The sequence below is a fragment of the Ascidiimonas aurantiaca genome (genome assembly GCF_037646345.1).
In the GTDB taxonomy this organism is placed as follows: Bacteria; Bacteroidota; Bacteroidia; order Flavobacteriales; family Flavobacteriaceae; genus Ascidiimonas; species Ascidiimonas aurantiaca.
This window is the reverse complement of the sequence record NZ_JBBEWR010000016.1, coordinates 1-57,671: the sequence shown is the minus strand read 5'-3', so window position 1 is coordinate 57,671 and position 57,671 is coordinate 1. Positions and strand designations below refer to the sequence as shown.

Below are 57,671 nucleotides of genomic sequence, written 5' to 3'. Positions count from 1 at the left end.
TGCCATATTGATAACCAGTATGGTGGGAATTTCAAGATCTTTTATTTGAGTGAAGAGTAAAAGGTTTCGCTTTAGGTTCTCTACATCAGTAACTACTACGGCAACATCGGGAAAGTTTTTATCGTTTTGGTTGAGCAATAGCCCGGTAACTACATTTTCATCAAGTGAAGTTGCGTTAAGGCTATAAGTTCCGGGGAGGTCGAGGATACGTGCCTTAACATCTTTGGAAAGCTTGCAGGTACCTTGTTTTTTTTCTACGGTTATTCCCGGGTAGTTCCCTACTTTTTGTTTAAGACCGGTAAGTTCATTAAAGACAGAAGTTTTTCCTGTGTTTGGATTCCCAATAAGGGCTACATTGATCTGTTTGCTCATAGCACCACACTTTGTTCTGTAATATCAATTTCAATCTGTAGTGCGGTTTCTCTGCGAATGGCCAGGTGAGACCCGTTAATGTTTATATACAGGGGGTCTTTAAAAGGAGCATACTGAATAAGTTCTACTTCATTACCGGGAAGACACCCCATTTCAAGGAGTTTTATAGGGATAACATTGGCAGATACCTGTTTTATAATACCTTTTTCTCCTCTTTTAAGATGTGCTATGGTTGCCTTCAATTCTTATTTAGATTGATTTTAATTAAGGGCAAAAATAGCATAAAAAAACCGTTTTAAGTAGTCTGGCACACAGTTTTTGGTTTTTTTAACCCAGATCTACCCCGGAAAATCTATTTTTCGTATTCTTTTTTTAATGCTTCCAGGTCACTCAGTAATCTTTGAATATCCTCTTCATTGGTGCCATCGTAAAAGCCTCGTATGCGCTTTTGTTTATCGACCAAAATAAAGTTTTCTGTGTGTATCATATCAAAAGGACCACCGTCGCCATCATTTTTTACGGCGAGGTATGATTTACGTGCCAGTTCGTAAATATGTTTTTTATCTCCGGTTACCAGGTTCCATTTTCGGTCTATCACTCCTTTTTCAATAGCGTATTTTTTTAATTGGGCCACTGAGTCTATTTGGGGAGTGACCGAATGCGAAAGCAACATAATTTCATTATCATCCAGAATAGCTTTCTGTACGCTTGCCATATTATCGGTCATGATCGGGCAAATGGTAGGGCAGGTAGTGAAGAAAAAATCGGCTACGTATATTTTGCCTTCATAATCTTTTTGTGTAATGGTATCACCATTTTGGTTAACCAGCGAAAAAGGGGCTATGGTATGGTATTTTTTAACGTGTTGTACAGATTCATCTACCAGCTCAGGATTTACTGAAGAAGGCTGATATATAGGAAGTTTTTTTACCGGTTTTAAGGCATCATAGAAAAGGGCAATGATTACCGCAGAGATAATGAGAAGCGTAATGCCCAAAAATTTAAATTGTTTAAAGAAAGCAAGCATTGCAAAGAAATTAAGAATACAAAATTAGGTATTTCAACCCCCTTTTAAAATCATTACCACCACTTTGTTTCATAAAAGCTTCTTAAAAAAAGGAACCCATCACATCAATTTTATTAACTAGCAGGAAAACCGTACTTTTGCGTGTTTTTAAATCTTAGACTAACAACGTATGAGTCCTTTTTTGGTTAAGACTATCCAGCTTTTATTAAGCTTATCCATATTAATTGTTCTGCATGAACTGGGTCATTTTATCCCTGCAAAACTGTTTAAGACCCGCGTAGAAAAGTTTTTTCTGTTTTTTGATGTAAAGTTTGCGCTTTTCAAAAAGAAAATTGGAGATACCGTATATGGAATTGGCTGGCTGCCTTTGGGCGGCTATGTAAAAATTTCAGGTATGATCGATGAGAGTATGGATACCGAACAAATGGCGCAGGAACCAAAGCCCTGGGAGTTTCGTTCCAAACCGGCATGGCAACGACTTATTATTATGTTGGGAGGGGTTACGGTAAATCTTATTGTAGGATTTGTTATCTATATGATGATCCTTTTTGTATGGGGGCAGGAAGAATTAAAGCCCGAACAAATGCCACATGGTTTTGAAGTAGCCGAGCCTATGAAACAGTTTGGTTTCCGTAATGGAGACCAAATACTGGCCGTAAATGGTAAAGAACTGGACAATGCACTGGAATTTAACCGCTATCTGCTGGTTCGGGATGTTTCCGAAGTATCGGTAAGACATCAGGATGGTATGACCGAAACATTGAAGCTTCCTGATACTATTGGCGACTTTATTTTTAAAAGCGGGTTACGCATACCTTTTAGCCCCAGAAGAGACGCTGTACTGGATAGCATATTTTCAGGCTACCCCGCAGAAACTTCAGGATTACAAAAAGGAGATCGTATTGTAGCCGTGAACGGAAAAGAAGTAAGTTTTTTTGACGAAATTGGCGCGAATCTTTATAAGGGTCCCGATCCGCAGCCGTCCACACTTCTATATAGCCGTAATGGCGTGATCGATACGCTTAAGATCACTCCGGATGCCGAAGGTAAACTGGGAATTAACTCTATGCTGTTTAAAGAAGTGAACCCCAATAAACTCTCTTTTTCTTTAGGAGAGGCTATTACCAAAGGCTTTAGCTTTGGCTATTGGACCCTACATGATTATGTTGTGCAGTTTAAATATATTTTCACCAAACAGGGAGCTACACAGGTAGGAGGCTTTGGTACTATTGCCAAACTGTTTCCCAGTACCTGGGACTGGCAGGGGTTTTGGGCATCTACGGCGCTTATTTCCATTATTCTTGCATTTATGAATATATTACCCATCCCGGCTTTGGACGGCGGACATGTAGCCTTCCTGTTGTATGAGATCGTAACCGGGAGAAAACCAAGTGATAAATTTTTGGAGTATGCCCAAATGATAGGGTTTTTCATTTTAATTGCCCTGTTGTTATTTGCCAATGGTAACGATATTTACCGCTGGCTTTTTGATAAATAAAAATAGATTTTTTGTTTGTGATAATTAAAAAAAGCCTCTATATTTGCATCCGCAAAAAAGGATAATACCTTCCTCCTTAGCTCAGTTGGTTAGAGCATCTGACTGTTAATCAGAGGGTCCTTGGTTCGAGCCCAAGAGGGGGAGCAAATTAAAACAAAAGGCTTCAAAGAAATTATTTCTTTGAAGCCTTTTTTCGTTCTGCTACCAGAAGTTAGCCTGTGTATTTTTAACAGTTGCATACAACATGATTTTTAAGAAACTAGTTTTTAAGTGAATATCAGATCAACGATCTTTTTTGAGTGTTGGCAGGAAACGTCTTGCAGAGTTTGTACACAGGGTGAAGAAATGAAATGCCAAACTTGAGTTTCGGGTATTTCTGTCTAATTCATTGATTTACAGTATCTTTTTCCATCCCTTTTTTAAAAGCGCCAGTTTACCCCATTACCTTGATTAAATACAAATATGATCTTAGTAAAATACGCATTAACTTTAAATTAATAAGTTTTTTCTTATTTTTTTAACAAAATTTTACGTAATTTTAAAGAAATCAAAAATCTTTAATATTATGAAAAAAATCCAATTATTAATGGTGCTGGCTATCACTTCATTGATATTTACAGCTTGCCAAAACGAACAGACCACGGTCTATGACGACATGAACACAGAGCAACTTCTCAACGAAAAAGTAAATCTTGATGACATCGTCAGAGAGTCCCAGATCCACAGTGCAACGCAATCTAGTGACTTCGTGATCCAGGATGACAGGGTACTAATAGGAGATCAGGAGATCAGACTTGATTATCATGAAAAGTATGGGGTAGTTAGAGCCGATGAATTTCCTATGGACCCAAATGGAATAAGAGAACCAAATCTTGACACATTTCTTGCCAGAACTGGCATGAGAGAACAAGATATCGCAAATTACTCTATTGAAAGAGAATTGTTTAGTGGAGTTGGATACGCACAGCACAGAATGAGAGACGGAGAAGTTATTGAAGTTGCGCATAGATTTGAGAACGAGCCTGTATATCGGTTTGAAGGTGAACTGAGAGATGGTAAAAGGTTTAGAATTATAATTATCATTGTTTGTTCAAATGGGCTGATCATTGTCATTATCTTTTGATGTTCGCTAATATTCCCAGGGAAAAAAAAAATCAAAAAACGGGTCAGACGACCCGTTTTTTACTTGTATAAAATGCCAGCAGTAAAAACTACCACAAAAACAAAGGTGCTGAAACTACTGAAAGGAATGGCACATCGATCGGACAAGTTAGTGATCTTCTCTATCCATCAGATTGAAATTTCCTGTGGTGCGCTTTTATAAAGTGTATAAGTATCCCTAAAAACCGCTACGGTTAAAAACGTGAATATGAACTGTAAATTTAAAGACGTAAAGAGAAGTTGATTTTCTGAGACCCAAGTGGTCAAGATCCTAAAACTAAGATCAGGAAATAAACCAGGAGTTCATACACCTTCTTCAAAATATTTATTTTTCATAATCTACTAATTTACAAGAATCTACATTTTTTAAACTACACTTTTGAGTACCGTTAATCAGAGGGGGGGGCTGGTTCGAACCCAAGAGGGGGCTTAAAAAAAGGTAGTCACGATAGCGTAACTGTTTTTTTATTTTAAAAGTATATTTTTTTAAATCGAGATCTTTATATATAATTTTCATTTATGGGTTTTTGCTTACGAAAGGCCTTTAATTAATACATTCTTGCATTGTTTTTTCTTTTCTAAACAAGATTTATAAAATCTATGGTTTTTGTTGTACTTAGAACGTGAAATAGATATCTAGTCAGGAAATTTTGGAGTAATTGTAAACACATGCAGTTTACAAGTGATTTGAGATTAATGGTTAGCCTTCCAGGCAGGTTTTATGTTTAGTACGGCAAATCTGGTTTTAAATTCAATTATATATGAGCAATCTTAATCTTTAAGATAAATTGGATTGTTGGGGATAAAAAGGTATATTGGAAATAAACAGGGAACAAAAATCTATTTGATATCTTAAAGACTTAACAAAAAGATGTTCCGGATAAACGGATTAAAAGGTAAGAGCCAATGCGTATGTTTTGAGATCATATTGTCTATGACCCTACAGAAATGAATTATTGAAAAAAGCACCTCTTTTGGCCTAATAAACAGGAAGCATAGTATTGCAGAATTTACTAATTAAAATAGAAAAACTTTTTTAACTATCAGGTGTTTAGGATATAAAGGATCATTATTTTTTATGAGCACTGGCTTGAATATCTACCAGGATATTAAACTTAATACATGAAATTATACATTAAATATATGGTTAGTCAACGCTGTAAAATGCTGGTAGAGGAAGAACTCGAAAAATTGCACATAACCTATACCACTATGGATCTTGGAGTAGTTGAAATTCCAAAAGAAATCTCAATAAACAAACGAACTCTTTTTCAGGAAAACCTTCTTAAATCAGGGCTTGAGTTGCTAGATGATACGAAAAGTATCCTAATTGAACGAATTAAAATAGCTATTATAGAAATGATTCATCATACTGATGAGATCCCAAAAACTAATTATTCTGGATATTTAAGCGAGAAACTGGGATACGATTATATGTATTTGTCTAACACATTTTCCGAAGTGAAGGGAATCACCATACAACATTATATCATCAAGCATAAAATTGAAAAAGTAAAAGAATTGTTGCTATATGACGAACTCAATCTAACTGAGATCTCCCATAAGCTTCACTACAGCAGTCCATCCCATTTGTCAAACCAATTTAAAAAAGTTACAGGTCTCACACCTTCTTTTTTTAAAAAGATGAAGAAAAAAAGACAGCTAAATTTGGAGAACCTGTGATATATGTAAGGTTTACCGATATTTATATAGCAAAATTCCAGTAGTTGTGTCGCACCTTTGTGTTCTGTTGTGACTCTAATCAATAGTATTCAAAACACCCAACGCATGGACTTATTTAAGAAGAACAATTTGGTTTATAGTATTCTAAAAGAAATAATAGATGCCTTTAGACCCATATTTGATAGTGGAAACCCACAAACTATAAGGGAGAATGAATTACAGAAAAAACTAAGATTCCATTTGATCAGAATCAAAAAATAACTTTAGGTAACATCAAACACTGGGTATTCAAAATGTAAAGTGAAAGAGAACTTAATTTTGTTTATTGATAAGGGCTTTTAAATTATTTAGAGGCCCAAAAAAGAGCAGGAACTAAAAAACACTGCTCTTTTTTCATGAAAAGCAAATGGGTTAGTCTCATAGTAACTATTGGTTTTGTGCTTTTAGTAAACAATCTTGGTGCTTGCTATTTCCTTGCAATAAATTAATAAAACTTAAATTATGTCAAAAGAAAAAGAAGGAAAACCGAAATCAGGAAAAACCCCGCCCTCTAGTACCCCTAAAGAGAAGAAAGCTGCGAAAAAAGCGAAACGAGACGCCAAAAACAGGTCGGAATAAGAGAACTAACCTTAAAACATTACAATGCAACAAGGTGAATTTGAAGAAGCCAAAACGTTTAACTTGACAGATGCACTAGATTATAGTTCTAATGCAATAATGGTAAAAAATATAAAAGTCGAGAACAACTGTATGATACAGGTCTTTGTATTTGATTATGGCAAAGTGCAATCGTATGAGAAATCTCCTTTTTTGAGATTTATTTACATAATCGAGGGTAAAGCAGAAGTTGTTATCAATAATAACTCTTCTTTTATGCAAAAGGGAGATTCCATATTAATACCGGGACATGCTAAAAGCTCCATTGAAGCAAATCATAAATTCAAAATGATCTGCACCACTATAAAAAGTGAATAAGCCATTCTTTCTAATACTAAAATACCCTGTACCTTATGGAAAAGAATAAAATGAAAAACAGGTTCAAAATAGGAGATGTTGTTTGTGCTAGAGTAAGGCCTTCGGTATCTCTGGTTGTACGATTATACACTCGCAAAGTGTATTACTGCAAGATTCAAAATGATCCTTTGGCAAATGAAATGGTGTATTTTGATAAAGAATTAAAATATTGCGATGACACCTCATTAATTCAGAAAACTTAAGACAAAAACTTATGAAAGCAAATACATTAGTTTATTGCGAGAACGAATTTGGTAATGTAGATGGCAAAGTAGCTAATGGGCTTATTCGGCAATCGGAAAGGTACACCATTGTTGGAATTGTAGATAGCTCTAAGAAAGGTCAAGACGCGGGTCAACATCTTGATGGTGTAAGAAATGGAATCCCTATTTTCGAAAGTATAGCGCATGCTTTAGAAACATTAGATACTGTTCCTGAATACTTCATCTATGGTATTGCCCCGCTAGATTCGTTTTTAAACAATGAACAACAAAAAATTATTTTTACCGCTATGAAAAGTGGGATGAACATTATTAATGGTCTTCCTGAGTTTTTTAACGACAACATTCAATATACCAATATGGCGCTTAAATATGGTGTAACTATAAAAGACGTAAGAAAACCTCCAGCACGTAAAAATCTCCATAATTTTTCAGGACGCATACGAAATGTAAAAGTTCCGGTAATCGCAATAATGGGTACCGATTGCGCCGTTGGCAAAAGAACTACCGCATTATTCTTAGTACAGGCATTACTGGATAAAGATCTGAAGGCCGTATTTGTGACCACTGGTCAAACAGGCTTGCTCCAAGGCTCCAAATACGGAGTGGCCATAGATGTATTAACATCAGGGTTTGCCACCGGTGAAGTTGAAAATGCCATCCTAAATGCTTATGAGCAGGAACAACCAGATATCATTGTAGTTGAAGGTCAGGGAGCTTTAAGCCATCCTGCATTTACATCTTCAAGTGCTATTCTACGTGGTTCAATGCCAGATGCAATTATCATACAACACCCTCCAAAACGAAAAAGTTACTGCGACTTCCCCAAAATCTCAATGTTAGATCTGGCAGACGAGATTGAAATGATAGAGGTATTCTCCAAATCAACGGTTATTGCGATTACCATTAATCATGAAAACATGACCCACGTTGAAGTGAACCGTACAATAAATCAGTACGAATCAGAATATAACCTGCCTGTTACCGATGTGCTCCTGCATGGATGTGATAAACTGGTAAAAGAGTTGATCAAAACATTTCCAGAACTAAAAAGAGAGCCGGTGTTGGTTTGAACCTCCCCAGAATTGATATTGATTTAGAAAAGATTGGGCACAACGTACAACAATTAAAAAAACTGTATGCCTCTAAAGGCATAAACATAATTGGGGTAACCAAAGTGGTTGGGGGCGACCCCGTAATTGCCGACGTCTTAGTTAAAAATGGTATTGAAATTCTTGCAGATTCTAGCATTTTGAATATCATAAAAATCCGAAAAGCGGGTATCCGGGCACAATACCTGTTGCTTAGAACACCTGCGCTCAGCCAGGTGGAAGACGTTATTATTCATACGCACATAAGTTTAAATTCCGAATTAATAGTTCTAAAAAAGCTTTCGGAATGTGCTTTAAGAAACCATGTAATACATAAGGTTATCTTAATGGTAGAGCTTGGTGACCTGCGAGAGGGGGTTATGCCCTCGGAAATGAATACACTTGTAAAGCAGGTGCTAAACCTGGAAGGTCTAACCTTGTTAGGTATAGGAACAAACCTCGCATGCTTTGGCGGAATAAGCCCCGACGTTCAAAAAATGAACGAGTTGTCTTCAATAGCCATCCGCTTGGAAGAAAAATTCAAAATTACCCTGGAAATAGTGTCTGGTGGAAATTCTGCAAATTACAACTGGTTCACATCTTCAAAAGATGTGGGTAGAATAAATAACCTGCGATTGGGTGAATCTATTTTTTTAGGTAGAGAAGCACTTTGTAGAAAACCTATACCCGGACTTTTTACGGATAATTTTACCTTACTGGCTGAGGTTATTGAAGCCAAACGAAAACCGTCACAACCCTATGGGAAAGTATATCAAAATGCCAGCGGTGATATTCCCAGGTTTAAGAATAAAGGATTTATGGATAGAGCCATTCTTGCGATTGGAATGCAAGACGTTGCTGTTTCAGGAATTATCCCAAAACAAAAAATGACCATTTTAGGTGCCAGTAGTGATCATGTCGTGATAGACAATACCAGGGCAAAATTAAAACTGGGAGATGCCGTAGCATTCCATCTAAACTATAGTGCCTTGTCAAAAGCTTTACACTCAAGAAATATCTCTAAAAATATCATCAATTTTCATGAATATACAAGCGTATTGTAAGGCGGTTGAAACAAAAGACCTTCAGAATAAACTTTTAGTGCCTTCCATTTGGGTTCGGGAAAACCATTCACCATTAGTGAGTTTGATGGATACAAATTTTAATTTGATCTTTGAACCTTCAATATCAAAAGACTATAAGTATCTCGTTAGAGAAGACATACTGATAAAAATAGGCCGAATCAGTAAACAATTGAATAGACAAAATAAAATTTTGATTATTCGTTCTGCCTGGAGGTCTTATGAACATCAAAAACTTTTATGGGATTCTAAATTTATATACTTCCAGAAAAAACATCCCGAAAAATCTAACATTGAGATCAAAGACATAATAAGCTATTTTATTGCCCCTCCAACAATGTCTATGCATGCTACAGGTGGCGCCGTAGATGCTTTGATCTATGACAAATTTGAAAATAGTGTCATGGATTTTGGAACTAATAATGGTTTGGAAATTTATCTTTCAAAAAAATGCTATCCTTACTATCCAGATCTTAGCCCTGAAGTGAAAAAAAACAGGGCACTCCTAATCAGTCTGTTTGAAGATGAAGATTTTGTTTGTGATTTGAAGGAGTATTGGCATTTTGATTACGGCAACGTTATTTGGGCCATTGAAAAAGAAAAGGAATATGCCATATATGGGCCCATAATTTAGAGGTGCCAACACATAGAACGAAAAGTAAGAGCTTGATTACTGCCTACAATACCTTTAGATTGGTTTTCCTGCTAGAACCAAAAGGCACTTGCTCGATATAATTATCTTATATTATGAAACAAAAAGAGGGCAAAAGCCCTCTTTAAAATTAATTATCCTTAAGAAAACCGCATTAGCATTGGTGCGGTATGCCTTCTGTGATTTTTCCAACTTTCATGACGGGTTGATGACCTGCCAATGCTGGGGTTTTTGTCTTCAGATACCTTCTTTGTCTGTTTCATAATTCCTTCTCAATTTAACTATATGTGATGGGAGCAATACGCCTCCTTATATACATATATAATAAGAAGTAAAGATAGTTAAAGCATTACGTGACCAGGGTAAGTTTAACATAACGCTAAGACAGATAAAATAAGCAATACAAGTTATTTTATGATAAGCGATATCACGCTGCCCATCTGCAGCTAATATCCTTCTAAAATCCAGAATGTCATATAGTAGTTACCTTTCTTAAAAACCCCTTGCTAATGGCTCAGAAAGCCTTTTAGATTAAGAATAGCCTTTCGCCAGAGGCCAAAGGCCCTGTGTTTTCTTTTCTCTCAGAATTACTTTTTCCAAACACTAAACTTTAAACTTAAAGGGCCTAAACCAAAAGATATTATATCTCTATTAAACAATATGTGATTTATGTAAGATTGGCACGAATTAATATAATATACCCATACATAGGAAATCCTATCTTTATGATTAAACTTAATTACTATATTACTATGAATAATGACCCTATGACTGAGGTGAAAAACGTATTTAAAAAAGGTCCTTGGAGAAATCTTATTATTATTACTATACTGGTAGTACTGGTGTTTGCTTTTAAACCATGGGTTCAAATTGGTGCAGGTGAGCGAGGCGTTGTCCAGAATTTTGGTGCCGTACAGGACAATGTGTTGAATGAAGGGATCCATTTCAAAATACCCATAGTGCAAAGCGTCATTCTAATGGATGTAAAAATTCAAAAGGCCATGACAGATGCGGCCTCTTCATCTTCCGATTTGCAGGATGTAGATTTATCTGTAGCTCTTAACTATCATATCATACCCGATAAAGCCAATTTGGTTTATCAAACTATTGGGGTTGAATTTAAGGAGCGTATTATTGACCCTGCTATACAAGAGGTAATGAAAGCCGTATCGGCCAGATATACGGCCGAAGAGTTGATTACCAAAAGACCGGCGGTTAGTACCGAAATGCAACAAGCACTTACATCAAGATTACTTGCATCGAACATAGCAGTAGATGCTTTTTCGATTATCTCATTTAGTTTTTCCCAAACCTTTACAGACGCCATTGAAGCTAAGCAAACAGCCGAACAAAATGCACTTAAAGCAAAAAGGGACCTAGACAGGATAAAGGTTGAAGCCCAACAAACCATTGCAGCCGCAACAGCCGAAGCTGAGGCACTACGGTTACAAAAAATGAATATTTCACCAGACCTTATTGAACTCAGAAAGATAGAGGCGAACCTTAAGGCCATAGAAAAATGGAACGGTATCCTACCTGAGGTAACAGGGGCGGGGGCAATTCCTTTTATTGGAGTAGGCGCTGCTATAAAAAACAAATAATGGTAATATTTTGGTATTTAAATACAGAATCCATAATTATATTGTTATTATGCATCCACTTTATAATAGGAAGCATTCGGGGGCTGTATAGATATCGAATGATTGAAAAATACCAATATAATTATTATGGCAACCATCCTATGAAACTTATGGGCAAACTAGCACATAATTGGTTGACTGGCACTTTCAGTTCAACTACTTTTTTTCTTTCGGCCTCTATAACCGTGATACTTTTTTTATTCATTTTAAAGATGAAATAAACCAAAAAGAAAGAAGTTATGTTTTGGGTTTAATCCTTATTAGGCCCAAAACATAATATGTAAGCATGAAGCAAAACGTATTATTTAAAACCAAGTGATTTTGTGAATCCAGCTTTTGGTAATACCTAAAACCTGTGAAGTCTAGAATTTAAGGTGTTTTCCGGATGCAAACTTTTATTAGTGTATTACAGCTTATGTTACTCATACGATCTTTCCAAACCCTAAGATTCTCAATAAGTGAAATCTAATAATTTTACCCAACATATTCATCAATATGCGGTGGTTAGTGCAGATTAGTTTTAATCTCATATTTGTAATATAGACGGTATTTCCTCTAATACTTTCGTTTTTACCTCCCTAAAGTATATCAATTTAATAGTTTACGCCTTCGTAGTTTCCGGCAGTAATGAAACGCTGAAGAGTCTTTAACTCTTATAGATACAGAAAGAATCATATTTCGATTTTCTAGCGATCCCGTCCTTTAGTAGTTTTACTAATGAAAAATCGAGTTCTTATGTATAACCTGGTCCTTTAATAATTTTCAGGATCTTGGTAAGTTTTAGTAGAAGTGCATCGTTTTAAGAACTGTTAAGATCTCATGCTTTTACAAAACATTTTACCGGCTTTTCGGCCAGGAATCAAAAATCCTTTTACCAAAACTGCCTTCTCCAAATTTTTTTTGTTACCCAATATACCACTATGGCTCTATAATTTTATTTTTATTTGTTCTAAATAAGAATAAAAATGTACATTTGTTTTTAAATGTTTACAAAAGTTTATGGCAATTATTTTAGTCCTTTTCGGTTGTTTACTTCTTTACAGTAAGTCAAAGTATAGCCCGTTATTTTTATCACGCCAGAGAGTAAAGGTACCTCTCAAAAAAAAATATATAAGATTAATGGCCTATGTATTTTTCATTATTTCCATCATCTTGTTAACCTTACAATTAGGGTTTTGGACCGGTTTGGTTACCTTTCTAATGGTATTAATGTTTGGTCTTTCCCTAACCATTGTGATATTGCCTTTAAATAAAAGGATTGCCTATATTCTTTGTGGATTAAGTATTCTTATGGTAATTATTGAAAATATATTTTAAATGCCGGCTAATAAAAAACACTTATCAGCACCATTCCAGCGATTCTTAAAAATTTCTGCCGGAATTTTAGGAGGCTTTGTGGTTACGATCTTTTTTCACAATGCTATAGGTGTTTTACTTGAAGAAAGGGGGGGATTAATAATTACTACAGCCTATACCTCTTTTATTTTATGGGCCATTTTAATGATCGTTGCTTTTTTAGCAAAAAACGGTTGGAAAGTTTGGGGTATGTACCTATTGCTAGCCCTGCTTTTTGGAGTCATCATTTTTATGTTTAAATAACAGGTGTCGCAATGAAATTAAAAGCACTGAAACCAAGGTTACATAATATCATATTCCATACGCATACGGTATCTGGTATTGTAATTAGTTTTGCATTGTTTGTTATTTTTTATGCCGGTGCAGTGGCTTTATTCATGGATGAGTTGTATCAATGGGAAAACCCAACGGCAAGAGTAGAGGCTGTGAATCCTGCAACCGTGAATTATGATGGTATTGTAGAGCTTGTAAAAAAGGAAATTCCGGATTTCGATACCTCTCAGCAGTTTGGGATCAGGCCTCCTACGGAAATTAAACCTTTAATAACGTTTTATGGGTCCTTAAAAACCAAAAACGATCAGGCAGAAAGGTTTACAGCCTATATAAATCCTGTGACCAAAGCGCTTCATACCCGGGCTGAGCCATTAACGCATATGTCGCAAACCATTTATGAACTGCATTATTTTAAGCAAATACCAACATTTGGCATATATCTTTCCGGGCTGGTAGCATTCTTTTTTTTATTTGCCGTATTTACAGGTGTTTTAACCCATTGGAAAAACATTGTAAGTAAGTTTTATGCATTTACTATTAAAGGAAAGTGGAAACAAATATGGGTAAACGGGCATATTTCACTGGGGGTTATCACCTTGCCTTTCCAGATTATTTATGCCATAACCGGGGCGTTACTCGGATTGTCAATCTTACTTCTTGCTCCTACTGCTTTTCTGGTATATGACGGTGATACTGATGAAGTGATAAAAGTTATCAGACCGGATGCAGCCATGAAATATGATGAAAATGCCAAAGGCATTGATAATAGTATATCATTTAATAGTGTTTACGCTAAAGTGAGTAACGAAAATCCAAAATTTGAGGTCAGCTATTTATATTCAAGAAACTATCAAAAAGAAGATGGTACCCTTACTGCAGTTGTAGGAGACCACAAAGGTCTGGGAAGTGATGGAACTTTTGTGTACAGCCTTAAAGACGGGTCACTCATAAATGCTGTTCACCCGGAAACAAAACCGTATTCACTGGGTACCTTAGCTGTTTTGATAAAATTACATTATGCAACTTTTGGGGGCCTCTTTTTGAAGATTATTTACTTTATTCTGGCTATGATAACCTGTTATATCATTATAAGCGGAGTAATGATTTGGCGTACGGCCCGGGACAATAAAAAATATACCGATAAGCAACGCAGGTTTCATCATAGGGTCACAAAATTTTATTTGGCTATAACACTATCTATGTTCCCTGCAATCGCTCTTATATTTATTGCCAATAAACTGGTGCCTATGGAAACAGTAGATCGCACTTTTTACGTAGATGCTGCTTTCTTCTTAGGATGGTCTCTTCTTACCATAACAGGTTTATTTTGGAATGATTACCGAAAGCTAAACAGGAACTACCTGTTAACCGGAAGCATTCTGGGTTTGTTTATTCCAGTGGTCAATGGTATCATCACCGGCGATTGGATATGGAAAACACTGGTTAACGAGCAGTATTATGTGTTTAGCGTAGATCTGACCTGGATTGTTATTGGAATTTCAGGATTATTGATCTGCAGGTATTACCTACATAAAAAGCCTTTATCCAAAAAAAGGATCTCCTCAAAAATAGTTCAAGAGAGTAAGGCAGGATCTTCTCCCAAAGTAGAAACGGGTATTGTAAAGTAAAATGGTAAAAAAATAGGAGCTGACATTCTGCACTTTTTTTAAACTAATTTAAGATCCATTATTTTTATTTAGAATAAATAAAAATAATGGATTACATTTGTAGTGTAAAATTAAGACTAGATTCACTCATGAAATACTTATTGTTTTCTATAATGGCCTTTCCAACGTGCCTTATGGCTCAGAACGTATTTAACCTTTCGGGTACCGTAAAGAATGAAAGTGGCCAGCCGGTATCGTATGCCAATGTGGTCATAACCAAAACTAAATACAGTATAACAGATGAAAAAGGAAGGTATATCATAAAAAACATTCCCCAAGGAGACTACAAAATAACAGTGAGTTTAATAGGTTTTAGTGATCAAAGTAAAACGATAGCGATCTCCAAAGATATGATCGTTAATTTTACACTTTCAGAAAGTGCCGAAAACCTCGAAGAGGTAACCATTACCAAAAAAACAGAAAGCACAAAACTCACGGAAGAGGCGGTAACCATAAGCTCTTTGAACGTAAAAAAGTTTAAAGATCAGGCCCTGGGAGTAGAAGATGTACTCAAACAATCAACAGGTGTTGTGGTGCGGCAAAGTGGTGGTTTGGGTAGTAACTTAAACATTAACTTAAATGGTTTAACAGGGCAGGCCGTACGAACGTATTATGACGGTATGCCTATTGAATTATACGGAGGTGCCTTACAGTTAAATTTTATACCCGTAGATGCACTTAGTCGCGTAGATGTATATAAAGGTATTATGCCTGTAGATATTGGTACCGATGCTTTGGGGGGTGGTTTAAACCTGGTGCCTGTAGAACAGAGATCCGATTTTTTGAGAGCAACCTACTCTGTGGGATCTTTTAATACACATCGGTTTTCATTGAACGGGAGTCATAATTTCAACGATAATATATCAGTCTCTATTTTATCGTTTGTTAACTATACAGACAATGACTATAAAATGAGGGATATTCCCAACATAGTTGAAAACTTAAGGGAAGACGGTACGGTTGAGAGTATAACCGAAGAGCGTATTGATGCCCGGCGATTTCACGACCGGTTTCGCTCATCTTTGGTAGAGGGCTCGGTTAACTTCCATGATATAAGCTGGGCAGACGAATTAGAAATATCAGCCATGTTCTCCAGAAGAGATAATCAAATACAGCAAGGCACGTTTATTACCGGACTTGCGGTTGGCGAAGCAGAAACAGAAGCCACTGTGGCAGTACAAAGAATTGATTATAAAAAGTCATTCCTTAAAAACAAATTAAAGTTTAGATATTCAGGTTTGTTCTCCCAATCTACCGATAAAACTAACGATAGTACAAAAGTGTTTTACAATTGGCGGGGGGAGCAACTGGTAACAGAAAATGAAAGAGGCTCAGAGATTTTTGGTATTCCAATTGCCAGAGAAGGTGATAATACAGGTGCTGCACACAGATTAACCCTGCAATATGATATTACAGATAATCTCAATATAATTTTATCAGAGTTTAATTATGGATTAGAAATTGAAGGTGAAGACCCCATCGGGCCAAGAATAGAAATTGATGGAGAGGAAATAGATCCTAATACCATACCATCCAAACTGAGATCTAATGTTTTTGGTGCCGAGTTGAATGCTACTTTTTTTGAAAATAAACTTACAACCATTGCTTTTTACAAAAACTATGATTACAATGCACGATCTATTGAATTTACCAGAACGGGTATTACCGAGATCCCTCTACGCACTGTAAAAGATAATAATAACGGGTATGGTTTTGGTATAAAATATCAGATCACACCCGTGTTTTTTTTAAGGTCCAGTTATGAGCGCACCTTACGTTTACCAACGCAAAACGAAGTATTTGGAGATCTTGCAGCCATAGTGCCTAATTTTGAATTACGTCCGGAGCAAAGTAACAATATCAATTTAGGTATGCGATATGAAAAAAATATGGCCAATAACAAATTCCTATCTATAGATGTAAGTGGTTTTGTAAGAGATCAGGAAAACCTGATAAGACCTGTACCATTTGGCCCTGAAAACTCACAGTTCATTAATGAAGCCAATGTTCAGAGTGCCGGAATAGAATTGGGCACCAGATATCGACCCTTTTCAAACCTGGGCCTTAACGGCAGCTTTACCTATCAACAAATAGAGTTTGGAGAGTCTGATGAGGTTACTTCTTCAGGAGGCTCCGAGGGTTCGGCAGTACCCAATATCCCCAATCTGTTTTTTAACCTTTCTGCCAATTACACTTTAGAAAACATATTTAGAAGCGAAAACCGGCTGGAACTGGCCTGGAACTATCTGTTTGTTGACAGGTTTAGCGTTAATGAAGTGATAGATTTAGATACCGCCAATCCTGCTTTTGTAGTACCCAGGCAACATTTGAATAATGCCAACATCTCCTATGTATTGCCTAAACAAAACCTGGTATTCTCCCTGGCAGTTCAGAATATATTTAATGAAGAAGTTTTTGATAATTTTAGAATTCCCAGGCCCGGTATTAACTATGCTTTTAAAATTAGCTATTCACTACAATGATATATTGATACATAAAATAATGGAAAGTATAATCAAACATTCAAAATTTGTTTTTTTAGTATTTGTATTCGCATCTGTTTATATATCCTGTGATGACGGACTTAACGACTTAGCCGAACTTGGTGATGCGAGTAATATAAAAACATCAGGATTTGTTGTGGTAGGCACCACAGCATCTAATACGGCACTGGTTAAGTATTATGAGCAATTACCTTCGGGCATCATTGATATATCAGATGGTACCGATTTCCCCCGGTTTTTTCCAAACTCCATATATGACCACGCTATCTTTTTGCCCAGACCCGATGAATCTCCGGGATTTTCAAAATATGTGGTCAGTGAAAATGGAGATCTATTTGAAATAGGAACACTTCCTACATTAAATCCCGGTTCATTCAGAATAGATGTGAGAGATGCAGATTTTGGGGTATTTCAGGATAGAGCCACATCTGATAATATAACCGTGTTCAACCCTACCACATTACAGATAACCGGAGGGATAGATATGCGTGAAGGCTTTGTCCCCAATGATATAGCCCAGCGCTACCAGCGCTTTATCTTTAGAGGTGATGATGTTTTTGCTCCTATAAGAGGTAATACCACTGGCGAAAGCTTTACATCTTTTATCCTTCATCAGGCTAATCTGGCTACAGGTACTTTTGTAGGAGATACCCAACGTGACGGCAATGGGGTAAGTGAGATTATCACCTTCAATAATTTTGGACAACGGCTCGTAGATGAATCGGGTAATTTATATGTTGCCGATGCAGGGAATTATACAGGAGGGCAAATTTGGGCCAGAGTAAACAAAATACCCGTTGGCAGTAATGAAATTGACCCTGCATATGTTTTTGAACCCGCACGTGTATTGAACCCTTTTAATGTATTTTTACCAACATTTAATAACTTTTATGTTTTGTCTAATGGCAAAGCAATTGCCAAAGTAAATGCCGAAACCCCTCAGGAGGCCATTGATATTGTGCTCAGTGTAGGAGGGAATCTGGCAAACCTTACACCATTACAACAACAGCAATTACTAGGTATTTTATTTTCAGCCGAATCTGCTCGCTGGTGTGTACTGGATTTAAATGCTTTTACGGTAGAACCTATTGGAGGTATTCCCCCCGTAGGGGTGTTTTCGGGAGGCCAAATATTTTTTGATGGTGACAATGCGTTTTTCCCCGTAGCAACTACTACAGAAAATGCCTATTACAGATACCATACTATTACGGGCACTGTTGAAAAAGCTTTTGAAATAACCGGCGCAGATATTTTAGGGGTCTTCAATATTGCCAATAATAATTAAACACATATTCTGATCATAAAAAATAAGTCAGGCTGTTTATTCAAAAAACAGCCTGACTTTTATTTCTTAGATTTTCTTTTTAGCTAAGTACCAGGTCACCTTTTCAACAGAATCGTCTTCCAGCCTTTGATCTAACTCATCCAGTGTTTTTGGAGGAGGTACGATTGCTTTATCTCCCTTTTTCCAGTCCAAAGGCATAGCAACTCCATGAGTATCTGAGGTCTGCAACGCCTCCAGGGCCCTTAGAATTTCATCCATATTTCTTCCAACATTGAGCGGATAATACATGATCAAACGAATTTTCTTTTTGGGATCAATAAAGAATACAGCCCTTACCGCAGCAGTTTCACTCTCATTGGGTTGTAACATTCCATAAAGCTTTGATACTTTCATATCAAGGTCGGCTATAATAGGAAAGTCAAAATAAACCCCTGTATTTTCCCTTACATTTTGTACCCATCCCAAATGTGCATGAATGCTATCAATACTAAGACCCAGAAGCTCTGTGTTAAGTGCATCAAACTCATTTTTTCTGGTGGCAAAACCGCTCATTTCAGTTGTGCAGACCGGCGTAAAATCTGCCGGGTGCGAAAACATCACTACCCATTTATCGTTTGCAAAATCAGAAAACCTGATCTTTCCTTTGGTGGTTACTGCTTCAAAATCCGGAGCATTATCTCCAATTCTTGGCATACTGTTTGCCTGCTCTGTAACTACATTAGAATTTTCCATAGTCATATAATGCTTATTTATCATTTTTAATAATAGCATAAATTTACGCTATGAAATAGGGGTGTACAGTAACCTGGGTTACACAATAAGTTTTTAACTCATATTTAACGCATTAAAGGTGAAGAGCACTATACATACACAGGATATGTATTAAAACAGGTTGAGGTAAGTAGTATTAATAGCCCGGTTATTTTAGCAGAAAAAATTCCCAGACAGGTTTACATACCTGCATCTTCAGTATCCTCTGAAGTTTTTTTACAGTCCCCACTACAGGGAGAGCATCTGCATGTACTTCCGGATTGACTGGCATCACAACCAGACCAGCTACAACTGTGGGTTTCGCATTTACAGGTTTTGCCTGCCAGAAAGAATTTACCATTGGCATCTCTTGAGATGGATTGGGAAACACTCACAGAACCATCAGAGGTCCTGGCTTTTATATAATAAGCTTTTTCTGAACTTTTGGAAGACAACTCCTTATCTTCTACGATCTTAAAGTTGGTGAAGTCGTATCCTTCCAGGTTAAAAGACTTTCTCCACTCCTTAGTTAGTACCTCGGTGGTTACACGGGCCTCGTTCCCGCCCGAAGTGAGATAAAAGATCTCATTGTCAAATGGGTTCTCCAAAGTGGTAACAAGCTCATCAGAAGCAGATGGCTCTAACGACTCGGAATTATTAGAGTTTGAAGAACAATTAAATAATAAGATGAATGCACTAAGCACTAATACATGGTATAATAACTTTCTCATTGCTTTAAACTAACTAGTTATGAGCTTAATATAAATAAAAAAATATTCATTTACAAAAAATGAAAGATAAAAACTACAGTGTGAGGATAGAATAATTTTAAGGAACTATATAGTTTTCCTTTTTCGGGGTGCAATACTATTTTTACTTTTGATAGGCTCCCGAAGAATAGGTTAATTCGTAGCTGTGAGTGTATATCTCGAAAACAATTCCAAAAGGGTCTTCAACGTACACCATTTTATAGGGCTTTTCATTGGGGTAATATGCTCGTATGGGCATTCGCTGTTTCCCGCCATGCGCTACTATTTTTTGGGTCAAAGCTTCAATGTCAGGGTCCTGAACACAAAAGTGAAAAAGGCCGGTATTAAAAGGATTAAATTCCGGAGCTTCTTTAAGACCATGCGGAAATGAAAATAACTCAATGCCAATTCCATCTGAAGTGGCCATGTGTGCAATCTCGAATTCTTCCCAATCCTCTCCAAATACATCAATACACATCTGTCCGATAGCGGTATTTCTTTCTTTTAAAATTTTTGAAGGGGGCATAATAACATACCACCCCATTACTTCCTCGTAGAAAATAACAGCTTTGTGTATGTCTGGTACAGTAATTCCTATATGGGAAAATGATCTTGGATATTTGATTTCTTTCATTATGTTTTTATTTGTAGATAAACATTTAGGCTTTTGGAAACCTGTTACAAGAATACTTTTGAAATAAGATGGTTTTGTCGTTTTTTGGTTTCCTGAAGTTTAGGCCAGTTCGCAACGTGTGCGCCAAAGCCATGTTCGGGTAAGCCTATTTTACAACATAATCACCTTTTTTATGAGTTGGCCGGTTACAGGTGTATAAATGTAGAAAAAACCCCGGTGTTAGCTATTATTTTTTTGACAGTGCCAAAGTTATCCCTAAAATAGATAATACGGTTATTTTACTCCATTTGGTGATATTCCAGAAACGGGAGGTGGTAACATACCGGGTTAATTTGCCTGATAAAATAGCGATACCACTAAAAATAAGTAATGCCTGAACCATAAAAATAGCTCCAAGAACAAGCATTTGAAGAGTAATATTCATTCCGTTTTTGGTAATAAACTGGGGTAGGAAGGCAATAAAAAACAATGAAACTTTAGGATTTAAAATATTCATTAAAAATCCTTTTTTTACCAGAGCAATTACCTTTTTATCTTCTTTTCCTGTTGTATTTGTACTCCAATTAATAAACGGCTTATTTTCCCTAAAAGCCTGATACGCTAGATAAAAGAGGTATGCAGCCCCCAGGTATTTGATAACAGAAAATGTGATGGCAGATTTTTGGATAATTATGGATAGCCCGGTAGCAGCGGCAAAGGTATGGATAAGGACACCGAGGCTTAATCCAAGAGAAATGGCAATACCATTTCTCTGGCCTTTGGTCAGGCTTTCTGTTAACACAAAAATATTGTCTGGCCCCGGCATTAATGTAAGAATAACCGATGCTCCTAAAAATGATATTACCAATCCCGGTTCCATATGTTTTAAAAAATTTCTGTTTTATAAAAAGATTAAATGTATGAGATAATGTTTATATAAAGTATCTGCCTCCTCAGAGTTTTTATATTCTAAAAGGCAGATTTTTATTTTACTTCCTGCATTTTCCGTACGTATTTCAAAATCATTTTTTTAGGTGTAAATGCAATCATGGAGGTCATTACTTTTTGAGTAAAAGTTAAACCTGAAATAACATCCAATTTTCCACTAAGCATGCCCTCATACCCATCCCGGGCCACACGTCTTGCACTGGCCGTTTTTTGAAATATTCGGGTTTTATCCATCCCGGATACCGCACCGAATTGCGTTTCGGTAGCACCTGGCATTAAGTTAGTCACTGTAATGTTTGTAGGGTACAATTCTTCGGCAAGCGCATTACTAAAAGAGGTAACATACGCTTTTGTAGCAAAATATACTGCTTGTAAGGGGCCAGGCATCAGGCTGGCGGTTGATGAAACATTAAGGATCTTCCCGTCGTTGTTTTTAATGAAGTCCTGCAAGAACAAATGGGTTAAAGATGTTAAGGCGCCTATGTTTAAATTGATCATAGATACATCGTGTTCTAATACGCGTTCATTAAACTTCCCTATACCGCCAAACCCGGCATTGTTAATTAAAAAATCAACTTTTAATCCCGCCTTTTTAACTTGTTCATACAACGCCTGAGACGCTCCCGGTAGGGTTAAATCTTTTTGAATAACCAGAACATTTATATTATGTGCATCTTCCAGCTCTTTTTTTAATGCATTCAATTTGTCTTCACGTCGTGCTACCAAAATTAAATCGCCTTTTTTTTCAGCGTGTATATTGGCCAATTCTTTTCCAATTCCGCTACTGGCCCCTGTAATTAATGCTGTTTTTTTCATAATTCTTTTTTTGTGAGTACTTACTTATGATTAAAATTTTTGAAGTGCGTATTTTTTGATTATAAATTATTTAAATAAATTCTGCTATGGAAAAATTTCTTTTTTAAGAGTTTGATGGCTATAGCATTTGAAGTTTGTTGTAAAAAAAAAGTGCTTTCAGACTATGTTCTTCAAAATGTTTTTTCTAGTTATAAAAACCGGTGCGGTAAATACCACTGAGACGGCTGGTTCTTGAAGCAGTGGCAAGTGTTGTCTTGCCAATTTCTCTTTAGGGTCTTTACCTTTACTCGTGATCTTTGATTCCATGTCTTTCTTTTTTAAGTTTTCAACAACACAAAAAATATTGGGACATGAACATTAGTTGCACAACCAATTCAAACAGGTTTTTTTGGGTTGATAGGTATTGTAAGAAGCTAAGATATATGTTTTGCGATTTGTATAGGACGATTCAACTTCAAAACTTAAAATCGCGTCATAAGTAAACTTTCTCATAAATAATCGTGTCAATAGTCAAGAAGAATTAATTATATCTGTAATCAGTTTTATAAGTATTAAACAAAGCATCGAGCCAATGTATTGAACCTATTTTCTCTTGCGATACATATATCTGGAAAGGTAGTGATATGGAATGTAATTTTGACGTATTTATGTAAACGCTTACTGTTCTAAATCGCGGCTATGGTTGTGGAATCTTTTTTACTTTGTATTACTTAAATAATCATGCAAACGTTGTTTAATAAAGTAGTGCCACCCTCCTAGACAGCTTTCTCTTTTGAACTCGGGAATATTCTGCGGAAAGCTTTCTAATATTTGATGAGTCAGTCTGAGTTTTGTTCCGTTTTTCTGTTTGATCAATTCAAAGGTTAGATCAGAATCTCCGGGATACCCTTCATATTTCCAGTTATAGGTTATCTTTTTGTAAGGTTCAACTTCGGTTATTTTCCAAAGATGAGGAAAGATCCGGCCTTCGTTCTTAACTACAAAATGAGTTTTGAAACCCACTACGGGTTCAAATGCTTCTATATTGTCAAAAAACCATTGAACCATTTGACCCTGCTCTGTAATGGCATGCCACAGCTTTTCTTTTGATGTCTGAAAGTGGTGTTCTATTACTATAGGCGGGTCTGTAATTTTCACTGTTTTTTTACCTGGTTTATTAAATAGTCTTTCTCCTCTAAAAGTAACATAGCGGTTACCATTTGTAGGGAACCATATTCAATGGTATCTATGTTAAAGCGTGTTTCGTACTGATGAATAAAATCACCTGTATTCAGATCATAAAACCTAAAGGTGGCACTCCCAAAAGTCATTACATCCGTTTGGTGAACATCGAATATAATGGGAAATAATAGCAAATCTGCATTTTGAAAATTCTTTTTTAAGTATTCCAGATCAGAATCACTTAGTAAAGTGTTAAGTTTCGGATTTTTTTTGAGGGCCTTCTTTTTGTACTTTTCCGCAGCGATCTTTTTTAGAATAGTTGTGGACTCTTCATTTAATGCATTTCTAAGTGCTGCTACTTTTAAAAATTTTAGCGACAGGGTATCTCTAAAAATATCATTGGAAATAGAATCGTTAAACCTTGATAATTCGTTTAACAAAGGGACAATGGCTACTTTTAATTCCCGTTTAGGGAACTTATAGTTCTCATTTACTGCTTTTTGCCCAAAAACGGTACTGGTGAATAAGGCTAGTGTTACGATCAGGAATTTTGTTTTCATATGCGAGTATTCTAATTGCCTGTAAAGGTATAAGTTATGTGATACAGTAAAAAACATGATGTATTATACCATAAAATTCATGTGCTGAAACAAATATGTATGATCTTTCGGGCTATTTACAGAATATTATCCGAGAGTTTTTTCTCCCATTAAATGATATAGGCATCAGTTTTTTAATTTTTACTGTCTATTATTTACCGACAGCAGGATTGCTAAAATGATAACAAATGACACATGAATTATTAGTAAATGAGTATTGCTTAAAATATCTGCCCCGAGAAAACCATGTGCAAAATTCATGCCTCCGTGAAGCAGTATGGCCAATAAAACACTTCCTTTAGTTCTGTTATACAGCCACGAGAAAATTACACCCATAGCGGTCATCAGGGGTATGTAGGCCCAGAAAGGCATATGACCAGTGGCTTTAGGCAAAAAAATCATTAATGGTAGGTGCCATACACTCCATAGAAAACCAATAAGCAATCCTGAGATATTTGGATTGTATTTTTGTTGTAACAACCCCTGTGCATACCCTCGCCAGCCCAATTCTTCGGCTACGGGGCCACCGAGAAGTGTATTGATCAAAAAGAATAGAGGAAATAGCAAAAAGGCAAGGTGCACCTGGTCCTGAGCTAAACCCATTCCCTTAAGAATTATGGCTGAATCGGGAAAATCTCCTCCAAAAAGCCTGTATATTAATACGGATACCAAGCCGAAAAAAAGAAGGGAAAAAATGGCAAAGAGGTAATATTTAAATGGTACTCTCCATATCAGTAATTTTTGTAACAGTTTACGAACTCCTGTTTTTCCGGTATCGAAGTAGGTAAGTATTACAGCAGCTATCGTGGGTCCCCATGCTCCCGGCAGAGCCCAAAATTCACCAACCTCTTTTGAAAAATAAAAAGGACTCCAAAAACCCCAGGAGATGAAAAAAGTGAGAATAAAATAGGTATAAATGCGTGTTTTTTTTGTTTTTTCAGTCATATAAAATTGATTTGATATCTGTGGGCAATGGTATTGGATATGATTTCATATTATCTGGCATAGGCTCAAAAACAGTGGCTTTTTATAATATATATTCGGTAATATTTTCATTGGTATCGAAAATATGAGGATAGTGTTCTTTTATATTCCTTTTCATAAAATCAAGAGGTACATCCTCAAAATAGCCATAATCTTCAAGGTACTCCATAAACAAGCTGCCTTCGCTGTCATATTGCTGCAAAAAAGAGCTGTTTTCTCCGTCAAATTCTAAGGGCGCTACATTAAATTTTTCACACAATGATGTATTAAAGGCCGGCGACATTTTGAGCCATTTATTATTTAAGTAAACATTCACCATTCCGTGAGGTGTTAGTTCGTTCGAACCGAATTTCTCAGTTAGTCTTTCTACAGCTACGTGGTTTTTAACCTTTCCCAGGTGTAACCTGGCAGGGATCCCCAAAGCCCGAAGACAGGCAATTAACAGAATTGATTTCTCAACACAGTTCCCTGAAGACTTTTTAGCAATTTTACTGGCCCGATAGCTTTCTTTTGCAAGACTTATACAGTATGGGTCATATTTCCAGTGATCCCGTACTTTGCGGTACATTATAATAGCTTTTTCTTTATCAGATATTGATTCAGATGTACAATCGGAAATGAGCTCCTGAATAGCGTTTGCATCAAAATCAAAATAATATGAGGATTCTAAATATGTCAAAGTGTTTGGTTTTTAGTTTACAGTGTGCGTATGCTTAGAGATGTTGCTATTTTCCTGTTTTGTTGCTATATAAATGTCTATTTCAGCATTTTCTCCATTTTGTGACCTGTGTCCATAAATTTCAAAATCTGCTGTATATGTTCTATTTAATTCTTTGTCCTTTTTCCAAATCTCCTGCCAGGTTTCTGATACTGCCTTTGGCATTTGGCCTTTGGCAATGAATTTGCGGTACTCTCCACTTTCAAATTCACGTCCAGTGAGTCCATCGGGAATTTGTTCAAGTGACTCAACGCATAATCCTATTATGCAGGTATATTTTCCAGTGTAATCGGATTCATAATCTGTGTAAACAGAATAAATGGCATCACTTTTTTTATTTAGAATTTTACCTGAAATGTCTTGGGAGTAGAATTGTTCCCAGAGTTTTCCTAAATCTTCGGCAGCTTTTCCATCCTGGTTGGTTGTTTTGATGGTTATTCCAACAATTTTAAAACCTTTCATTACTTCCATATACGTTTTTTGATTGATTAAATATATAATGACTTTTTATATCTGATCGGTTGTAATACACTGCCTCAGATAGTTTTATGCTGTTTTTTTCTTCAGGTGTTTATTAATTATCCCTAATTGGCCCAGATGATAAATATCGTGATGTAGCATTCCGTTTATTAAAAAACGATATTTATAAATCCCTTTAAAGTCGGTGTCGTAATAGTCCTCGTCAAGAAAACGATCATCCTTTTTCTTTAACAGGTCTGTTAATTCTGAAAGACTTTGGTCGTATTCTAATTTTATTTTGGCCCATCCTTTTACTTTTAATTTTTCGTTTGTCAGCCAGTTTTCTTCACAATCATCTGTTTTACTTCCTTTTCCAGTCCTGATTTTTAAGATAGCCTCATTTCTCCACAGTGTTAGATGTGAAATGATTTCTGCTACACTGTGCAAATCTTTAACGGGCCTTACAAAAGCCACATGTTCATCAATTTCATTTAATATATTTTCATATGAACGCCCTATCCATACTTTTCCTTTCTGGATTTCAAGTAGCTGCTCAATTAGGTGGTTAATTAAAGTATTCATGACATTACTATAATGGTTTGCGTATTGTTAATTATGGGTAAGGCTACAGTTTTATATGCTTTTTCGGATGTTATGGGAATGGGAACATTCCCAATCCGTATGAGACCATTTCCCCGGGTTATTATAAAATAGTATGGAAAAAGGTTTGTGCCTCTAATTTCGAAGATAGTAAATCCTGAATTTTTTATTAATGAAATTTTGGGTAATAATGCTATAAAATTCCATCGTATTCTAAATACGTTAACCAGTTTCTATACTTCTATGTGTTGTACTTAACCCATAAAGAGGTATCAGGGTGCTTACAGGTGATACAGCCTGTATAGGCAGCAACTATACCATATAGATATTAACTATATGTTTAAAGCATTCTTAAAATAATGAACAAAATACCTGTGTATTATCATTTTTTAACGCTTGTTATAACAATTTTTAATATCTGTATAACTCAAAAAAATAACAGAATCCCTAATTTTATCAACAAGAGCAGTATTTTTAGGAATCACAATGCACAAAAATTAATATTAAAAACAGTTTGAAATGGACAATACACACAATGGCAAAGGCGATGTAAGCAAGTGCCCTTTTTTAAATGGTGAATTAAATCAGGCAGCCGGCGGCGGTACTACGAACCGTGACTGGTGGCCTAACTCTTTGAATTTAAACATTCTTCGGCAGCATTCAAATTTGGCCGATCCTATGGATAAAGACTTTAACTATGCTGAAGAGTTCAAATCATTAGATCTGAATGCAATTAAAAAAGATCTAACCGATCTTATGACTGATAGCCAGGACTGGTGGCCTGCAGATTTCGGGCACTACGGTCCCTTTTTTATACGTATGGCCTGGCACTCAGCGGGTACCTACCGTATTGCTGATGGCCGCGGTGGTGGTGGAACGGGAAATCAGCGTTTTGCGCCACTAAACAGTTGGCCGGATAATGCAAACCTGGATAAGGCCCGACTTCTTTTATGGCCCATAAAGCAGAAATATGGCAAGAAAATTTCCTGGGCCGACCTTTTTATACTGGCAGGTAATGTGGCACATGAGTCTATGGGTCTGCCTATGTTTGGTTTTGCAGGAGGACGTGAAGATATCTGGCAACCTGAAGAAGATATTTACTGGGGGTCGGAAGCTGAGTGGCTGGGTAACAAAGCCCGTTATTCAGAAAATGGCGAACTGGAAAATCAGTTGGGAGCGGCTCATATGGGGCTTATCTATGTAAATCCCGAAGGGCCCAATGCCAATCCTGATCCGGTAGCTGCAGCCCACCATATACGTGAGACTTTTGGCCGTATGGCAATGAACGATTATGAAACCGTTGCATTAATTGCCGGAGGGCACACCTTCGGGAAAACACACGGAGCCGCCAGTGATGCCGAATTTTTAGAAGCAGAACCTGCAGGAGCCTCTATAGAAATGCAAAGTATGGGCTGGAAAAGCAATTTTGGAACCGGAAAAGGCCCCGATACCATTACCAGTGGTCTGGAAGGTGCCTGGACAGATACACCTATCAAATGGAGCCATACATTTCTTGAAAATCTCTATAAATACGAATGGGAACTTACCAAAAGTCCTGCCGGAGCTCACCAATGGAGACCTAAGGACGGAGCCGGAGCCGGTACCATTCCCGATGCACATGATCCGGAGAAAAAGCATGCGCCTTTCATGCTTACTACCGACCTCTCGTTACGTATGGATCCGGCGTATGAAAAAATTTCAAGACACTTTCTTGAGAACCCCGAAGAGTTTAAAGATGCCTATCAGCGTGCCTGGTTTAAACTAACCCATCGTGATATGGGGCCCGTTTCCCGTTATTTAGGGCCTGAAGTTCCCAAAGAAGAACTGTTATGGCAGGATCCTGTACCGGCCGTAGATCATGAACTCATTAATGCTAGTGATATCACTGCATTAAAGGCTAAAATTTTAGATTCCGGACTTTCGGTTTCTCAATTAGTTTCTACCGCGTGGGCCTCTGCTTCCACTTTTCGTGGTTCAGACAACCGGGGAGGGGCTAACGGTGCCCGCATACGTCTGGCGCCTCAAAAAAACTGGGAAGTAAATAACCCCGCTCAATTGTCTAAAGTACTGGATATACTGGAAGGTATTCAGGAAGCATTCAATTCGGCACAATCAGGAAACAAAAAAGTTTCGTTGGCAGACCTTATTGTTCTGGCAGGATGTGCCGGTGTAGAAAAGGCAGCTAACAATGCAGGACACAATATATCAGTACCATTTGCTCCCGGACGTACCGATGCAACCCAGGCACAAACCGATACAGAATCTTTTGAACATCTGGAGCCACTTGCTGACGGTTTTCGTAATTACCTGAAACAAAGATTTTCGGTAAAATCTGAAGAACTTTTGGTAGACAGAGCACAATTATTAACCCTCACGGCACCTGAAATGACAGTTCTTATAGGAGGGATGCGTGTACTGCATACAAATTATAATAAATCCCAACATGGAGTGTTTACAAATAAGCCTGAAACTCTTACTAACGATTTCTTTGTAAACCTACTTGATTTAAGTACAGAATGGAAAGCAACTTCTGATCATGAAGAAGAATTTGAGGGCCGCGATCGTAAAACGGGGGCTTTAAAATGGACTGCTACCCGTGTTGATCTTATATTCGGATCCAATACAGAACTGAGAGCGCTTGCCGAGGTATATGGTAGCAGCGATGCACAACAAAAATTTGTAAACGACTTTGTTGCTGCCTGGAATAAGGTAATGAACCTGGACCGATTTGATCTGAAATAGTCGTATCGATCTATAATTTTAAAAACATCCTGATCTTTGGTCAGGATGTTTTTTTATACCTGGCTGAGGCTAAGTAAATTTGAAGAGACTTATATGTACTAAGGATGGTGTTTGTTAATTAAAGCAAAGTCTTCATAAATTATATTTAATGCCAAAAACAACAAACCGGGGTTGTACAAAGTATTGATTAGAACTAATAAGAAAATCTGAAAAAGAATCCCGGTTTATAGAAACTGTATTTAATAAATTGGTGCCAGATACCGAGAACTCCCAAGAGCTTCCTTCCTGCTGAAAACTCAGGTTTGCATTCAAAAAGTCAAAAGCATTGCTTACATCGTTATTCCTGTTCAAAAAATAAGAATACACATAATCGGCCGTAAAGAGAAAATGTTTAAGGAACCCTACCTCTACATTGGCAAAAGGGGCATTGGTAGTAAACCGTGAATTGGTCTGGCTCCCTTTATATACATTGATGATCTTATTGAACCCTATTTCAAAATTAGGTGCTTCCTTAAAATTAGTTTCAAAAGAGGCGGTGTAGTTTTGCGTAAAACTGGTATTGGTATTGTCCAGATCGTTTATAGTATTATTAATACTGGTATATGATACGTTTGCTTCCAGTTTTGTTTTAATCCATGTAAACCGTTTTTCAAAAGAACCGGTAGCTGAAAGCATATCGTTAACATCACCTGAGTTAATAGGAGAAAGTAGCTGGTCTATACCATTAAAAACGACCGCATTATTAATACCATCAATCGTTTTGGTGTACGTAAGGGTTCCAAAAATATTGGTAAAAGTAAAAGTGTTGAAATTCACATACTTTAGAGAAAACTGATGGAACAACTGATTCTCTAAGCCTCTGTTCCCGTTAAATAAGGTATTGTAGTTAGCTATGGTAGTTCCCAAAACCAGATTGTTGATATCCGTAAACTCTGCGTTTACGGCATAATTAAAAGTAAGTGACTCAGATCTTCTAATCGTGTACTTTACATAAAGACTGGGAGTGAGCAGTGTTTTTGACAATATGTTCTCTGTGCCCTGTTGCGTGTCTCGGGCACGATAAAAATGGAGATTGGCGCCGGGGCTCACCACAAAGGAACTAAATTTGGTCTTGTAGCGCAGCCCGAAATACACATCGGAAAAACGATAGTCAGCATCGTTGATAAAAGCATTTCCCAGTGGGTTCTCGCTTCCCGTATCAGATATTCGCTGCCTGATATCAGACACCAGTTTCTGGTTGTTTTTACTAACACCCGCTATAAAATTGATATGATTCTTTTTGTTGAGCACATAATAATAGTTAAAGGCAGCATCAAAACTGTTGGTTATAATTTCTTTATTCTGCAACAGGTTATATATAGTATCATCTACTAATGGCTGGCTTCCGTTAAAGGGGGTTTCAGAAGTGATGAGGTTGTAAAAAGGGTCCTGCTCTTTATAGAGGTGCTGTGCCTGAAGTGAAAACACATTATTGGCGTTTTGGGCATAATAAGCGCTTACACTTTGCTTAATGGAAAACGGTTGCTGATCACTGGCAGACTGAATACGGTTTTCAATTTCCCCAAAATCAGATACCTGGTTGTTGGCTTGCCTTAGTTTAGATTTTTTAAGAAATGCTCGGTAGTTGATATCCAAACGGTTGTTGGGAGTGTATTTTCCTGAAAATTGGGCCATACCGGACCTGTTTTCCTGATTAATGCCGGATTCCAGTATTTCCACGTTGTTGGTAATTTCATTTCGCAGATAGGTTCTGAGTGTGGCAGACAAAAGGTCGGTGTCTGTGTCAGAGGCGATGAGAAAACCGGAGAGGCTCCATTTTTTATTGGGATTGAGATTAAAATTCAAAGCGCCAAAATTAGATATGATCTCCTGCGCACGGTCATCCTGTAGTAATGCAAAACCCAAATCATCTGAAGATACTTTGAAAGAAGAACCTGATCTTCCACTTAGGTTTTCAAAACCTCCGCTAAACCTGAAATAATCCTGTAAAGTAAAAGCCTGCTCTCCAATGTTGTTAGCATCGGCTATGAGGTTTATACTTCTTTTTGGGTTGTAATAGAAAACATTGGCATGTCCAAAATAGCGTTCGTCATGGCCTGTACGCGCCTCAATATCACCAAATACAATATTCTTTTTACCCTCTTTCAGTTTTATATTAAGAGCCAGTGATTCTTCATTATTAAGACCCTTTACAGGGGCAACCTCATTAAAATCCTGTAAAACCTCTACTTTATCAACCGCATCAGCAGGAATATTTTTCGTAGCCAGTTTTGTATCACCATCAAAAAAATTCTTGCCCTCTACCAGTACCTTATCTACTTTTTTACCCTGTACTTTTACCTCTCCGTTTTTATCTACCTCAAACCCCGGGAGCTTCTCTAATACATTTTTAAGTTTCTTTTCTTTGCCGTTGGTAAATGCATCGGCTTTGTAGATAATAGTATCTCCCTTTACAGAAACCGGGAGTTCATGAACTACTTCCACTTCATCCAGTGTATTTATATCCTTAAAAAGGATGATCTCTTTCAGGATTTTCTGCCTGCTTCCGTCCACAATAAGATTTTCTTCTTTAGTTTTATACCCCAGGTAACTCACTTTAAGGATATAGGTTCTGTTTATGGGTAATACCAGAGCAAAGCGTCCGTCTGTATCTGTAATAGCATAGGATGCTATACTTTGATCTTCAGGATCTACAGCCAGTACATTGGCCAGTTCCAGAGGCATATTAAGGGAGTCCTTTACTACGCCCTCCAGCCGGGTATTTTGTGCATTGGTTGTAAAGCATACCAGGCTCAGCCCTAAAAGCAGGGAAATATATAACTGTTTCATTTTTTGGATTGATGTTGTTGACTGTTCTTTTACAAGAACTTCTTCAGAGTCTGGTATGTGGCTATCTGTAATTAGCCTCCTATTTTGATCTTAAAAGTTTGCCCGTTACCTTTTTTTCGGTTCTCTCCGTAAATTTTGGACATTTCTTCAGCTTTTTTGAGCATCATTTCATTATACGTTTTCTGATCTACTTTTTTCCCTTTCACAGGCTCTGTGATGTCTATTTTTTCTTGTGCGTTCATTACAATTTTGTTACAGATCATCACAGTGCTTCCGTCGTTAATTTCCAGAATGAGCCCAGGGAGTCCCCAGTATTTGTCGGGTCCGTGAGAAACGGGTATCTGAGGGGTGTACCAGGCAGTGGTGACCAGGGTTTCCTTAACCACTTTTTCTTTTTCGGCTGTATCACTTAAATTAAGCTGTCTGCGCTCTACCTCTTTGGTAAAAGTGGCTTTGTAACAGGTGTAATTGCCTATTTGTTTGGTTTCACTTTCCAGTTGCCATTCCATTTTTGGGAGGGAATCTTTAATAAGGAACTGTTTACTGAAGGCTTCGCGCTGGCTCGTATAAGTTTTGGCAGCTACATCTTTATAGTATATATCATTCCCGCTGCCGCCCAGGTTAATACCTACAATATTAATTCCGGTGCCAGATGCATCACCGGCATCGCCCAGGCTTTCTACTTCTTTATAGACTGATTGTGTTTTGTTAAAGCTGAGAACATATTCTTTTTGAAACTTTTTTTGCAATAAAGCATTGAGTTGCTGTTGCTGGGCACTGCTGGCTGCAGTGCTGTCCAGAGTAATTTCAACTTTTCTCTTGGTTTTGTAATACGCTTTGCCCTGCAGGTCCTGAGCATTTACGAGTACTGTTGCGAACAGGAACAGGGATGTGAAAATGTTAAGATGGTGTTTCATTTATTGAGTATTATGTTTACGTATGTTTTTTTGGCAATCGTACCGTTTGTACATCACAAAAATGAGTTGGATTTTCACATCTTACGGTTAATGAATGTTAACGAGTGTTAAGCGGTTCGTGGTAAACGGTTTATAGTTTTTACTTTTGAGATGTGAAAGAGAACAATCATCATTTCATAATTAACTTCATTATAGTCACCATAGTGACTACGATCGCTATTCAGGTGTACTGGAATATCAGGAACTATGCTTCTAACAAGCAACAGTTAATCAGTGAAGTTCAAACAGCGTTAGACAATGCGGTAGAATTGTATTATGCAGATCTGGCCAAGACCGATATGGTAACTTTTGTAAATAAAGGCACAACTGTAGATTCTGTTCATAACATTTTCGGTTTGGGGAAAGCGGTAAATGTGGCGGGTGGAAATGCCCGTTTTTTTACATGGGATTCTCTGAGCAAAAAGATCAATTTTGATACTGAGTTTTTCAGTCGAGAAGATACGCTTCATGTTAAACAAAAAATAGACCTCAGCAATCTGGATCGCATAGCACAAAGGTTTAAGCCTTCACAGATCCAGGGAGAATCAGTTACAGGAGATACTATTGTAAATAATAGCCTGGATACAAGCTCCATTCGCTCTCTTACCAACAAGATCATTATCTCCATTACCCGCGACTCTATTGCATTTGATACACTGGTAAAAAATATTGACAACGAATTAAAAAGAAAAGATATCAATCTGCTCTATGCTTTGGGGCATTATAATAAAGATTTGGTGTTGTTAGGGTCATTTAATGATCTGGAACACCCTAAACTAAAGCTTTCTGCTTTTTCCAAATCAACCTATCTCCCCAGAGGTGAGCAATTAAAAATCGTTTTTTCTAATGTGAGCCTTATTACATTAAAACGCGGTCTTACCGGTATTTTACTATCTTTTATACTGGCTGCCGGTATTATGGCCTGCCTGTTGTATTTACTCAGGATCATAAACAAACAAAAACAACTGGCAGAGATTAAAAACGACCTGATAAGTAATATTACTCACGAGTTTAAAACGCCTATTACCACAGTAAGTACTGCTTTGGAAGGTATTGAAAAATTTAATGATGCGAACGATAAGGAAAAAACCCAAAAATATTTAAACATATCTAACAAGCAATTGGAAAAATTGCATTTTATGGTTGAGAGACTCCTGGAAACAGCCACTTTAGACAGTGATAAATTACTGTTGAACAAAGAACCGCTTAATATGGTAAGGATGCTCCAAAATCTAACTGATAGACATATAATGATCTCCCCGGAAAAACACATATCATTTATTTCTCATATTGAAACCTGCGTGGTTAAAGCAGATCATTTTCATTTGGAAAATGCGGTTTCCAATATTATTGATAACGCTGTGAAATACGGGGGAGATACTATTGAGATCCGTTTAAATTCAGTTCCGGATTTTTTTGAGATAACGGTTGCAAATAACGGTCCTGTTATTGAAAAAGGGTACAGAGAGAAGATATTTGATAAATTTTATCGTATTCCCTCAGGTAACCGACATGATGTAAAAGGCTTTGGAATAGGGTTGTACTATACCAAAAAGATCATAGAGAAGCATGGCGGAAGTATTCAGTTACTTTCTGATCCCCGATACACCATTTTTAAAATTCAGTTGTTGCATGAAACCACGCATTAAAATTCTCCTGGCAGAAGATGAGGCGGCCCTGGGGCAGATTATAAAAGAAAGTCTGGAGAGCCGGGATTTTGAAGTGCTGTATTGTGAGAATGGTGAAAAAGCGTATGAGATCTATGTACGGGAAACTCCCGATTTACTGGTATTGGACGTGATGATGCCTAAAAAAGACGGCTTTACCCTGGCAGGGCAAATCAGAAAAACCGATCGAAAAACCCCTATTATTTTCTTAACAGCCAAATCACAAACCCGCGATGTGGTAGAGGGTTTTAACTATGGGGGGAATGACTACATAAAAAAACCGTTTAGTATGGAAGAACTTATTGTTCGCATTCATGCACTTCTCGATCGCATCAGGTTTTCCTCAAATGAAAAGAATATTGAAATAGGGGCCTTTGTCTTTAACTATCCCGGGCAATCGTTAACCATTCATGGGAATACACAGCTTCTTACTCATAGGGAGGCCCAATTATTATACCATTTAATTGAGAAAAAGAACGAGATACTGGACCGGTCTTTTATTTTAAAACACCTGTGGGGGGATGACGACTTTTTTAGTGCCCGGAGTATGGATGTATTTATTACCAAGCTCCGTAAAAAACTAAGTAAAGACCCTGATATACGTATCCTGAATGTGAGGGGGTTTGGTTATAAGCTTATTTGCTAATATACTCTGCATTACTGCATAGGTACTGATTTAATTCCTTTTTCGATCATGCTTTGAAAACGGCTCGCATAATTTTCGTTTTTTAGTTCATAGTGCATGGGGATCACTATATCCGGTTTTATTTTGTTTACCATTTTAGCAGCTTCTTCCATATTCATGGTAAGATTGTCTCCGCCAATAGGGATCATAGCAATAGTAATATCTTTAAGGTCGCTCATTTCCGGTATGTAGTCTGTATCTCCCGCATGATAAATGCGAGTGTTGTTTTTAAAAGTGAGTATATACCCAACATTTTTCTTGGATTTAGGATGTGCTTTGATCCATAAAAAAACACTTTTTGTGTTGTAAGCTGCTACAGATAAACATTGTATATCACCAATATCTATTACATCGCCCGGTTCTACTTCCTTTACCGTGTTTTTTAATTTAGAAAGTTTACGGGAAACTCCTTTAGAGACTATAAAAACCGTTTCCGGCTTGCTAATTTCCTTAAGGGTTTTTAATGAAAAATGATCGGGATGGGCATGGGTAATAAATATATAATCTGCTTTTTCAGAGTTTCCGGTTTCTACAGGGTCTATATAAATTATTTCCTCTCCGCTTATTATTTGAAAGCTTGAAGGAAAAAAATGGGATTTATTAACCTTAATAGCACCCCAGGTGGTTACTTCCATCTGCTCGTTCACCTTTAACTTTTGAGGGACCGGATTCCGTTTTTCGCTTACAGTTACTTTTACCATAGTACAGCTTTGAAATATAAAAACCAATAGATATATACAAAGATGCAGTGAAATAGTTCTTTTGACTTTTAACTCCATCAGTAAATAGCTTTAAGCAATAAAAGTAAAACAGATATCTGTTTTATAAAATGATATGTGTCATTTTTGTAAACTTTACTTTCTCTCAACAGAAAAAGGTTTTTTTAGAGTTTTAAAAAAGAGAAACTTATTAAGAAGCTGCTGCTTCTTTTTGTTCAATCCTTAATTTCCCTATTCGGGGTAATAAAGGTATCTAATGGCAGAATAAGCTGAATATCGTATCCCTGTATCAATGCGTTCATTTTGTGGAAATCTCCGTTTTCGGGTAGGCGTACTTTGTTATTCAGGATATCTTCTCTTATCGATCTCAGGTCGATCAGGGTCCATTGATCCCGTTTGGCAACTTCCATAAACAACTTTAATCTTTTATAGTAGTTATAATACTTTTCAAGATAATCAATTTCTTCTCCATTTTCCAGGTAATACCTTGTCCAGCTATTAATACTGGTGCTTACCAGTCCTTTTTCTTTTGCCAGAGAAGCGGTTAAATGGCCCAGGTCATACGCTCCGTTTGAGAGCTTTCTGGAAGTATGCAATTGTCCGAATTTTAAAAATACTTTGGGAGGAGCCCCATTTTCCTTTACATAAGAATGATACCGATCCTTAAAATTGTTTCGCATATAGCTAATTCGGTCAACATGAGAATCCTGGCGCCACCTGGAATAAATGTCCCAGCTAATCTCCAGATCTTTCACAATTTTACCTCCGGGAGTATCAGAGCCTCTAAAATAATTAAAGAAGGTATCTACAGTAGGCTCCTGTAAAATTTCAGTAAATATGTCTATATCCTCATTTGATGTATTTTCTTTTATGAGCCATTTCAGGATTATACTGTCTGCCTTTTGTTTTGAGTTTTGTATTTCTGAGAAATTATCGGCACCTTGGGCCTGCTTTAACAGTTCATCGGTTAAGAAGAGTATTGCGTAAAAGTACTCCTGATCCAACCCCCAGATCTGCATATTGTTTTGTGCAGCAGCTTTTAGAAAAAGAGCATCTTCCACACCAGCAAAAAAAGGAATAGGGACCCTGTCCAGCGTTTCGTGATAGTATTTTGTATTGAAGCTTCGCAAATTTTCTACTGTATTTTGAGCAGGAGCCATTAACTCGGTCAATTTAACGGCAGAATTAGGGCCAATCTCCAGACACAAGGTTTCAAAACCTGAAGTATGCATAATGGGAATTAACGCTTCTATAAGTTTTGAGGTTTCTTTTGAATTATGTCTTTCGCCAAAAACTACAAATTGAGATTCTTCAAACATTCTTTCAAGCCAGGCTCTTCCTTCTCCTTGCACTGCTTCATTTTTTACAGAAAAGTACCTTGTTTTACCGGCAATATACTCCGCATTAATGATTTTGGGAGTTGTATGTACTATAGGTTCTTTTTTTTGGTTCTTTTTACAGGCAAAGGCCAAAAGAATCAGGATACAGATGCTAATTTTTTTCATAAACTGTTTTATAAATAATAGATTGATGATGATTCAAAAGGCAAGTAAACCTGCGAACAGGTTATAAGGGTCATGTACAATAGAAATGGTGAAAGAATTGTTTTAATAGCTGTTATTTTTCCTTGTTGCGATAAATATCTATAAGGTACAGGCTTTTAAAAGATAAGACAGCCGCAGAAATGTTACAGTAAAAAGGATGATTTTTTTAACTATGGGGTACCATTTTATCCCATTTACCTTATTGTGTTCCTCAATGCGTTGGTTAATGATATACTGAATGGTGTCCAGATCTTCTGGGCGATGTTTTTAAGAGAGCGGGTAGCCTCGGTAAGCGCAGAAACTTTGTTTCACGATTTTCAAAAAAAACTAAAGATGAATGAAGCCCGTAAAAAAGACAGAATACCTGAAGTTCAAAAAAATACCTGGATGAAAACATCAATAAATGCCGAATGTTCCCGGCCTGGAACTCTTGGCAATGTATCAAACCTTTTCTGGTTACAGCAAAGTTGCCGGGCACTGCTATTTTATATTTCCTTTAATATCATCTTGTTTACAGCGCTCCTGTATTTTGAAGATAGTTTTGTAATTTGGGTTCCGTAAGAACACAATAATAACCAGGAACTATATTAAACCTATGATACATATTGGCGTACTAACGGTTTCAGACAGAGCCAGCAGAGGAGAATATGAGGATATTTCGGGAAAGGAGATCATACGGGTTCTCAACGAATACCTTCTATGTGAATGGAAACCTGTATATGAAGTAATTCCCGATGAAAGGCCGTTAATTGAAGCTACTTTAAAAAAACTTTCAGATAGCAGTGGTTGCAGTTTAATACTTACTACGGGAGGTACCGGTCCGGCGCCGAGAGATGTTACCCCCGAGGCTACAGAAGCGGTATGTGAAAAAATGCTTCCTGGTTTTGGAGAATTAATGCGCAAGCAAAGCCTGCAATATGTTCCTACCGCTATTTTATCCAGACAAACTGCCGGAATAAGAGGAAAATCATTGATCGTAAATTTACCTGGAAAACCCAAGTCAATACGGGAATGCCTGGAAGTAGTTTTTCCGGCAATTCCCTATTGTATTGACCTTATTGGAGGTGATTATTTGGATGCGAATTCAAAACATATACATGTTTTCAGGCCTAAATAACCAGAACCTGTTTGGCCCCCCAGCATTCGTTCTGGTAAGGCTTCGTCATCACCTCCCGGATAAGCGTTCTACTCCTTATTCAATATTTTCTGGCAGGAGAACAAATTGTGCATAGTTATCCTCATTAAAAAAGGTAATGGCGGCTTCTTTAAAATATTCGGGGGTAAGCTTTTTGATCTCACTTTCATAATTAAGCAGCTTTTCGGGCTTCCAACCGTTTACATACATCTTTTTTAATAAAAAGCCCCAGTATGAATTAGATCTCATACCGTCTTTTAAATTCGCAAGTTCGGCTTCCTGTATTTTTGCCACATCTTCGGGAGTTGCACCGTTTTCTTTTACTTTATGTATTTCCTCAAAGACCGCATTTATGAGCTTTTGATAGTTTTCGGGAGCGCAGGTAAATCGAATACCCATACGGTACCAGCCGTAAGGGGCATAGGTAGCAAAACCACTGATCTTTACGCCATACACTCCTGCCATTTTTTCTCTCATTTCTTCAGTGAGTTTTATTTTAAGGAGTTTTCCCAGAAGCTCTGCTTTTTTCCTTTTTTCTTCACTAAACTCAAGTGTGCCTGTAAAGCGCATATCTACGACGGCTTTGTCATCAACACCTTTGTACAAGGTTTCACTAATACGTCCTTTTCTGCGTCGCAGACCAATATCTCTCCATTGGTTTTTTTCTTCCAGGTTAGAGGGAAGGCTTGCCAAATACCGTTCTATTTGTTTTTGTAACACATCTATATCAAAACTACCTACAAATACAAATGTGAATCCGTTAGCAGAATCAAACCGGTCTTTGTAAAATGCATATGCTTTGTCAAGATCGAGTTCCGTATTGATCTGTTCTTCGGTCAGAGAAATACCTCTCAGGTGATTATTGGTCATTACTTTTTCAATATGTGCATCGAGATAGCCTATGGGGCTGGATTCCTGATTGCGAACGGAAGCGATCATTTGCGATTTCATTGTACTGAATACTTTGGCGTCTTTATTGGGCTTTGTAAAATACAGATGTGTCATTTGAAGCATACGTTCAAGATCCTGAGAAGAACTGCTGCCTATAAAAGCCTCTTCATAAAAGTTAAGAAAGCTTCTGAGCATAAGCGTTTTTCCCATATTAAGTTTGCTCAGATCGGCAGGAGAAATATTATTTATACCACCGGAAGTTATTATATTTCCGGCCACGCGTGCAGAAACATACAACGAATCGGGAGCAAGGGAGCTACCACCACTGCGAAAACTGTACATTGAGATAAGGTTATTTTGTAAATTGGTAGATTTTGCCAAAACGGTAATGCCATTGCCCAGCTCCCATTTTGTTACATCAATAGCGTCTATGTAATCTGTTTTTACCACAGTACCCGCTTTGGGAACTTCTGTCATGAGTTCCTGGTTTTCCAGAGAATCTTCATAAGTATCAAGTTCTTCCCGGCGTACAGATTCCCAAAGGTTAATTAGTGCTGTTTCATCAGGTAGAGATAAGCTTTCTTTATGCGGTGCACTCAGCACTATAGCCATGTTTTCTCCTTGTGCCCAATGCTTACCGGTCTGGTTTACCTCATCTAAGGTAATATCTGGTAATACTGCAGTGTAAAAGTCATATATAAAGGTATCGCCCGGCACTGGTTTGGCATGGGTAAAAAGGTCAATAAGTGTTTCTGCATACTGTCTTGACGACAGTTTACCGGTTTCTTCTTTACGTATTCGCGCATTGTTTAACATATACGCCTTATAACGGTCTAGCTCAGTCTGGGAAAAACCAAAACGGCGCACACGTTCACTTTCTTTTAGTAAAGAGATTATACCTCCGGTGATATCTTCTTCTTTGAGATTGGCTCTCAGGTAAAAGCTGTTTTTATCTCCCAAAAAGTGGCCTATTCCTGCAGTGGCAGATAGAAAAAGTGCCTTTTTAGTAAGCAGGGCCTCAGACAGCCGCTCACGAAGCATACCCCCGTACATCTTTTCTATGAGTTCTTTTTTATAATCTTCAAGAGTGGTTGCGGTTTCTTTTTCTTTTTTATGGTATATCGAAATGCTGGTGTCGGTGAGTTCTTTATCTGTAATTACTACTGCTTTGGGAGCAGTGTTATGAGGTATGGAATAATACGTACGTTCACGGGGCTGGTGAGGCCCTTTGAGATTACTGAATAATTTCTGTATCTTCTTTTCGGTCTCATCAATAGCAACATCGCCCACTATTACCAGTGCCATAAGTTCGGGGCGATACCAGTCATTATAAAATCGGGTAAGGGCTTCGGGTTGGGAATTGAGAATTACATCTAATGTTCCTATAGGGGTACGTTTGGCATATCGGGACTGGTTAGTTAATACGGGAATGGATTTATAGAATACACGCATTCCGGCCCCGCTTCGGGCTCGTAACTCTTCTGCCACTACACCTCTTTCGTTTTCTATTTCGGTGGCGTCAAAAGTAATACCATCTGCCCATTCCCTTAATATCTGTAAACTGGTGTTAAAAACCTGCACATCATCGGTAGGCACTTCTAGTTTATAAACAGTTTCATCAAAACTGGTATGGGCATTCAGATCGGCTCCAAACTCAATACCTATGCTTTGCAGATAATCTATAAGATCATTTTTTTTAAAGCTTTTGGTGCCGTTAAAGGCCATGTGCTCTACAAAATGGGCAAGGCCCAGCTGATCCTCGTCTTCCAGAATGGAACCGGCATTGATTATAAGCCTTAGTTCTGCCTTGTTTTCAGGTTTTTGATTCTTTTTTATGAAATAGGTAAAGCCATTGGCAAGAACGCCTTTCTTTACGGTGGGGTCAAGGGGTATCTCCTGTTGGAAATTAATGTCTTTTGCAGACTGGGCACATAGGGTGCTGTATGCTGTTAATAGCAGTAACCAGGTAATTTTTATGTAATTCATCATTTTTTTGATAATAGCCGGGGCATTTATAAAAAACCCCCCGGCTCATTAAACTAATTCAAACTAACTAATTAACGTAACATGGTTTTACTGGTAGCCGGGATTTTGATCGGCAAGTGTCAGTAATGCATTACCTTCTATTTCATTGTCAGGCAGGGGCAAAATGTACTGGTTGGTGCTGGTTATAGTGGGTTTTAAGGTCATGGCTTTATCAAAACGAATAGCTGCAAACCAGTCACTGCCGTTCTCAAATGCAAGTTCTTTTATGTATTCTTCAAAGATGGCATCTTTGAGAGCGTCAATATCTGCTGCATCTGAGTTTTCAAGACCGGCCCTGTTTCGTATGATATCAAGGGGAGCTTTACTGGTTGCCAGGTCTGCTCCACTCATAGCAAGTGCTTCTGCCTTTATGAGATATATTTCGGCCAGTCTTAGAAAATAGGTGGGCCGAAAAGTAGCCTCATTATTGGTCTTGAGTATCCGGGTACCGGAATAGGTAAGGGGTTGCCTGGGGTCACCTTCCATAAGATCGGGATACCAGGTATTACCGGTGCGTCCTGTGTAAAAGCGTTTACGATTGTTGTCTTCTTCATCAGAATCTGCGGCACGATGTGTCATAAAGATCATTTCTGAAGAAGTAAGGCCATTGTCAAAAGCATTGGCAAAGGTAGCCTCCAGGGTTCGGGTGCCTTCAGTGATCACTTCATCTGCAAGGGTAGCTGCTTCTGCATAGCGCCCCATAAAGAGTAATACTTTTGCTTTTAGGGCTTTTGCAGATGTTTTTGAACCTCTGAAAGTAACTGTGAAGTCCGGAGCATTCGCTATGGCAAAGTCAAGATCTGACAGTATCTGATTATACGATTCCATAACGGTACTTCTCTCTTTACTGCGTGTGGTAAAGTTTACCGGTTCGGTTCTCAATACCACTCCCAGACTGCTGTTCACATCAAAAAACTGACCGAAGTACCTAAGGGCATCAAAGGTAGCCATAGCTCTTACAAAACGGGCCTCTCCTATGATCTCGGTTTTGGTTGCCTGCGAGATCTCACTTTCGGGAAGCGCTTCTGTAAGCACAATGGCATTATTGGTAGCATCTATAACACCGTAAAATATGATCCAGAAGTTATTTACCAGGCTATTGTCTGAAAAAATATCATTGTCTGCAAACTGTCGGTCATTGGCCGTAAAGCCAGACTGGCTCATAGTTCCTATAAGAGCACTGGGAATAAGCTCGGAGTGCATATAGTAAAACGAACTTGAAAATGAAATGATCTTACTATACGCTCCGTTTAAAACCGCTCTTGCATCTTCTTCACTTCTCACTACATTTTCAGGAACCAGGTTATTTGGCGGATCCTGATCTATGGCATCTGCAAGACTACAGGAAACCATAAGTGCTGCCAGTAATACAACTATAAAAACGTTTTTCATAATCTTCATTTTTAGAAACTTAAGTTAATACCAAGGGTGAAGGCTTTTTGAATAGGGAACCGGTTGGTATCCCGCCCTGCTCCTGAAATATCATTATTAAAGAGTGTGCCCCCTTCAGGATTCGCTCCGGGATAACTGGTAATAGTCCAAAGGTTTTGAGCAATACCATAGATCGAAATACCATCAAATACACCAATTTTGTCCATGGTCTCACGGGAAAATGTGTAGCGTAAATTGAGTGTATTGAGCCTTAAAAAAGAAGCGTCATGTACATAAAAGCTGGAGATCCTCCCGTTGTTATTGGGATCTCTGTACACAAGCCTTGGCTGATTGGTAGGGTTTTCGGGAGTCCAGGCATTGAGCACATCGGTAACTTTGTTTTCTCCTGCAAAGGTACTGCCAAAATTCACGGCTCTGGTCTGGCTAAACCATAACAGATCATTACCAATAGAATAGGTAAACTGTGCTGCCAGGGTAAACCCTTTGTATCGCCATGTACTGGTAAAGCCGCCAAATATATCGGGCTGCGCATTCCCAATGACTTCCTGGTCAAAATTGTTTACAATGCCATCAGGTACACCTTCGGGGCCCGATATATCTCTAAAGCGGATATCTCCTGGAGAAGTTTCATCATCCTGATACACCCCATTAGGAGCGGCAGCATTGAGGGCATCAATTTCATTTTGATTTTGAAATATACCCTCAGCAACATATCCGTAAATGAGGCCTATAGGGCTGCCTACACGTAAACGGCCTCCTCCCAGTCCGGGAAAACCTACTATAAAGCCTTCATCATCTAAGAAATCTTCTGCTATACCGGTAAGCTGGTTTTTGTTTCGGGCGGCATTCAGGCTAACGTCCCAGGAAAAGGTATCAGATTGGAGCAGGGTGGCATTAATAAGAAGTTCAACACCTTCGTTTCGGGTACTCCCCACATTGGCCAGTACGCTGGTAACCCCTGTATTTCCTGGTGTAATGACTGGAAATATGGCATCTTCTGTGTCTTTTCGGTAATAGGCTATCCCGCCTGATAGTCTTCCTTCAAACAGGGAAAAGTCAATTCCCAGATCTAATTGTTTGGTAGTTTCCCATTTCAGGCGGCTGTTACCCAGTTGTGATAAAAGCACGGAGGGCTCACCACCGTAATCATCGGTTTCAAAAAGGGTACGCCACTGGTAGGGGCCAAAATCCTGTTGCCCGGTAAGACCGTAACTGGCTCTTAGTTTAAGTTCATCTACATATTTACTGTTAGCAAGAAAAGATTCTCTTGATATTCTCCAGGCAGCAGCGGCTGCCGGAAAAAATGCATATTTGTTTTCTTCGGCAAATTTGGAAGAGCCATCTACCCGGGCAGTAAAGGTTAACAGATACTTTTGATCATAATCGTAATTAACTCTTCCAAAATAAGAAACGAGCCCGGAACCGCTTTCAAATGAAGAACCGCCTCTGCTTACGGTAGCATTGGTTACATTGCTAAGTACTTTATTAGAGAACCCGGTTCCAAACGCTTTGTTGTTAGAAGTGGTAATCTCTTCAAAGGTGGTTCCCAAAACGGCATCTATTTGATGAACGTTTGCAAACAGGCGCTTATAGGTAAGGGTGCTTTGCCATTGTAATACGATACTGTTACTTCTGCTGTCCTGGGCAAATCCGTCCCCGTTTCCTCTTAAGCGCGACCAGCCCCCTCTGTTGGTAAACCTGGGGTAAAAACTAACCTGGTTCCCGTTGTTGTAATTAACGGACAACCGGGTTTCTGCCGTAAGTCCTTTTACAATATCAAGCTGGGTGAAAAAAGTGCCTAAAAACAAAAAGGTTTTATTGCTATTTGATGCCTGAGCCAGCGCTACGGGATTTTGAAAATTGTTATTAGGCGAAAAAGCAAAGTTCCCGTCTTCATCAAATACGGGTATATCAGGACGATAGGAGTAGATCCCGTCAACAATACCACCGTCTAAAGATGATTGGTCAAAAAAGGAGGTTTGTATGCTGGTACCAAACCGCAGGGCAGAGGTGCCTCCCGTATTGAGGTTAAGATTAAGAGTGAAGCGTTCACTCTCCGAACCTTCAAATCCGCTTTTTGAGTTTAAAGCAGCCAGTGATAGGGCAAACTGTGTTTTTTCATTTCCCCCTCTCAAGCTGGCATTTACATTGGTAGAAACCGGAGTTCCCGGACCTACTTCATTTTCCCAGTTGGTATCGGCATCGCCAAAATAGGAGCCGTCGAGCACACTTCGGGTAAAGGCATCATCGCGTGAGCTGTTCATTACAGCGGTGGTCCATACTTCGCGAAACTGCTGTGCATTCAGCACCTCTAAAGTACGTGGTTGTTGGATAATGGTAGATGCGTCAATATTGAATGTGGTTTTTCCTTTTTTAGTACCTCTTTTGGTATTGATTATAATAACTCCATTGGCTGCCCGAGACCCGTAAATGGCGGCTGCCGAAGCATCTTTTAAGACACTGATGGACTCAATATCATTTGGGTTTAAATTGGCAATAGGTGTACTCAACCCCTGATTTGCCAGCTCGTTGCCGAGAAGCTGCCCTTCGGTACCTCCCCGCGGAATATTGCTTTCAGGAACTACCGGAATACCGTCAATAACAAATAAAGGCTGATTAGAACCTGATAGAGAAGAAGTACCCCGAATACGTATTTTGGCGGCTGCTCCCGGCTGTCCGTTAGGGATGGTTACCTGAAGACCCGCTACCTGCCCCTGGAGTCCCTGCTCTATATTTACAGTAGGTGCCTGGTTTTTAAAGCTTTCTATGTTTACCGTGCTGACCGAACCGGTTAGATTTTCTCTTTTTACTTCACCATACCCTATAAGCACTACTTCATCAATGGCTTCTACTGCTTCGGTCATGGTAACATCAATTACTTCCCTGCCAGCTACCGGGGTTTCATAATCTTCAAAGCCGATGTATGTAAAACTTAGAATAGCCGTGGGAGAAGCAAAAAGAAGATACCTTCCGTTTTCATCAGTAGAGGTACCTCGGATTGAGCCTTTAACGCGTACGGTTACCCCCAGTAAAGGGTCGCCGTTCGGATCTTTAACCACGCCTGTAATTCTTTGTTGTTGAAAAGAAATCAGGCTGTCAGCGATTTTAAAGGAGACAAGTTTAGCTTTGAGTATAATAAGCCTGTTTTGTAATACGTACTTTATATCGGTATCTTTAAACAGCTCATCCAGGACATCTGATATCTTTTTGTTTCTTATATTTACCGAGACAATTCTCTCAGAATTTACTTTATTGGTATTGTACAAAAACTTAAAATCTGTTTTTAGCTCTATTTCCTGCAATACCTCCTTTACCTGAACATTTTTCATGTTCAAGGAGATCTTCGTTTTTTGCGAATAGGAATTGGCCTGAACAGACAAAAAAGAAGCAAGGACAAGAAATGTTGTTAACCTCATAATTAGGTAAAGTTTTCTTGGATAAAGCACCGAATGCTTTATGAATAATCCATTTTTCATACATTTGTTTTGTTTGGTTATTAGACTACGTAACTGAACATCAATTCTTAACGATCAGGAAGTGTTGGCGCATTTCCTGATTTTTTTTGATAACTGGTGTTTTACTTCATGCATCTCCCGGTTTTAGTGATTATTTATTTAGTAATGGTAATAGTGCTGCCCGTTCGCCTGTAATTAAAAGGTGTATCTTGGGCAAATGAATTGAGCACTTGCTCTATGGTCTCAATATCAAAGGATGCTGTGAACACTTCTTTATTCAAAGCCTCGTTTTGATTTATGATTCTTACATTGTATTTTCTCTCCAGTTTTTTTATAATAGTGGCAAAAGGCAGGTCTTCCAAAATGAGCCTTCCTTCGGTCCAGGCGGTATATTTTTTAGAGTTTACAGCGGTAACCTGTATATTTCTGAAAACTTTGTTCCAGCTTGCTTTTTGTTCAGGTCTTAAAACGGTATGCTGATCTGTATAGAACATTTCGGGAGTTTCATAAACTCCTACCGAGCCTTCGACAAGTACCACATGTGCATCCGGATCTTCAGGATAAGAAGAAACCGTAAACTCAGTACCCAAAACACGAATGTTCATTTTATCTGTGTTTATGATAAAAGGTTGTTCAGGATTATTGGCAACTTCAAAATAGGCTTCTCCCTGTAGTGAGACCTCCCGGTTTTGCCCTTTTACAAAACGTACCGGATAGGTTGCCGAACTCCCTGAATTCAGCTTTAAAAGACTACCGTCTGCCAGAAGGATCTCAAATATCTTCCCATACGGAACGGTAAGCGTATTTAATACAAGCTCTCCTGAGTCCTCTATGCCGGGGAGGTAGTGTATGCGGTTGCCCTGTTGTGTGCCTATACGGTTTCCTTGAATATCTAAGATATCGACCTCATTTGGCTGGTCTGCTTCTATGGCCTTTATTGTTCCATTTTGAAGCTCCAGGGTAATGATGTTTTCGGGTACCTCTTCAAGCCCTCTGTCAATAGTAAAGAGGTATATACTGGCAATCATGGCGATACCGGTAAAAACAGCAGCAATTCTCAGTATTTTCTGCCGCTTTACTCTTTTTTGTTTGTCTATGCGGTCTCTGTATTTAAGAAGAACAGTTTCCCATTCTTTATCCAGGTCAAGGTTCTCCAGTTTTTTCAGATCCTGCCCCTGCGCCTTAAGGCGTTCAATTTTCCTGAAGAATTTTTTATTCTTTTCAGAAGCATCGATCCATGCCCTGAGAAGCGTCTCTTCTTCCGGAGAGATAGTTCCGGAGAGCTTCTTGATTAGTATGTGTGGTATTTGATCCATTATAAGCCGTATTGATGGTGTGCTTTATTATAATGGTCGCAAAACTTGAAAAGAGGGTGACGTGAAATATGATTTTTTTACAAAAAAATAAATTAGTGCTGTAATTTTCTTATAAAAAGAAGTAAAAAGTGTGAATCTGACAATGATTCTCTTAAAATGCGATAGGCCTTTTTTATTTGAGTTTTTACGGTATTTACAGAAATGCCAAGTGTTTCAGCAGTCTCATTATACTTTAGTCCTTCAATAACACAAAGTTCAAAAACTTTTCTACAGGCATCCGGAAGTTTTTCCAGCTCTTTTTGTAAAAGCCAGGCCGTTTCATTAGCTATGATCTCATTTTCTTTATGGTCATTCCCTTCTTCCTGAAGAAGGGATAAATTTTCAATAAACATGGTGTTTCCTCGCTGTCTGGCTCTTTTAATAGATAGATTGCTCACTGCCTTTTTAAGATAAGCATTGGTATTCTTTACGTGATGCAGATCGTTTTTATCGAGCAGGCTTACAAAAATATCCTGTACAATATCACGGGCTTCATCCATATCTTCCACATAGTAATAAGAAAGCTTGCAAAGAGCCTTATAGTTTTCCTGAAACAAAGATTTTATATGTGATCTGTGAACTGACAATACGCATATATTGAGCCCATTAGCGAAGTAGATCGACTACGATAATAGTGGGGGGTTAACAATAAAATAACGATATAATTATGTTAAATATATAAATTACTTTTATACCATTTGTAAATCAAGGTCAAATTTGAAAATGCTGAGGTTTAGAATTATGAAAAATAAAAAAACACACAGAATAAATAAGAATACTGTAAGCCCGCCTGTCAATAATCGGGAATACGCCATTTTATGAACCCGCTGTTTTCTTAATAAAGATTATGGTATTCTATGCCGGGGTGTAAACATTTTTTATAATTTAACACAAATTAAATTCTGTACCCGGAAAAAACCCTAATTCAACAGGAATACGTTATGCAACATCATATACTGGTTAATATTTGTGCTATTTTTGGGGTCGCTACGGCCGTTATTATTATTTGTAAGTTCTTAAAAATACGGTATATCATAGGCTATCTTATTACAGGAGTTTTATTGAGCCCCAATACTTCGGGCTATTTTGCCGATATGGAAGAGGTTGAGGTATATGCTGAGATTGGAGTGATACTATTACTTTTTACGGTAGGTCTTGAGTTTTCGTTCAGCAATTTAAAACGTATTAAGGATTATGTGTTGATAGGAGGGGCCTCACAGGTACTTTTCACCATTGTGTTAACTTCCGGACTTGTATGGTTACTCATGCGCCCTTCTTTAGAAGAAAGTGTTTTTTGGGGTTTCCTATACGCGCTGAGTAGTACTGCTATTGTGGTAAAAACACTTCAGGACAAAAACAAGATCAACACACCTCATGGAAAATTTATACTGGCCGTATTACTTTTTCAGGATATTATGATCGTACCGCTTATGCTCCTTACACCCATTTTAGCCGGAGCGGGAGGTAATGCAGGTATGGCATTACTTTTATTATTAGGAAAACTGGTTTTAATGGGCGGTATTGCCTATTTGCTGGCAAGGTACATCATTCCTTTTTTCTTAAGTACCGTTATGAAGGTACAGAGCCAGGAAGTATTTTTAATAGCCAATGTTTTTATTGTGACCGGCATTGCCCTGTTAACTGAAGAAATGGGCCTCTCTCTGGCGCTGGGAGCTTTTATAGCCGGTTTAATAATTGCTGAGACTGAATACCACAGAATGGCTATTTCCTGTTTTTTACCCTTTAGATATGTATTTATGAGTTTCTTTTTTATCTCTATGGGGATGCTTCTGGATTATCATATTTTCTTAACCAATTTTCCCTGGATCGTTTTCTGGTTTTTCTTTGCGCTTGCGGTAAAGGCACTGGCGGGAATACTGGCGGTAAAAATGATGCGACTTCCCTGGAAAACGGCATTAGCGGTTGGTTTTTCTATAGCACAAATAGGGGAGTTCTCTTTTGTGTTGGCTCAAAGCGGATTGAAATATGACCTTATAAGCCAAAACAACTACCAGATATTTCTGGCCGTTTCTATATTATTAATGTCGGTTACCCCATTTATTGTAATGAATGCAGAACAGATACACCCCACCTTTTTAAGGGTATTTAAAAAACAGGTTGATGAAAAATGAGAAAGTACTTAGATTGTACGGTACCGACTGGTGTCCGAAATCAGCAAACATACGCAACTATTTACAGTCAGAATGGATCGATTTTGAAGATTATAATGTAGAGACTGATGCCGATGCCGAAGCACGGGTTCGGGCCCTGTATAACGGGGTGCTTAAGTTCCCAACAATTACCTATGGAGACACCTTTTTAAAAAACCCCGGTATTGCAGAGCTTAACGCTTTTCTTGCGTTGCATAAATTGTTGTAAACACCATTTGTAGCGCGAGTGCTCTTTAACGAACTATGGTCTTATTTATGCAAATTTCATTATCATTTTCACTCAAATGCATAAACAGTAATGGGTTCACAATCGTGCTCCCTCCCGTAAATCATTAATGGTTTTTCAATTTCAATAGTATTAAATGCTTTTATCCCTATTTGGTTAAAAGCTTCATGCAGGAAAAGGTAGGTTTTGAACTTTGTGAAATTTAGCAAACTTTGATACAGTTCTGTTTCCCAGACGTGATCATAAACATCTAAATCTTCCAAAATCTCATTTATGGTTGTTAACTCTTTCCAAATCATTCCATAATCCACCTTTCCTACTCCGGCATAGAGCTCACTGGAGCTAAATTCAAAATACTCAGGCTGTTTCAGAATTGGATAATTTCCTTTTCCAAATCCATAAAAGTAGGCACAAGGCTCATGATCATACTCTAAAAATATGAGTTGATTTTTTAAACCTTTTTTAGGATCAATTTTATTTTTTAGCTCAGATATAGAGTTTAAAATATCCTTTTTAAGTGCAGAAATTATTTCTTTATTATCAAACTCCATATTTTTTGCATTTTCAAACGCAGAAATCAATTTAGGGTTCTTTTTTGCTTTTTTAAGATTTTTAATGTCGTCGTCATCAAACAAATCTGTTAAAACTCCAAGATCTGCATCAAAAACTTTTGGGTTCTCATTTAGTATTTCATCAAACATTTTTTCAAGGGAAGTACTTTTAAGAACTTCCAGATTACGGTTTAACAGGTTTTCAAGAGTTGATTTTATGGTATCGTTCATATAAATTCATTATAAAATTGGCAACTATACTATGTTTAAACTACTTATTGCATTGCGTAGGCGCAGGAGCAGTGAGTGATGTAGCATTACTGATCAAATATAAATTTTTTCTTACAAAAAAATATTTTTTAAAACGTAACCTAGAGAAATAAGCGATAAAAAAATGAAATACGTATTTGTTGAAATCCTTATATTTGGCTACCAAAGAAGCCGGCAAAAAACGGTCTTTGTATATAAGTAACTGAGGCATCATTTTAAACCAGTTCCTTAAGATCTATGAAAAAAGTGTCAAACTTTAGATAAAAGTCAAACCCCTGCTAATTTAAACTTACACACTTATTGGGATAGTGTCTCAATTTTCTTAGATTCTAATTTTAATTTATATGTTAATCCATTCTGTTCGAAGATTTTTTTCAGGATTTGAATAGCGTGCCTTAAAAATTTGGTAATTGTTGCTGCCATAGTCTATAATAAGTATCTTGATTTTTATATAATTGTTGATGAGTACCTTCTTCAATTACTTTTCCTTTATTTAAAACCACAATTTTATCGGCACTTATTACGGTACTTAGACGATGTGCAATGATGATTATTGTTTTTTCCTGATTTCTTAGCGTATTAATAACGTTTTGTATATATTTCTCTGCTTGGGTATCAAGTGAAGAAGTAGCTTCGTCTAAAATCAGGATTTCGGGTTGTCTGTATAAAGCTCTGGCAATCGCTATTCTTTGTTTCTGTCCTCCTGAAAGAGTAGCTCCATTCTCACCCAGGTAAGTTTTGAAACCATAGGGTAGCTCTTCTATAAAATCTAATATACCGATATCTGCACAAACATTAACTATACGCTCAAGATCAGGATTATGTTCTCCTACTGCTATATTATCTATTACATTACCATGAAACATATCTATTTTTTGGGGTACCACAGTCATTACACTTCTTAGGTTACTTCGATCAACATGTTGAAGGTTTATTTTTCCAATTGTTATCATTCCCTTATTTAATGGGTATACATTTTGTAATAATGACATAAGTGTTGATTTTCCTGATCCACTTTCACCAACAAAAGCTGTAATCTTTCCTTTTGGTATTTCCAAGTTAAAATCTTCAAAAACCTGATTGCGAGACCCGTATCTAAAACAAACATTTTTAAATTTAATATCCCCGAAGTTCTTCCGGGTTAATTTCAACGTAATCCCTGTATTTTCTCTTTCCAAATCTATTATTTCAAAAAGGCGATCTGCTGCTATTAAGGCATTTTGTATTTGTTTGTTTGAGCTAATTAATGTTGATACAGGCCCTGTAAAATATCCTATAATTGCATAAAATGAAAGTAATTCTCCTGGTGTGATTTGTCTATCAATAACATAACCTGCACCCACCCACAGTAGTAAAATAGTAAAAGATTGGGCCAAGAATGCGGATCCTGTTCTCGAAAATACACTATTTAAAGCAGATTGATAGCCAGCCTTTAGTAAACTGATAAAATGTTTTTCTGTTTTAGAATTTGCAGAGTCTTCGAGACCAAAACTTTTTATGGTATCAATAGCATTCAAAGACCCTACTAATTGACTTTCTAAACTTGCCGAATTTTCCATTACTTTACGCTCCACTATTTTGTTAAGCTTATTAATGGTTAAGTAAATGATTCCATAAAGAGGGACAATAATAAGTACAATAAGGGCAAGCTTCCAATAATAAGTAAACATAATACAAAATGAAAAAATAAGTATCATAACATTGACCGTTAGGTTTAAAGAAACATCACTTATGAATGTTCTGATTTTGACAGCATCATTAATTCTTGAAATGATTTCTCCAACTCGCATTGTATCAAAGAAGGATTGAGGAAGTTTTAAAAGGTGCCTGTAATATCCTAAGATTAGCCGTGCATCAATTTGTTGACCTGTTTTAATTAAAAAAACATCTTTGTATATACCCAAAACAACTTGAAAAAATAGTAAAAAAAGCATTAAGACACTTAATAAGTTAAGCAAGTTGGTATTTCCATTTACCAAAACGTAATCTGTAATTTTCTGAATATATATAGAAGTTGAAAAACCCAACAATGTATAAACGAGAGCTCCCATTAATGCTTGTAATAATATAAACTTATGCGGCCTCAATAAACCCCAGAAACGTTTTAGAACAGATACTTTTTCGTTTTTAGAAATAAAATCTTCTCTAGGTATCAAAAGCACCAATACTCCTGTCCATATCTCCTTAAATTCTTCATGTGACATCTTTAAAATCGATCCATAGCTTGGATCCATAATTTTGATGTATCTCTTATTAACTTTATAGATAACAACATAATGTTGTAATTGATTTTTAACGATAACATGGGCTATTGAAGGCTTAGGAATTTTAGAAAGGCAATCGGAGTCTCCACGTACACCTTTAGCTTCAAACCCAAGTTTCTGAGCAGCCTCCAGTAAACCGAGAATATTAGTTCCTTTTTGGTCCGTACTTGCATATTGACGTATCCGTGCAATTGGTAGGTGCAATTTGTAATAAGCTGCTACAGAAGCTAAACATGCAGCTCCACAATCTGATATATCGTGTTGTTTAATTTTAGTTTTTGCCATGATTTAGATTTTCATGACAATAATAGTTTTATTGACTGCAGAAACTGTGCAGGCGCAGAATTTATTAATTTTTAAAGCAACAAATAAAAAAGCCCCTATCGAGAAGGGACTAGAAAGTTTAAGAAGTTTTGTGTAATAGAACCTTAAAAAGAACTTCCCAACGTTTCTCCGAACTTATAGGCTATAAGACCTAAGCCAATTACTATAAGTAATGCCAGAAGTATCAAATATAGTAACTTCAATGAGGGTGTACCTTTCAGTTTTTCCATAAGATTTTAAATTTGGTTTCAAAAATATACAACTTTCCTTAATATAAAAAAAGGAAAGTTGTATTTTAAATGCCAAACACTTGAATTACTTGAAGTTTTCTCCTACAGTTTCTCCTAGTTTTTCAGCAATTTCACCCAAACCAATGACAATACCAATAGCTACTCCGAGAGGCTCTAACCATCCTCCATTGATCTTTCTTATTTCAAGCGCGTCTAGTTCTTTAAATTCATATTCTTTCATTGTAATAGATTTTTTGTAATGATTAAACTTTAAAATGGCAACTCACATTCACAGCCTTTTTCAAAGCCGTCTTCGAACTTATCCATGATATAAGCTCCTCCAGGACTAAGCAGATACATCCACCATTTTACACCACCTTCAAAATTCATTGCTTCACTTGTGTTCAATTCATGAACACCATAATTTTCTAAATTATTCATTAATTCAAAATTTTTAATTAAACTTTATTATACAAAGACTCAATGCGCATGTTTAACTTTGTTATCGCTAATTTAGAATTGTCCACCGCATAAAACTTGCAGGGTAAAACTTTTTTCAAGAAAAAGCTACCCCCAAATACCTCAGTCAACTCATCATCACTTAATATGGTTACTGAAATATTTACAACAAGTTTAAACTCATTTTCATAAAAATAAGTTTTAAGCCTCCGGCTGTAACGAATGTTTGCGTTTAAATCTTTTAACTCTTCTATCAACTGGTATACCTTCCGCTCACTTATACCCATTTGATTGGCTAGTTCTTTTGGAGTACCTGTATTTTCACTTTCAATTAACAGATGTAACCGCTGTAAACGCTCAAGATTCCTGATGTTCTTCATAATCTACCCTATTAAATCATTATATGCCAAGTGTATTCTACCTTTTCTTTAAAGTTGGGTTTAACCAGTTGTCTGCTTTATCATACAAAAGCTGATATAAAGTACGTTCCGTAAGTACAAAATGAGCATTAAGTGTCATTCCCTTTTTTAATGGTCCTTTTGCTCCGTTTTTCAGAGCTAAATAAGGATTATTTAAGTTACAACGTACTTTAAACATAGGCTCATTGTTGATTATCTCTACATCACCTCCTATGCTAGTAATTCTTCCAGTAGCAACACCCCATTGATTATAATTGAAAGCATCTATTTGAAAATTTATAGGACTTTTAATATTTATCATACCTATATCGATTGGCGAAACATAACATTCAACAATTAATTTGGACTCGGGTGATATAGTTGCAATTGTATTACCTGAATAAAGAAAACTACCCTGCTCTACTCCTAAAATGTTTACAAGAACGCCGTTGGCTGGGGCAGTTAGTACATGATGACTTTTGTTTTGTAGTAGTTGATCCTTTTCATTAACGATTTCCTTCAATTGAGTATTGACTTCTAAAAAAGTGACTTGCCATGTATTTAATTGTTGTTTTGTAAATTGTTTCAGATCATTCAACGCTAAGTCATATTTCAACTTTACGGTTTCGAAGTCAGCATTTGCAATAACACCTTTCTGTAATAAAGCTTTGTTTCTTTTTAAATCAACTTTTGCTTTTATTAATTGTGTTTTGAATTCATCTAACTTCTCTTCATAATACATAACTTCTCTCCGGTATTTTTTAGAGAGTAACTTAGATATGTCATAATTTCTAGATTCTAAAAGGTATTTTAAATCTCTTGAGTTTTCTTTTAAAACTTCTATCTGATTAGATATTAAAGTAATCCTCTTATCTAATGAATAACTCTCCAAAATAATCAAAGTATCACCTTTTTTTACCTTCATATTGGGAGTTATTTTTGTATTTAAAACTCGACCACTATTAATAGTTTTAATTTCCAGATATTCTGTGTCAGATTTAATAATACCTCTTGAAGAAGTGTAAACTTTTACTTTAATAAAAGGTAAAGCCAACAAAAAGCCAATAATACCTATTGAAATCAACATGTATATAATTTTATTTTTTATCTTATGCTTAAGTGTATATGTAATGTACGTATTTTCTATATTTTCTTCTGGAAATAACGACTTCATATTTTTTAGTTTGATAGAGCTTTGTACTATAATTTATTAACTATTATAATACCGGTAAAGTTTCATTATAATTATGGATATGGTTTTAAGTTTTTGTCATAACCCGAAACTCACGAGCATCATTAAAAACAAGATTTTTTATTTTAACCAAGTGTTGTAAAATTCCAAAAAAAAGAACAATTAAAGCAAGTATGCAACGTGGTGTTACAGGAGAGAAATGCTAGTTTTTTACTAACATACAGCTAGGAGACTTTAATTACTCTAAGAAAGAGAGCTATTAAAAATTTATTAAAAAATTGGGGTAATATCATTCTGTTTCCGGATTCTGAAAATTAACTAAAAACATTCTAGCAAAATACATAAAAACAAAGTGGTAAAACCTCAATAAATAAAAGGCAAATCTACATCCATTTTACTCCAAAAAACCGGTTGGATATATATCTGGCTCCATAAAGCATTGAAATGGTGAGTTTGCCCTTAACAGTTTTTGGTAAAAAGCTAAGAAGAAATAGTAACTCTCTCACCATAAACGCCCAATATAGAGCATTGATATTTCACAATATTATAATATAAAGGGAAAACCGTAACTCTTTTTTAAAAAAGCGCACTATATTGTGCAGGAATTTAAGTTATTATAATGTAATCTATATCAATAAACCTTATTAAAAAAGATCATACAGTAAAAGGTATTCATACAAGAAACCAGTATTTTTAGAGATATTAATTTTAAACATTTTAAACATGAAAAAAACGTATCTCACACTGCTGGTTTTAGTTATTACATTGGGTGCCATTTACTCTTGTGAACAAAATGATATTAATGAAAATGACACGCTCTACAAAAACGCAATCGATAAATCCGAAATCAAGCGACCCGGAAACGGAGGAAGTAACAACGGAGGCAACGGAGGTTAAAACGATTTTAGGTACGTTACTTTTACTAATATCTGGCGGTATTCTTTACGCAGATAAAGTACTGGATTATTTTGACATCCAGATTACATATGATTTCAAGTACTACGGTAGTTTGGATGTTTTTATTTGGACACTTTCAGGAACGGTAGCTCCTATTATGATTTTAGCTGCATTTTGGTTTAACCCTAAACGTTGGGCTATTGCAGCTCCTCTAGCGGCTTATTCAGTTCAGTTAATGTATATTTTCCAGGATGAAGAAATTGTACCTAAGGATAATTTTTGGTATTATACTCTAGGTTTTATTTTGAAGCCTTCCCTAAAAATAGGACAGCTTAAAATTAGAATTTTCTAACTTTAAATTTTAACTGTCA

Annotated in this window: 50 protein-coding genes and 1 tRNA gene (1 of these 51 running past the window's edge); 21 read left to right on the top strand and 30 right to left on the bottom strand. The window is 37.1% G+C overall.

Annotation, left to right across the window (positions count from 1 at the left end):
• The 3 genes from feoB to WAO84_RS15170 form a co-directional block, all read right to left on the bottom strand.
• A protein-coding gene (gene feoB / locus WAO84_RS15180) for a ferrous iron transport protein B (RefSeq protein ID WP_340066860.1) crosses the window boundary here: on the bottom strand, nt 1-372 show its start. It extends 1,725 nt beyond the left edge of the window; the window shows 372 of its 2,097 coding nt (coding positions 1-372); its start codon is at nt 370-372; its stop codon lies beyond the left edge, outside the window.
• Nucleotides 369-614, bottom strand: coding sequence for a FeoA family protein (locus WAO84_RS15175; protein ID WP_340066858.1), 246 nt, complete (start codon nt 612-614; stop codon nt 369-371). The genes feoB and WAO84_RS15175 overlap by 4 nt, the downstream gene beginning before the upstream one ends.
• Before the next feature lie 110 nt (nt 615-724).
• The gene (locus WAO84_RS15170) at nt 725-1,399 is read right to left on the bottom strand and encodes an SCO family protein (RefSeq protein ID WP_340066857.1); all 675 of its coding nucleotides are present in this window, start codon (nt 1,397-1,399) and stop codon (nt 725-727) included.
• A 169-nt stretch (nt 1,400-1,568) separates the two neighbouring features.
• Here WAO84_RS15170 and rseP point away from each other — a divergent pair, with 169 nt between their 5' ends.
• The 13 genes from rseP to WAO84_RS15105 all read left to right on the top strand — a co-directional run bounded on the left by rseP (nt 1,569) and on the right by WAO84_RS15105 (nt 18,526).
• On the top strand, nt 1,569-2,897 hold the full coding sequence (gene rseP, locus WAO84_RS15165; RefSeq protein ID WP_340066856.1) for an RIP metalloprotease RseP: 1,329 nt from the start codon (nt 1,569-1,571) through the stop codon (nt 2,895-2,897).
• A gap of 70 nt (nt 2,898-2,967) precedes the next feature.
• Nucleotides 2,968-3,041, top strand: a tRNA-Asn gene (locus WAO84_RS15160).
• Nucleotides 3,042-3,462: 421 nt separating this feature from the next.
• Nucleotides 3,463-4,020, top strand: coding sequence for a hypothetical protein (locus WAO84_RS15155; RefSeq protein WP_340066855.1), 558 nt, complete (start codon nt 3,463-3,465; stop codon nt 4,018-4,020).
• A gap of 1,160 nt (nt 4,021-5,180) precedes the next feature.
• The gene (locus WAO84_RS15150; protein WP_340066854.1) at nt 5,181-5,741 is read left to right on the top strand and encodes a helix-turn-helix domain-containing protein; all 561 of its coding nucleotides are present in this window, start codon (nt 5,181-5,183) and stop codon (nt 5,739-5,741) included.
• A 642-nt stretch (nt 5,742-6,383) separates the two neighbouring features.
• Complete coding sequence (locus tag WAO84_RS15145) at nt 6,384-6,716, top strand: cupin domain-containing protein (protein ID WP_340066852.1); 333 nt, start codon at nt 6,384-6,386, stop codon at nt 6,714-6,716.
• 253 nt (nt 6,717-6,969) lie between these two features.
• Nucleotides 6,970-8,049: an N-acetyltransferase DgcN family protein gene (locus WAO84_RS15140; RefSeq protein WP_340066850.1), complete on the top strand. Its 1,080-nt coding sequence runs from the start codon at nt 6,970-6,972 to the stop codon at nt 8,047-8,049.
• A complete protein-coding gene (locus WAO84_RS15135; RefSeq protein ID WP_340066849.1) occupies nt 8,046-9,131 on the top strand; it encodes an alanine/ornithine racemase family PLP-dependent enzyme in 1,086 nt (361 codons plus the stop codon). The genes WAO84_RS15140 and WAO84_RS15135 overlap by 4 nt, the downstream gene beginning before the upstream one ends.
• A complete protein-coding gene (locus WAO84_RS15130) occupies nt 9,109-9,783 on the top strand; it encodes a M15 family metallopeptidase (protein ID WP_340066847.1) in 675 nt (224 codons plus the stop codon). The genes WAO84_RS15135 and WAO84_RS15130 overlap by 23 nt, the downstream gene beginning before the upstream one ends.
• A 743-nt stretch (nt 9,784-10,526) precedes the next feature.
• Nucleotides 10,527-11,402: a prohibitin family protein gene (locus WAO84_RS15125; RefSeq protein ID WP_340066846.1), complete on the top strand. Its 876-nt coding sequence runs from the start codon at nt 10,527-10,529 to the stop codon at nt 11,400-11,402.
• 1,356 nt (nt 11,403-12,758) lie between these two features.
• The gene (locus tag WAO84_RS15120; protein WP_340066845.1) at nt 12,759-13,040 is read left to right on the top strand and encodes a hypothetical protein; all 282 of its coding nucleotides are present in this window, start codon (nt 12,759-12,761) and stop codon (nt 13,038-13,040) included.
• A gap of 11 nt (nt 13,041-13,051) precedes the next feature.
• Complete coding sequence (locus WAO84_RS15115; protein WP_340066844.1) at nt 13,052-14,698, top strand: PepSY-associated TM helix domain-containing protein; 1,647 nt, start codon at nt 13,052-13,054, stop codon at nt 14,696-14,698.
• 173 nt (nt 14,699-14,871) lie between these two features.
• Entirely contained in the window at nt 14,872-17,220 is a 2,349-nt protein-coding gene (locus WAO84_RS15110) for a TonB-dependent receptor (protein WP_340066843.1), read from the top strand.
• 19 nt (nt 17,221-17,239) lie between these two features.
• Nucleotides 17,240-18,526 carry a hypothetical protein gene (locus WAO84_RS15105; RefSeq protein ID WP_340066842.1) on the top strand — a complete coding sequence of 429 codons (1,287 nt, stop codon included), beginning with the start codon at nt 17,240-17,242 and terminating at the stop codon, nt 18,524-18,526.
• Between the two features lie 66 nt (nt 18,527-18,592).
• Here the strand turns inward: WAO84_RS15105 and WAO84_RS15100 are convergent, their stop codons facing one another.
• From WAO84_RS15100 to WAO84_RS15050, 11 genes are all read right to left on the bottom strand, one after another.
• Nucleotides 18,593-19,264, bottom strand: a complete 672-nt coding sequence (locus tag WAO84_RS15100; RefSeq protein ID WP_422614494.1) for a peroxiredoxin — start codon at nt 19,262-19,264, stop codon at nt 18,593-18,595.
• A gap of 212 nt (nt 19,265-19,476) precedes the next feature.
• Nucleotides 19,477-20,007: a hypothetical protein gene (locus WAO84_RS15095; RefSeq protein WP_340066840.1), complete on the bottom strand. Its 531-nt coding sequence runs from the start codon at nt 20,005-20,007 to the stop codon at nt 19,477-19,479.
• Between the two features lie 142 nt (nt 20,008-20,149).
• Nucleotides 20,150-20,659: a lactoylglutathione lyase family protein gene (locus tag WAO84_RS15090; protein ID WP_340066839.1), complete on the bottom strand. Its 510-nt coding sequence runs from the start codon at nt 20,657-20,659 to the stop codon at nt 20,150-20,152.
• 226 nt (nt 20,660-20,885) lie between these two features.
• Nucleotides 20,886-21,518, bottom strand: coding sequence for a LysE family translocator (locus tag WAO84_RS15085; RefSeq protein WP_340066838.1), 633 nt, complete (start codon nt 21,516-21,518; stop codon nt 20,886-20,888).
• 104 nt (nt 21,519-21,622) lie between these two features.
• Nucleotides 21,623-22,402 (bottom strand): SDR family NAD(P)-dependent oxidoreductase, encoded by a 780-nt coding sequence (locus WAO84_RS15080; RefSeq protein WP_340066837.1) that lies wholly within the window; start codon nt 22,400-22,402, stop codon nt 21,623-21,625.
• 696 nt (nt 22,403-23,098) lie between these two features.
• The gene (locus tag WAO84_RS15075) at nt 23,099-23,539 is read right to left on the bottom strand and encodes an SRPBCC family protein (RefSeq protein ID WP_340066835.1); all 441 of its coding nucleotides are present in this window, start codon (nt 23,537-23,539) and stop codon (nt 23,099-23,101) included.
• The gene (locus tag WAO84_RS15070; RefSeq protein ID WP_340066834.1) at nt 23,536-24,123 is read right to left on the bottom strand and encodes a hypothetical protein; all 588 of its coding nucleotides are present in this window, start codon (nt 24,121-24,123) and stop codon (nt 23,536-23,538) included. Before WAO84_RS15070 ends, WAO84_RS15075 begins: the two co-directional genes overlap by 4 nt.
• A 180-nt stretch (nt 24,124-24,303) precedes the next feature.
• Nucleotides 24,304-25,107, bottom strand: coding sequence for a CPBP family intramembrane glutamic endopeptidase (locus WAO84_RS15065; protein ID WP_340066832.1), 804 nt, complete (start codon nt 25,105-25,107; stop codon nt 24,304-24,306).
• Nucleotides 25,108-25,189: 82 nt separating this feature from the next.
• Nucleotides 25,190-25,825 (bottom strand): transglutaminase-like domain-containing protein, encoded by a 636-nt coding sequence (locus WAO84_RS15060; protein WP_340066831.1) that lies wholly within the window; start codon nt 25,823-25,825, stop codon nt 25,190-25,192.
• Nucleotides 25,826-25,837: 12 nt separating this feature from the next.
• Complete coding sequence (locus WAO84_RS15055) at nt 25,838-26,335, bottom strand: GyrI-like domain-containing protein (RefSeq protein WP_340066830.1); 498 nt, start codon at nt 26,333-26,335, stop codon at nt 25,838-25,840.
• A gap of 75 nt (nt 26,336-26,410) precedes the next feature.
• On the bottom strand, nt 26,411-26,905 hold the full coding sequence (locus WAO84_RS15050; protein ID WP_340066829.1) for a DinB family protein: 495 nt from the start codon (nt 26,903-26,905) through the stop codon (nt 26,411-26,413).
• A 537-nt stretch (nt 26,906-27,442) separates the two neighbouring features.
• On the opposite strand from WAO84_RS15050, the gene katG reads away from it, so the two are divergent.
• Nucleotides 27,443-29,665, top strand: a complete 2,223-nt coding sequence (gene katG / locus WAO84_RS15045; RefSeq protein ID WP_340066828.1) for a catalase/peroxidase HPI — start codon at nt 27,443-27,445, stop codon at nt 29,663-29,665.
• A gap of 132 nt (nt 29,666-29,797) precedes the next feature.
• On the opposite strand, the gene WAO84_RS15040 is transcribed toward katG, so the two are convergent.
• Together WAO84_RS15040 and WAO84_RS15035 are read right to left on the bottom strand one after the other, a co-directional pair.
• The gene (locus WAO84_RS15040) at nt 29,798-32,494 is read right to left on the bottom strand and encodes a carboxypeptidase regulatory-like domain-containing protein (RefSeq protein ID WP_340066827.1); all 2,697 of its coding nucleotides are present in this window, start codon (nt 32,492-32,494) and stop codon (nt 29,798-29,800) included.
• A 71-nt stretch (nt 32,495-32,565) separates the two neighbouring features.
• Entirely contained in the window at nt 32,566-33,411 is an 846-nt protein-coding gene (locus tag WAO84_RS15035) for a GLPGLI family protein (protein WP_340066826.1), read from the bottom strand.
• Nucleotides 33,412-33,563: 152 nt separating this feature from the next.
• On the opposite strand from WAO84_RS15035, the gene WAO84_RS15030 reads away from it, so the two are divergent.
• A complete protein-coding gene (locus tag WAO84_RS15030; protein ID WP_340066825.1) occupies nt 33,564-35,099 on the top strand; it encodes a sensor histidine kinase in 1,536 nt (511 codons plus the stop codon).
• Nucleotides 35,083-35,763 (top strand): response regulator transcription factor, encoded by a 681-nt coding sequence (locus tag WAO84_RS15025; RefSeq protein ID WP_340066824.1) that lies wholly within the window; start codon nt 35,083-35,085, stop codon nt 35,761-35,763. Before WAO84_RS15030 ends, WAO84_RS15025 begins: the two co-directional genes overlap by 17 nt.
• A gap of 11 nt (nt 35,764-35,774) precedes the next feature.
• On the opposite strand, the gene WAO84_RS15020 is transcribed toward WAO84_RS15025, so the two are convergent.
• Nucleotides 35,775-36,503, bottom strand: coding sequence for an MBL fold metallo-hydrolase (locus WAO84_RS15020; protein WP_340066823.1), 729 nt, complete (start codon nt 36,501-36,503; stop codon nt 35,775-35,777).
• Nucleotides 36,504-36,736: 233 nt separating this feature from the next.
• The gene (locus tag WAO84_RS15015; protein WP_340066821.1) at nt 36,737-38,026 is read right to left on the bottom strand and encodes a hypothetical protein; all 1,290 of its coding nucleotides are present in this window, start codon (nt 38,024-38,026) and stop codon (nt 36,737-36,739) included.
• Between the two features lie 300 nt (nt 38,027-38,326).
• On the opposite strand from WAO84_RS15015, the gene WAO84_RS15010 reads away from it, so the two are divergent.
• Nucleotides 38,327-38,626 carry a hypothetical protein gene (locus WAO84_RS15010; RefSeq protein ID WP_340066820.1) on the top strand — a complete coding sequence of 100 codons (300 nt, stop codon included), beginning with the start codon at nt 38,327-38,329 and terminating at the stop codon, nt 38,624-38,626.
• A gap of 34 nt (nt 38,627-38,660) precedes the next feature.
• Nucleotides 38,661-39,182 carry a molybdopterin adenylyltransferase gene (mog, locus tag WAO84_RS15005; RefSeq protein ID WP_340066819.1) on the top strand — a complete coding sequence of 174 codons (522 nt, stop codon included), beginning with the start codon at nt 38,661-38,663 and terminating at the stop codon, nt 39,180-39,182.
• Nucleotides 39,183-39,257: 75 nt separating this feature from the next.
• Here the strand turns inward: mog and WAO84_RS15000 are convergent, their stop codons facing one another.
• From WAO84_RS15000 to WAO84_RS14980, 5 genes are all read right to left on the bottom strand, one after another.
• Nucleotides 39,258-42,080 carry a M16 family metallopeptidase gene (locus tag WAO84_RS15000; RefSeq protein WP_340066818.1) on the bottom strand — a complete coding sequence of 941 codons (2,823 nt, stop codon included), beginning with the start codon at nt 42,078-42,080 and terminating at the stop codon, nt 39,258-39,260.
• An 84-nt stretch (nt 42,081-42,164) separates the two neighbouring features.
• Nucleotides 42,165-43,508, bottom strand: a complete 1,344-nt coding sequence (locus tag WAO84_RS14995; protein ID WP_340066817.1) for a RagB/SusD family nutrient uptake outer membrane protein — start codon at nt 43,506-43,508, stop codon at nt 42,165-42,167.
• A gap of 11 nt (nt 43,509-43,519) precedes the next feature.
• Nucleotides 43,520-46,924, bottom strand: a complete 3,405-nt coding sequence (locus WAO84_RS14990; protein ID WP_340066816.1) for a TonB-dependent receptor — start codon at nt 46,922-46,924, stop codon at nt 43,520-43,522.
• A gap of 194 nt (nt 46,925-47,118) precedes the next feature.
• Nucleotides 47,119-48,279: a FecR family protein gene (locus WAO84_RS14985; RefSeq protein WP_340066815.1), complete on the bottom strand. Its 1,161-nt coding sequence runs from the start codon at nt 48,277-48,279 to the stop codon at nt 47,119-47,121.
• Nucleotides 48,280-48,371: 92 nt separating this feature from the next.
• Nucleotides 48,372-48,905: an RNA polymerase sigma-70 factor gene (locus tag WAO84_RS14980; protein WP_340066814.1), complete on the bottom strand. Its 534-nt coding sequence runs from the start codon at nt 48,903-48,905 to the stop codon at nt 48,372-48,374.
• Between the two features lie 354 nt (nt 48,906-49,259).
• Here WAO84_RS14980 and WAO84_RS14975 point away from each other — a divergent pair, with 354 nt between their 5' ends.
• Both WAO84_RS14975 and WAO84_RS14970 read left to right on the top strand, forming a co-directional pair.
• Nucleotides 49,260-50,450, top strand: coding sequence for a cation:proton antiporter (locus WAO84_RS14975; RefSeq protein WP_340066813.1), 1,191 nt, complete (start codon nt 49,260-49,262; stop codon nt 50,448-50,450).
• Nucleotides 50,440-50,697, top strand: a complete 258-nt coding sequence (locus WAO84_RS14970; RefSeq protein WP_340066812.1) for a glutaredoxin family protein — start codon at nt 50,440-50,442, stop codon at nt 50,695-50,697. The genes WAO84_RS14975 and WAO84_RS14970 overlap by 11 nt, the downstream gene beginning before the upstream one ends.
• A 68-nt stretch (nt 50,698-50,765) precedes the next feature.
• Here the strand turns inward: WAO84_RS14970 and WAO84_RS14965 are convergent, their stop codons facing one another.
• From WAO84_RS14965 to WAO84_RS14935, 7 genes are all read right to left on the bottom strand, one after another.
• Nucleotides 50,766-51,497: a hypothetical protein gene (locus WAO84_RS14965; RefSeq protein WP_340066811.1), complete on the bottom strand. Its 732-nt coding sequence runs from the start codon at nt 51,495-51,497 to the stop codon at nt 50,766-50,768.
• Nucleotides 51,498-51,931: 434 nt separating this feature from the next.
• Entirely contained in the window at nt 51,932-54,085 is a 2,154-nt protein-coding gene (locus WAO84_RS14960) for a peptidase domain-containing ABC transporter (RefSeq protein ID WP_340066809.1), read from the bottom strand.
• A 143-nt stretch (nt 54,086-54,228) separates the two neighbouring features.
• Nucleotides 54,229-54,354, bottom strand: a complete 126-nt coding sequence (locus tag WAO84_RS14955; RefSeq protein WP_340066808.1) for a hypothetical protein — start codon at nt 54,352-54,354, stop codon at nt 54,229-54,231.
• Between the two features lie 85 nt (nt 54,355-54,439).
• Nucleotides 54,440-54,595, bottom strand: coding sequence for a class IIb bacteriocin, lactobin A/cerein 7B family (locus WAO84_RS14950; RefSeq protein WP_340066806.1), 156 nt, complete (start codon nt 54,593-54,595; stop codon nt 54,440-54,442).
• Nucleotides 54,596-54,624: 29 nt separating this feature from the next.
• Nucleotides 54,625-54,795, bottom strand: a complete 171-nt coding sequence (locus WAO84_RS14945) for a hypothetical protein (RefSeq protein ID WP_340066805.1) — start codon at nt 54,793-54,795, stop codon at nt 54,625-54,627.
• A gap of 17 nt (nt 54,796-54,812) precedes the next feature.
• Nucleotides 54,813-55,193, bottom strand: coding sequence for an HTH domain-containing protein (locus WAO84_RS14940; protein ID WP_340066804.1), 381 nt, complete (start codon nt 55,191-55,193; stop codon nt 54,813-54,815).
• A 37-nt stretch (nt 55,194-55,230) separates the two neighbouring features.
• Nucleotides 55,231-56,385, bottom strand: coding sequence for an HlyD family secretion protein (locus tag WAO84_RS14935; RefSeq protein ID WP_340066803.1), 1,155 nt, complete (start codon nt 56,383-56,385; stop codon nt 55,231-55,233).
• 820 nt (nt 56,386-57,205) lie between these two features.
• Here WAO84_RS14935 and WAO84_RS14930 point away from each other — a divergent pair.
• On the top strand, nt 57,206-57,652 hold the full coding sequence (locus WAO84_RS14930) for a hypothetical protein (RefSeq protein ID WP_340066802.1): 447 nt from the start codon (nt 57,206-57,208) through the stop codon (nt 57,650-57,652).
• Nucleotides 57,653-57,671: the final 19 nt, after the last annotated feature.

Bases quoted from the DNA above. Each gene is read 5' to 3' on its own strand.
- WAO84_RS15100 (WP_422614494.1), bottom strand. From the start codon at position 19,264: ATGACTATGGAAAATTCTAATGTAGTTACAGAGCAGGCAAACAGTATG.
- WAO84_RS15155 (WP_340066855.1), top strand. From the start codon at position 3,463: ATGAAAAAAATCCAATTATTAATGGTGCTGGCTATCACTTCATTGATA.
- WAO84_RS15000 (WP_340066818.1), bottom strand. From the start codon at position 42,080: ATGATGAATTACATAAAAATTACCTGGTTACTGCTATTAACAGCATAC.
- WAO84_RS15050 (WP_340066829.1), bottom strand. From the start codon at position 26,905: ATGAATACTTTAATTAACCACCTAATTGAGCAGCTACTTGAAATCCAG.
- katG (WP_340066828.1), top strand. From the start codon at position 27,443: ATGGACAATACACACAATGGCAAAGGCGATGTAAGCAAGTGCCCTTTT.
- WAO84_RS14940 (WP_340066804.1), bottom strand. From the start codon at position 55,193: ATGAAGAACATCAGGAATCTTGAGCGTTTACAGCGGTTACATCTGTTA.
- WAO84_RS15010 (WP_340066820.1), top strand. From the start codon at position 38,327: ATGTTTTTAAGAGAGCGGGTAGCCTCGGTAAGCGCAGAAACTTTGTTT.
- WAO84_RS14955 (WP_340066808.1), bottom strand. From the start codon at position 54,354: ATGGAAAAACTGAAAGGTACACCCTCATTGAAGTTACTATATTTGATA.
- WAO84_RS15085 (WP_340066838.1), bottom strand. From the start codon at position 21,518: ATGGAACCGGGATTGGTAATATCATTTTTAGGAGCATCGGTTATTCTT.
- WAO84_RS15090 (WP_340066839.1), bottom strand. From the start codon at position 20,659: ATGAAAGAAATCAAATATCCAAGATCATTTTCCCATATAGGAATTACT.
- WAO84_RS15130 (WP_340066847.1), top strand. From the start codon at position 9,109: ATGAATATACAAGCGTATTGTAAGGCGGTTGAAACAAAAGACCTTCAG.
- WAO84_RS14990 (WP_340066816.1), bottom strand. From the start codon at position 46,924: ATGAGGTTAACAACATTTCTTGTCCTTGCTTCTTTTTTGTCTGTTCAG.
- WAO84_RS15140 (WP_340066850.1), top strand. From the start codon at position 6,970: ATGAAAGCAAATACATTAGTTTATTGCGAGAACGAATTTGGTAATGTA.
- WAO84_RS15170 (WP_340066857.1), bottom strand. From the start codon at position 1,399: ATGCTTGCTTTCTTTAAACAATTTAAATTTTTGGGCATTACGCTTCTC.
- WAO84_RS15120 (WP_340066845.1), top strand. From the start codon at position 12,759: ATGCCGGCTAATAAAAAACACTTATCAGCACCATTCCAGCGATTCTTA.
- WAO84_RS14960 (WP_340066809.1), bottom strand. From the start codon at position 54,085: ATGGCAAAAACTAAAATTAAACAACACGATATATCAGATTGTGGAGCT.
- WAO84_RS14995 (WP_340066817.1), bottom strand. From the start codon at position 43,508: ATGAAAAACGTTTTTATAGTTGTATTACTGGCAGCACTTATGGTTTCC.
- WAO84_RS14945 (WP_340066805.1), bottom strand. From the start codon at position 54,795: ATGAATAATTTAGAAAATTATGGTGTTCATGAATTGAACACAAGTGAA.
- WAO84_RS15110 (WP_340066843.1), top strand. From the start codon at position 14,872: ATGGCTCAGAACGTATTTAACCTTTCGGGTACCGTAAAGAATGAAAGT.
- WAO84_RS15055 (WP_340066830.1), bottom strand. From the start codon at position 26,335: ATGGAAGTAATGAAAGGTTTTAAAATTGTTGGAATAACCATCAAAACA.
- WAO84_RS14935 (WP_340066803.1), bottom strand. From the start codon at position 56,385: ATGAAGTCGTTATTTCCAGAAGAAAATATAGAAAATACGTACATTACA.
- WAO84_RS15105 (WP_340066842.1), top strand. From the start codon at position 17,240: ATGGAAAGTATAATCAAACATTCAAAATTTGTTTTTTTAGTATTTGTA.
- WAO84_RS14975 (WP_340066813.1), top strand. From the start codon at position 49,260: ATGCAACATCATATACTGGTTAATATTTGTGCTATTTTTGGGGTCGCT.
- WAO84_RS15080 (WP_340066837.1), bottom strand. From the start codon at position 22,402: ATGAAAAAAACAGCATTAATTACAGGGGCCAGTAGCGGAATTGGAAAA.
- WAO84_RS15065 (WP_340066832.1), bottom strand. From the start codon at position 25,107: ATGACTGAAAAAACAAAAAAAACACGCATTTATACCTATTTTATTCTC.
- WAO84_RS15035 (WP_340066826.1), bottom strand. From the start codon at position 33,411: ATGAAACACCATCTTAACATTTTCACATCCCTGTTCCTGTTCGCAACA.
- WAO84_RS15125 (WP_340066846.1), top strand. From the start codon at position 10,527: ATGATTAAACTTAATTACTATATTACTATGAATAATGACCCTATGACT.
- WAO84_RS14970 (WP_340066812.1), top strand. From the start codon at position 50,440: ATGAAAAATGAGAAAGTACTTAGATTGTACGGTACCGACTGGTGTCCG.
- WAO84_RS14950 (WP_340066806.1), bottom strand. From the start codon at position 54,595: ATGAAAGAATATGAATTTAAAGAACTAGACGCGCTTGAAATAAGAAAG.
- WAO84_RS15025 (WP_340066824.1), top strand. From the start codon at position 35,083: ATGAAACCACGCATTAAAATTCTCCTGGCAGAAGATGAGGCGGCCCTG.
- WAO84_RS14985 (WP_340066815.1), bottom strand. From the start codon at position 48,279: ATGGATCAAATACCACACATACTAATCAAGAAGCTCTCCGGAACTATC.
- WAO84_RS14965 (WP_340066811.1), bottom strand. From the start codon at position 51,497: ATGAACGATACCATAAAATCAACTCTTGAAAACCTGTTAAACCGTAAT.
- rseP (WP_340066856.1), top strand. From the start codon at position 1,569: ATGAGTCCTTTTTTGGTTAAGACTATCCAGCTTTTATTAAGCTTATCC.
- WAO84_RS15150 (WP_340066854.1), top strand. From the start codon at position 5,181: ATGAAATTATACATTAAATATATGGTTAGTCAACGCTGTAAAATGCTG.
- WAO84_RS15145 (WP_340066852.1), top strand. From the start codon at position 6,384: ATGCAACAAGGTGAATTTGAAGAAGCCAAAACGTTTAACTTGACAGAT.
- WAO84_RS15115 (WP_340066844.1), top strand. From the start codon at position 13,052: ATGAAATTAAAAGCACTGAAACCAAGGTTACATAATATCATATTCCAT.
- WAO84_RS15020 (WP_340066823.1), bottom strand. From the start codon at position 36,503: ATGGTAAAAGTAACTGTAAGCGAAAAACGGAATCCGGTCCCTCAAAAG.
- mog (WP_340066819.1), top strand. From the start codon at position 38,661: ATGATACATATTGGCGTACTAACGGTTTCAGACAGAGCCAGCAGAGGA.
- WAO84_RS15040 (WP_340066827.1), bottom strand. From the start codon at position 32,494: ATGAAACAGTTATATATTTCCCTGCTTTTAGGGCTGAGCCTGGTATGC.
- WAO84_RS15095 (WP_340066840.1), bottom strand. From the start codon at position 20,007: ATGAGAAAGTTATTATACCATGTATTAGTGCTTAGTGCATTCATCTTA.
- WAO84_RS15015 (WP_340066821.1), bottom strand. From the start codon at position 38,026: ATGAAAAAAATTAGCATCTGTATCCTGATTCTTTTGGCCTTTGCCTGT.
- WAO84_RS15070 (WP_340066834.1), bottom strand. From the start codon at position 24,123: ATGAAAACAAAATTCCTGATCGTAACACTAGCCTTATTCACCAGTACC.
- WAO84_RS14930 (WP_340066802.1), top strand. From the start codon at position 57,206: ATGAAAATGACACGCTCTACAAAAACGCAATCGATAAATCCGAAATCA.